At 57.8% G+C, this 56,965-nt stretch carries 52 protein-coding genes (1 of these 52 cut by a window edge); 30 read left to right on the top strand and 22 right to left on the bottom strand.

Annotation, left to right across the window (positions count from 1 at the left end):
* Positions 1-570, top strand: partial view of a DNA topoisomerase (ATP-hydrolyzing) subunit B gene (gene gyrB / locus V6L81_RS03230; protein ID WP_016782862.1) — the final stretch only. 1,848 nt of this gene lie to the left of the window's left edge; the window shows 570 of its 2,418 coding nt (coding positions 1,849-2,418); the start codon falls outside the window, past its left edge; it ends in the stop codon at positions 568-570.
* A gap of 71 nt (positions 571-641) precedes the next feature.
* On the opposite strand, the gene V6L81_RS03235 is transcribed toward gyrB, so the two are convergent.
* Positions 642-1,529, bottom strand: a complete 888-nt coding sequence (locus V6L81_RS03235) for a LysR family transcriptional regulator (protein ID WP_094999582.1) — start codon at positions 1,527-1,529, stop codon at positions 642-644.
* A gap of 152 nt (positions 1,530-1,681) precedes the next feature.
* On the opposite strand from V6L81_RS03235, the gene V6L81_RS03240 reads away from it, so the two are divergent.
* From V6L81_RS03240 to V6L81_RS03250, 3 genes are all read left to right on the top strand, one after another.
* On the top strand, positions 1,682-3,343 hold the full coding sequence (locus V6L81_RS03240) for a GMC family oxidoreductase (protein ID WP_095038466.1): 1,662 nt from the start codon (positions 1,682-1,684) through the stop codon (positions 3,341-3,343).
* Positions 3,344-3,433: 90 nt separating this feature from the next.
* Positions 3,434-5,056: an MFS transporter gene (locus tag V6L81_RS03245; protein ID WP_094999584.1), complete on the top strand. Its 1,623-nt coding sequence runs from the start codon at positions 3,434-3,436 to the stop codon at positions 5,054-5,056.
* A 228-nt stretch (positions 5,057-5,284) separates the two neighbouring features.
* Positions 5,285-6,502 carry a class I SAM-dependent methyltransferase gene (locus tag V6L81_RS03250; RefSeq protein WP_095017923.1) on the top strand — a complete coding sequence of 406 codons (1,218 nt, stop codon included), beginning with the start codon at positions 5,285-5,287 and terminating at the stop codon, positions 6,500-6,502.
* A 254-nt stretch (positions 6,503-6,756) separates the two neighbouring features.
* On the opposite strand, the gene V6L81_RS03255 is transcribed toward V6L81_RS03250, so the two are convergent.
* The 4 genes from V6L81_RS03255 to glyQ all read right to left on the bottom strand — a co-directional run bounded on the left by V6L81_RS03255 (position 6,757) and on the right by glyQ (position 11,153).
* The gene (locus V6L81_RS03255) at positions 6,757-7,527 is read right to left on the bottom strand and encodes a 1-acyl-sn-glycerol-3-phosphate acyltransferase (protein ID WP_094999585.1); all 771 of its coding nucleotides are present in this window, start codon (positions 7,525-7,527) and stop codon (positions 6,757-6,759) included.
* Positions 7,528-7,604: 77 nt separating this feature from the next.
* Complete coding sequence (gene gmhB / locus V6L81_RS03260; RefSeq protein ID WP_165446529.1) at positions 7,605-8,144, bottom strand: D-glycero-beta-D-manno-heptose 1,7-bisphosphate 7-phosphatase; 540 nt, start codon at positions 8,142-8,144, stop codon at positions 7,605-7,607.
* A 4-nt stretch (positions 8,145-8,148) separates the two neighbouring features.
* Positions 8,149-10,203, bottom strand: a complete 2,055-nt coding sequence (gene glyS / locus V6L81_RS03265) for a glycine--tRNA ligase subunit beta (RefSeq protein WP_094999587.1) — start codon at positions 10,201-10,203, stop codon at positions 8,149-8,151.
* Positions 10,200-11,153, bottom strand: a complete 954-nt coding sequence (gene glyQ, locus V6L81_RS03270; protein WP_003437964.1) for a glycine--tRNA ligase subunit alpha — start codon at positions 11,151-11,153, stop codon at positions 10,200-10,202. Before glyQ ends, glyS begins: the two co-directional genes overlap by 4 nt.
* Before the next feature lie 81 nt (positions 11,154-11,234).
* On the opposite strand from glyQ, the gene V6L81_RS03275 reads away from it, so the two are divergent.
* Both V6L81_RS03275 and V6L81_RS03280 read left to right on the top strand, forming a co-directional pair.
* Positions 11,235-11,792, top strand: a complete 558-nt coding sequence (locus tag V6L81_RS03275) for a DNA-3-methyladenine glycosylase I (RefSeq protein ID WP_094999588.1) — start codon at positions 11,235-11,237, stop codon at positions 11,790-11,792.
* A 183-nt stretch (positions 11,793-11,975) separates the two neighbouring features.
* Positions 11,976-12,863, top strand: coding sequence for a lysophospholipid acyltransferase (locus V6L81_RS03280; RefSeq protein WP_094999589.1), 888 nt, complete (start codon positions 11,976-11,978; stop codon positions 12,861-12,863).
* A gap of 122 nt (positions 12,864-12,985) precedes the next feature.
* Here the strand turns inward: V6L81_RS03280 and V6L81_RS03285 are convergent, their stop codons facing one another.
* From V6L81_RS03285 to def, 5 genes are all read right to left on the bottom strand, one after another.
* On the bottom strand, positions 12,986-13,297 hold the full coding sequence (locus V6L81_RS03285) for a tetratricopeptide repeat protein (RefSeq protein WP_094999590.1): 312 nt from the start codon (positions 13,295-13,297) through the stop codon (positions 12,986-12,988).
* A gap of 10 nt (positions 13,298-13,307) precedes the next feature.
* Positions 13,308-14,684 (bottom strand): Trk system potassium transporter TrkA, encoded by a 1,377-nt coding sequence (gene trkA, locus V6L81_RS03290; RefSeq protein ID WP_094999591.1) that lies wholly within the window; start codon positions 14,682-14,684, stop codon positions 13,308-13,310.
* A gap of 20 nt (positions 14,685-14,704) precedes the next feature.
* The gene (gene rsmB / locus V6L81_RS03295) at positions 14,705-16,015 is read right to left on the bottom strand and encodes a 16S rRNA (cytosine(967)-C(5))-methyltransferase RsmB (protein WP_095017920.1); all 1,311 of its coding nucleotides are present in this window, start codon (positions 16,013-16,015) and stop codon (positions 14,705-14,707) included.
* Complete coding sequence (fmt, locus tag V6L81_RS03300; protein WP_094999593.1) at positions 16,012-16,962, bottom strand: methionyl-tRNA formyltransferase; 951 nt, start codon at positions 16,960-16,962, stop codon at positions 16,012-16,014. The genes rsmB and fmt overlap by 4 nt, the downstream gene beginning before the upstream one ends.
* Positions 16,963-17,169: 207 nt before the next feature.
* Entirely contained in the window at positions 17,170-17,676 is a 507-nt protein-coding gene (def, locus tag V6L81_RS03305) for a peptide deformylase (RefSeq protein ID WP_016782844.1), read from the bottom strand.
* A gap of 381 nt (positions 17,677-18,057) precedes the next feature.
* Here def and dprA point away from each other — a divergent pair, with 381 nt between their 5' ends.
* Together dprA and V6L81_RS03315 are read left to right on the top strand one after the other, a co-directional pair.
* A complete protein-coding gene (dprA, locus tag V6L81_RS03310; protein ID WP_095020605.1) occupies positions 18,058-19,155 on the top strand; it encodes a DNA-processing protein DprA in 1,098 nt (365 codons plus the stop codon).
* 35 nt (positions 19,156-19,190) lie between these two features.
* On the top strand, positions 19,191-19,748 hold the full coding sequence (locus tag V6L81_RS03315; RefSeq protein WP_094999595.1) for an L-threonylcarbamoyladenylate synthase: 558 nt from the start codon (positions 19,191-19,193) through the stop codon (positions 19,746-19,748).
* A gap of 66 nt (positions 19,749-19,814) precedes the next feature.
* Here the strand turns inward: V6L81_RS03315 and V6L81_RS03320 are convergent, their stop codons facing one another.
* On the bottom strand, positions 19,815-20,792 hold the full coding sequence (locus tag V6L81_RS03320; RefSeq protein ID WP_338660475.1) for an NADPH:quinone reductase: 978 nt from the start codon (positions 20,790-20,792) through the stop codon (positions 19,815-19,817).
* 152 nt (positions 20,793-20,944) lie between these two features.
* Between V6L81_RS03320 and hemF the strand changes: the two genes are divergently transcribed.
* From hemF to betT, 6 genes are all read left to right on the top strand, one after another.
* Positions 20,945-21,859 (top strand): oxygen-dependent coproporphyrinogen oxidase, encoded by a 915-nt coding sequence (gene hemF / locus V6L81_RS03325; RefSeq protein ID WP_095020606.1) that lies wholly within the window; start codon positions 20,945-20,947, stop codon positions 21,857-21,859.
* A 22-nt stretch (positions 21,860-21,881) separates the two neighbouring features.
* Entirely contained in the window at positions 21,882-22,703 is an 822-nt protein-coding gene (gene aroE / locus V6L81_RS03330) for a shikimate dehydrogenase (RefSeq protein ID WP_095023149.1), read from the top strand.
* Between the two features lie 50 nt (positions 22,704-22,753).
* Complete coding sequence (locus V6L81_RS03335) at positions 22,754-23,080, top strand: DOPA 4,5-dioxygenase family protein (protein ID WP_138738418.1); 327 nt, start codon at positions 22,754-22,756, stop codon at positions 23,078-23,080.
* Positions 23,081-23,272: 192 nt separating this feature from the next.
* Complete coding sequence (locus V6L81_RS03340) at positions 23,273-24,010, top strand: hypothetical protein (RefSeq protein ID WP_338660476.1); 738 nt, start codon at positions 23,273-23,275, stop codon at positions 24,008-24,010.
* 60 nt (positions 24,011-24,070) lie between these two features.
* Entirely contained in the window at positions 24,071-24,910 is an 840-nt protein-coding gene (locus V6L81_RS03345; protein WP_130872217.1) for a hypothetical protein, read from the top strand.
* Between the two features lie 382 nt (positions 24,911-25,292).
* Positions 25,293-27,290, top strand: a complete 1,998-nt coding sequence (gene betT, locus V6L81_RS03350; protein ID WP_094999601.1) for a choline transporter BetT — start codon at positions 25,293-25,295, stop codon at positions 27,288-27,290.
* 722 nt (positions 27,291-28,012) lie between these two features.
* Here betT and V6L81_RS03355 read toward each other — a convergent pair.
* The 8 genes from V6L81_RS03355 to V6L81_RS03390 all read right to left on the bottom strand — a co-directional run bounded on the left by V6L81_RS03355 (position 28,013) and on the right by V6L81_RS03390 (position 35,323).
* Entirely contained in the window at positions 28,013-28,228 is a 216-nt protein-coding gene (locus V6L81_RS03355) for a molybdopterin-binding protein (protein ID WP_003444581.1), read from the bottom strand.
* Positions 28,229-28,262: 34 nt separating this feature from the next.
* Positions 28,263-29,069 (bottom strand): aliphatic sulfonates ABC transporter ATP-binding protein, encoded by an 807-nt coding sequence (gene ssuB / locus V6L81_RS03360; protein ID WP_095017916.1) that lies wholly within the window; start codon positions 29,067-29,069, stop codon positions 28,263-28,265.
* Positions 29,066-29,872, bottom strand: a complete 807-nt coding sequence (gene ssuC, locus V6L81_RS03365; protein ID WP_016782831.1) for an aliphatic sulfonate ABC transporter permease SsuC — start codon at positions 29,870-29,872, stop codon at positions 29,066-29,068. Before ssuC ends, ssuB begins: the two co-directional genes overlap by 4 nt.
* Before the next feature lie 7 nt (positions 29,873-29,879).
* Positions 29,880-31,028, bottom strand: a complete 1,149-nt coding sequence (gene ssuD / locus V6L81_RS03370; RefSeq protein WP_016782830.1) for an FMNH2-dependent alkanesulfonate monooxygenase — start codon at positions 31,026-31,028, stop codon at positions 29,880-29,882.
* Between the two features lie 31 nt (positions 31,029-31,059).
* The gene (locus V6L81_RS03375; RefSeq protein WP_095017915.1) at positions 31,060-32,025 is read right to left on the bottom strand and encodes a sulfonate ABC transporter substrate-binding protein; all 966 of its coding nucleotides are present in this window, start codon (positions 32,023-32,025) and stop codon (positions 31,060-31,062) included.
* A 101-nt stretch (positions 32,026-32,126) separates the two neighbouring features.
* A complete protein-coding gene (ssuE, locus tag V6L81_RS03380) occupies positions 32,127-32,720 on the bottom strand; it encodes an NADPH-dependent FMN reductase (RefSeq protein WP_094999605.1) in 594 nt (197 codons plus the stop codon).
* A gap of 310 nt (positions 32,721-33,030) precedes the next feature.
* Positions 33,031-33,669 (bottom strand): peroxiredoxin, encoded by a 639-nt coding sequence (locus V6L81_RS03385; protein WP_083369699.1) that lies wholly within the window; start codon positions 33,667-33,669, stop codon positions 33,031-33,033.
* Between the two features lie 292 nt (positions 33,670-33,961).
* Positions 33,962-35,323: an OprD family porin gene (locus tag V6L81_RS03390; protein ID WP_094999606.1), complete on the bottom strand. Its 1,362-nt coding sequence runs from the start codon at positions 35,321-35,323 to the stop codon at positions 33,962-33,964.
* 499 nt (positions 35,324-35,822) lie between these two features.
* On the opposite strand from V6L81_RS03390, the gene tauA reads away from it, so the two are divergent.
* Genes tauA through tauD form a run of 4 tightly spaced genes read left to right on the top strand, consistent with a single transcriptional unit; the run spans position 35,823 to position 39,340 of the window.
* Complete coding sequence (gene tauA, locus V6L81_RS03395) at positions 35,823-36,803, top strand: taurine ABC transporter substrate-binding protein (protein ID WP_338660477.1); 981 nt, start codon at positions 35,823-35,825, stop codon at positions 36,801-36,803.
* A 26-nt stretch (positions 36,804-36,829) separates the two neighbouring features.
* Positions 36,830-37,624, top strand: coding sequence for a taurine ABC transporter ATP-binding subunit (gene tauB, locus V6L81_RS03400; RefSeq protein WP_094999608.1), 795 nt, complete (start codon positions 36,830-36,832; stop codon positions 37,622-37,624).
* Positions 37,621-38,457: a taurine ABC transporter permease TauC gene (gene tauC, locus V6L81_RS03405; protein ID WP_338660478.1), complete on the top strand. Its 837-nt coding sequence runs from the start codon at positions 37,621-37,623 to the stop codon at positions 38,455-38,457. The genes tauB and tauC overlap by 4 nt, the downstream gene beginning before the upstream one ends.
* Before the next feature lie 49 nt (positions 38,458-38,506).
* The gene (gene tauD / locus V6L81_RS03410; RefSeq protein ID WP_095017913.1) at positions 38,507-39,340 is read left to right on the top strand and encodes a taurine dioxygenase; all 834 of its coding nucleotides are present in this window, start codon (positions 38,507-38,509) and stop codon (positions 39,338-39,340) included.
* 109 nt (positions 39,341-39,449) lie between these two features.
* Here the strand turns inward: tauD and V6L81_RS03415 are convergent, their stop codons facing one another.
* On the bottom strand, positions 39,450-40,097 hold the full coding sequence (locus tag V6L81_RS03415; protein ID WP_094999611.1) for a TetR/AcrR family transcriptional regulator: 648 nt from the start codon (positions 40,095-40,097) through the stop codon (positions 39,450-39,452).
* Between the two features lie 98 nt (positions 40,098-40,195).
* Complete coding sequence (locus tag V6L81_RS03420; RefSeq protein WP_094999612.1) at positions 40,196-41,572, bottom strand: glutamine synthetase family protein; 1,377 nt, start codon at positions 41,570-41,572, stop codon at positions 40,196-40,198.
* Positions 41,573-41,850: 278 nt separating this feature from the next.
* Here V6L81_RS03420 and V6L81_RS03425 point away from each other — a divergent pair, with 278 nt between their 5' ends.
* The 8 genes from V6L81_RS03425 to V6L81_RS03460 all read left to right on the top strand — a co-directional run bounded on the left by V6L81_RS03425 (position 41,851) and on the right by V6L81_RS03460 (position 51,092).
* Positions 41,851-42,627 (top strand): gamma-glutamyl-gamma-aminobutyrate hydrolase family protein, encoded by a 777-nt coding sequence (locus V6L81_RS03425; RefSeq protein WP_095017911.1) that lies wholly within the window; start codon positions 41,851-41,853, stop codon positions 42,625-42,627.
* A gap of 36 nt (positions 42,628-42,663) precedes the next feature.
* Positions 42,664-44,022: a glutamine synthetase family protein gene (locus V6L81_RS03430; protein ID WP_094999614.1), complete on the top strand. Its 1,359-nt coding sequence runs from the start codon at positions 42,664-42,666 to the stop codon at positions 44,020-44,022.
* Between the two features lie 61 nt (positions 44,023-44,083).
* A complete protein-coding gene (locus tag V6L81_RS03435; RefSeq protein WP_094999615.1) occupies positions 44,084-45,448 on the top strand; it encodes an aspartate aminotransferase family protein in 1,365 nt (454 codons plus the stop codon).
* 184 nt (positions 45,449-45,632) lie between these two features.
* Positions 45,633-46,745, top strand: a complete 1,113-nt coding sequence (locus V6L81_RS03440; RefSeq protein ID WP_095017910.1) for a polyamine ABC transporter substrate-binding protein — start codon at positions 45,633-45,635, stop codon at positions 46,743-46,745.
* Positions 46,746-46,981: 236 nt separating this feature from the next.
* Complete coding sequence (locus V6L81_RS03445; RefSeq protein WP_094999617.1) at positions 46,982-48,076, top strand: polyamine ABC transporter substrate-binding protein; 1,095 nt, start codon at positions 46,982-46,984, stop codon at positions 48,074-48,076.
* A 69-nt stretch (positions 48,077-48,145) separates the two neighbouring features.
* A complete protein-coding gene (locus tag V6L81_RS03450; RefSeq protein ID WP_094999618.1) occupies positions 48,146-49,288 on the top strand; it encodes an ABC transporter ATP-binding protein in 1,143 nt (380 codons plus the stop codon).
* Complete coding sequence (locus V6L81_RS03455) at positions 49,285-50,205, top strand: ABC transporter permease subunit (protein WP_029611643.1); 921 nt, start codon at positions 49,285-49,287, stop codon at positions 50,203-50,205. The genes V6L81_RS03450 and V6L81_RS03455 overlap by 4 nt, the downstream gene beginning before the upstream one ends.
* Positions 50,202-51,092 (top strand): ABC transporter permease subunit, encoded by an 891-nt coding sequence (locus V6L81_RS03460; RefSeq protein WP_016782811.1) that lies wholly within the window; start codon positions 50,202-50,204, stop codon positions 51,090-51,092. The genes V6L81_RS03455 and V6L81_RS03460 overlap by 4 nt, the downstream gene beginning before the upstream one ends.
* Before the next feature lie 193 nt (positions 51,093-51,285).
* Here the strand turns inward: V6L81_RS03460 and V6L81_RS03465 are convergent, their stop codons facing one another.
* Positions 51,286-51,666: a hypothetical protein gene (locus V6L81_RS03465; RefSeq protein WP_338660479.1), complete on the bottom strand. Its 381-nt coding sequence runs from the start codon at positions 51,664-51,666 to the stop codon at positions 51,286-51,288.
* Between the two features lie 151 nt (positions 51,667-51,817).
* On the opposite strand from V6L81_RS03465, the gene phoB reads away from it, so the two are divergent.
* The 4 genes from phoB to V6L81_RS03485 all read left to right on the top strand — a co-directional run bounded on the left by phoB (position 51,818) and on the right by V6L81_RS03485 (position 56,832).
* Complete coding sequence (gene phoB, locus V6L81_RS03470; RefSeq protein WP_138738414.1) at positions 51,818-52,510, top strand: phosphate regulon transcriptional regulator PhoB; 693 nt, start codon at positions 51,818-51,820, stop codon at positions 52,508-52,510.
* 44 nt (positions 52,511-52,554) lie between these two features.
* Positions 52,555-53,877, top strand: a complete 1,323-nt coding sequence (gene phoR, locus V6L81_RS03475; RefSeq protein ID WP_094999622.1) for a phosphate regulon sensor histidine kinase PhoR — start codon at positions 52,555-52,557, stop codon at positions 53,875-53,877.
* Between the two features lie 99 nt (positions 53,878-53,976).
* Complete coding sequence (locus V6L81_RS03480) at positions 53,977-55,317, top strand: hemolysin family protein (protein WP_094999623.1); 1,341 nt, start codon at positions 53,977-53,979, stop codon at positions 55,315-55,317.
* Between the two features lie 207 nt (positions 55,318-55,524).
* Entirely contained in the window at positions 55,525-56,832 is a 1,308-nt protein-coding gene (locus V6L81_RS03485) for a CitMHS family transporter (RefSeq protein ID WP_094999624.1), read from the top strand.
* The last annotated feature ends 133 nt before the right edge of the window (positions 56,833-56,965 follow it).

The following is a 56,965-nucleotide window of genomic DNA, read 5'->3' on the forward strand; positions in this document are numbered from 1 at the left end:
AGCCTTGAGCAGTTGGGTGACCACGCTGCCATGCAGGACTGGATGGCCAAGTTTGAAGAGCGTCTGCGTCTGGTTGAGAAATCGGGCCTGGTCTACAAAGCCAGCCTGCGTGAAGACCGTGAGCGTAATGTCTGGTTGCCAGAGGTCGAACTGATCTCCCACGGCCACTCGACGTTCATCACCTTCAACCGCGACTTCTTCGGCAGCAACGATTACAAAACCGTTGTGACCCTGGGCGCTCAACTGAGCACCCTGCTGGATGAAGGCGCCTATATCCAGCGTGGCGAACGTCGCAAGCAAGTGACCGAGTTCAAGGAAGCACTGGACTGGTTGATGGCTGAAAGCACCAAGCGTCACACCATCCAGCGCTACAAAGGTCTGGGTGAAATGAACCCGGATCAGCTCTGGGAAACCACGATGGACCCAAGCGTGCGTCGCATGCTGAAAGTCACCATCGAAGACGCGATCGGCGCCGATCAGATCTTCAACACCTTGATGGGCGATGCTGTAGAACCACGTCGTGAATTCATCGAGAGCAACGCACTGGCAGTGTCCAACCTGGATTTCTGATCCTGTTTTGACCCGCAGTACCCAAAAAGGCCAACGCTCAGCGTTGGCCTTTTTTAATGGCTAAAAAATGACTATGGCGCCAACAGCACCGCCCTCTCCTCGCGGCACAACTCCAGTAAAAAATCCCACACCACCCTCAACCTTACGGATTTGTGCAGTTCACGGCGGGTGCTGATCCAGTAACTGCGTTGCACAGACTCGCCCGGCAATACACGCACCAGGTCGGGGTCGTCAGCGGCCATGTAGTTGGGCAATACGGCGATACCCAGGCCGGCGCGAGCGGCTTGTTGCTGGGCAATGACGCTGGTGCTGCGAAAGGTCACGGTCGGGGTGCGGCAGAAGGTATTGAGGAACAGCAGCTCCTGACTGAACAACAGGTCGTCGACGTAGCCGATCCAGTAGTGGTTGGCCAGATCGTCGCGGCTGTTCAGAGGCGGCGCCTTGTCCAGATAAAGGCGGCTGGCATAGAGCGCGAGCCGGTAGTCAGTGAGTTTGCGAGTTATCAACAGGTCGGCGTTGGGACGGTCCAGATGAATACTGATTTCTGCTTCGCGGTTGAGGATGCTGACGAAGCGCGGTACTGCGACCAGTTCCACCTCCAGACCTGGATAACGCTCAAACAAACCCCGCAGTCGCGAGGTGATAAACATGATGCCAATGCCCTCGGTGACACCCAGACGGATTTTGCCCAAGGGGGTGAGGGACTGGTTGATTTCTTCCTGGGCCAGCAGTGCGACGTTTTCCATCGCTTCGGCATGTTTGAGCAAGGCTTGCCCGGCCGGGGTCAGTTCGTACCCCTGGGCATATTGCACAAATAAAGCCGCGCCCAAGTGTTGCTCGATGCTCTCAATATGCCGTGCAACGGTGCTATGGGTGGTGTTCAGGCGCTTGGCGGCGGTGAGTAAACGTCCGCTGCGCTGCAACTCCAGGAAGTACCGCATGTCATTCCAGTCGAACATGATCAACCCCCCAGAGCGCTACATCAGATGTGGCTTACGGATGACTGTGCAAAAACGCACAAGCCATGGGTGAAATCTCGCGTTTGCAACACGAAAATAATCAATAGGATGGTGTAGGACAAGAACAATAAATAAAAGGCGCGAGGTGATACATGCCATCAGCCAACAAGGTGTACGACTACATCATCGTGGGTGCCGGGCCTGCAGGTTCAGTGCTGGCCAATCGGCTGTCTGCCGATCCTCGCCACAACGTGTTGCTGCTCGAAGCGGGCGGGCAAGATAACTACCCGTGGATCCATATTCCTGTGGGTTACCTGTATTGCATCGGTAACCCGCGCACCGACTGGTGTTTCAAGACCGAAACCCAGGCCGGTTTGCAAGGTCGCAGCCTGAGCTACCCACGGGGTAAGGTCTTGGGCGGCAGCTCGTCCATCAACGGCATGATTTATATGCGCGGCCAGGCGGGTGATTACAACCGCTGGGCCGAGTTGGGCAATTCGGGCTGGGGCTGGGATGACGTATTGCCATTGTTCAAACGCAGCGAAAAGCACTTTGCCGGCAATTCTGAGCTGCATGGCAGTGAAGGTGAGTGGCGGGTTGAGCAGCAGCGCTATTCATGGCCGATTCTCGACGCGTTTCGTGACGCCGCCGCGCAAAGCGGAATTGCCAGCGTCAGCGATTTCAACGGTGGCGATAACCAGGGCTGTGGATACTTTCAAGTCAACCAGCGCTCCGGTGTGCGCTGGAATGCCTCAAAGGCTTTTCTGCGGCCAATACTCAAGCGCCCCAACCTGACGGTTTTGACCGACGTGCAAGTCGACAAAGTGCTGCTTGAAAACGGCCGGGCCACCCAGGTCAGTGCGCGCTGGCAAGGCGCACAGCATACCTTCACGGCCGGTTGCGAGATTATCCTTTGCGCCGGTTCGATTGGCTCTCCTGGCATTTTGCAGCGCTCGGGTATTGGCCCGCGGCCTTTGCTCGAAAGCCTGGGGATAACTGTGCTGCATGAGCTGCCCGGGGTGGGGGGGAATTTGCAGGACCACTTGCAGTTACGCTTGATCTTCAAACTGACCAAGGCCCGAACCCTCAACCAGGTCGCCAATAGCGTGTGGGGTAAAGTCGGCATGGGCCTGCGATATGCCTACGACCGCAGTGGTCCTTTGGCGATGGCCCCCAGTCAGCTGGGGGCGTTCGTCAAATCCGACCCTGATCAGTTATCTGCCAACTTGCAATACCACGTCCAGCCGCTGTCCCTTGAGCGTTTTGGCGAGCCGCTGCACACCTTCCCGGCCTTTACCGCCTCGGTGTGCAACTTGCGACCAAAAAGCCGGGGGCGCGTGGATATCCGTTCGGCAAACCCGGATGACGCACCGCTGATCGACCCCAATTACCTGAGCCACCCTGATGATCTGAAGGTAGCAGCCGATGCCATACGCCTGACTCGGCGTATCGTGGCCAGCGCAGCTCTGCAGGCCTTTACACCTGAGGAGTATCTGCCAGGCAAGGACTTGCAGACCGAACAAGAGCTGTACGACGCAGCTGCCCGTATTGGTACGACGATTTTTCACCCCGTGGGCACTTGCCGCATGGGCCAGGACGCCGAGGCAGTGGTCGATGCCCAATTGCGCGTTCATGGGGTACCGGGTTTGAGGGTGGCAGACGCTTCGATCATGCCCAGCATCGTGTCGGGTAATACCTGTTCTCCGACCCTGATGATTGGTGAAAAAGCCGCGCAGCTGATTTTGCAGGCTTCGCTTGAAACACCGCAGTACACAGCATGCGTTAACCGCACGGCAGCTATACCGGTCGCCTGAATGCGATCGTGGTTTCGGGCGCAGTCATCCGGAACCGGCAGTGGACAACAACAATAATCACTGTGGCCCATAGGGCCGAGGACTTTGCACATGTCAGACGCACTTGCACAACAGGCGGCTACCGTCAAAGGAACGACCGGGCGCGAAGAGCGCAAGATCATTTTTGCGTCATCCCTCGGGACCGTTTTCGAGTGGTATGACTTTTTCTTGTATGGCGCTTTGGCCACCGTGCTCAGCAAGCAGTTCTTTGCTGGGGTCAACGACACCACGGCGTTTATTTTTGCCTTGATGGCCTTTGCCGCAGGCTTTTTGGTGAGGCCCTTCGGGGCACTGGTGTTCGGTCGATTGGGTGACATGATCGGGCGTAAATACACCTTCCTCATGACCATCATCTTGATGGGTTTATCGACCTTCGCTGTCGGCCTGTTGCCGACCTACGCCAGCATCGGTATCGCTGCCCCGATCATGCTCGTGGTATTGCGCATGCTCCAGGGGCTGGCGCTGGGCGGTGAATACGGCGGTGCAGCCACTTACGTGGCTGAACACGCCGCACCGGGCAAGCGTGGCTTCAACACCAGCTGGATTCAATCGACTGCCACCTTGGGTTTGTTGTTGTCGCTGCTGGTGGTGCTGAGTTGCCGGTACCTGACCGGTGACCAGTTTGAAGTCTGGGGCTGGCGCCTGCCGTTTCTGCTGTCCATCGTGCTGCTGGGCATCTCGACCTGGATTCGCATGAGCATGCACGAGTCGCCAGCGTTCGTGAAAATGAAAGCCGAAGGTAAAACCAGCAAGTCGCCGATCCGCGAATCGTTCGGTAAATGGGAAAACCTCAAGATCGTGCTGATTGCCCTGTTCGGTATCAACGCTGGCCAGGCGGTAACCTTCTATACCGCGCAGTTCTATGTGCTGTTTTTCCTGACACAGATGCTCAAGATGGACCCGGCCCAGGCCAATCTCTTACTGATTATCAGCGTAGTAATCGGGGCACCGTTCTTTATATTCTTCGGCTGGCTGTCTGACCGTGTGGGGCGCAAGCCGATCCTGATGCTTGGCCTGTTATTGGCCACAGTCCTGTACTTTCCGCTGTTCAAAGCATTGAGCCATTACGCCAACCCGCAGATTGATACCGCCAGCCGTCAATCACCGATTGTGGTCATGGCCGACCCGGGCACCTGCACCTTCCAGTTTGACCCGGTAGGCAAGGCACGTTTTGACAGCCCGTGCGACAAGGTTAAAACCTTCCTGGTGAAGCAGGGCTTGCCGTATACCTCACAGTCGGCTGCACCGGGCGCTGAAGTTCAAGTGTCGGTAGGTGAACAGAAAATCAGCGGTTTTGACGAAGCGGCCATGCGCGCAGCGATAACCGAAGCGGGTTACCCGGCCAAGGCTGATCCAGGCGCGGTCAACCAGCCAATGGTTGTACTGGTGATGGTACTACTGACACTCATTGCCACCATGACCTACGGCCCACTGGCAGCCGTGATGGTAGAGCTGTTCCCGACTCGCATCCGCTACACCTCAATGTCCCTGCCCTACCATATCGGCAACGGCTGGTTCGGTGGTTTTCTGCCCACCGTGTCGTTTGCACTGGTGGTCTACACCGGGGATATCTTCTATGGCCTGTGGTACCCGGTGGTGATCACCGGGGTCAGCCTGGTGGTGGGCATGCTGTGCCTCAAGGAAACGAGGAATGTGAATATCGACAAGGTCTAAGTAACCCGCCTTCCCTTTGAGCGAGCGGTGGAGCGAAGAGCCCCACCGCCTTCCACATTCCCGAACTTGAACGTGGCAATAAAGCCCCATTCAATAACCTGCCCCTCTGTTGTTGTGGTCGGGTCGTCCAAAGCTTTGGACAAGGGCTCATACAAAGTCTCTGGAACCCGCTTTGCTGATAATCCTACTTATAGCCTAGAACGATCATCAGCGAATAAGGAACTCTGTATGTTGCAACTTATCTCACTCTCTCCTAGGGCATTCGACGGTCCATTGGAAAGCTTCGAACCTGTCCAACATCGACTGGACTCAAAGAGTAATTACTTTATCCATGACTATTTAAAGTTGCACGGCGAGAATATTGGCCGACATGCTGATCTTTCCAAAGTACTGACCTATCACTGCGACTCGGATTCTTTTTCAATCAGCAATGAGTACAAGGAACGCTTGATTGCCGATATGGTGGGCCTCGCCAAGGACGTTTCACGAAAGCTTCCCAACGCCGTTTTTATAGAAAAACTGTGCGATTGGTATAGAAACGCGACAACGATCAATAAACAATCCGTTGCGACTGATGTCACTGCTCACCTCAGCAGAAAGGGTAATGACATCGCCACTATGATCATGGAGGTGAATCCAGATTTGGGCCGCGGTTCGAACAAGCTCAAGGTTTTGGATATCGGCGGAAATGACGGCAAGCTGACGTCCTATGTATCCGCCAGTCTGGCCGAGGCCAGCGGCATATATGTCGAGCCCTATGTCCTGGAAGTCGATACTGAAACAGGATGGGACGAAAACAGCAAAACGGTGCAACTCGAGAGTCGCAAGAATTGTGCATCCGTTAAAAAGATCATTTATGACGGCACTAGCATGAGCAGCGGCAAAGTGGCAGGGAGCGATTGTGCAAACCCATTAGTGGAAGGTGGAAAGTTTGATTGCGTCATGTATCAGCATTCACTGCATCACTTTCCCTCCGACGGGGTGCAACAATACAGTATCAAACAAGCCGCCGATCTGCTCAAGGAGGGGGGCGTACTGAGCATCACCGAGCACTCCAGTCGCCTGAGCGGAGATGATATCGACCTGATGCATGTGGTCATTGAGTTGTATAAGAAGCTCCATGAAAACCCGGATATATCGCCCGCACAACTGGAGCGAACCTACAATCAATATATGGAAGCTGAAACACCTGCCAATTATATGTCCCAAGAAAGACTGATCGCCATGGCCACCAATGCTGGATTTACCCCGGTGACGGTCACCCCTACGAGTCCGGGCCCAGACAATGCGTATTCGATAAACTTCGTCAAAGGTGATCAAAAGATGATCGAAAAAACCAGACAGCTGGAAAATCTGGTGTATCCGGCGTCAACCCTCAAGGCCGATCAGTTGAAGTACCAGACCACGTTCATCCCGCATCTGACACGCAGCAATAGCTTTTCCTGACAGCAATGTTGGTTAGGTTGCGATGAATCCAGATATCTTGAATTTACCAAGGTGCAGGATGGCCGCGCGGTAGAAGCAATGAATCGACAGGCACAAAAAACCGGCTGATATAAGCCGGTTTTTTTTGCGCTTAGAAAAACTTATGCACGTATTTAGGTGAAAACTTACAGTCTGAAATAAGCATGAAAATCATAGGCTTACGTCTGTTTTTTCACAAAAAAAGAAAACTTGTGCACAAGTTATCCACAATTTGCTTAGTTCACAATCGTTTCAGAAGGTTTAGCTATAGGAGGCAACGAACCCATGTCGCGCTGAGCCTGCTCGTTCCAGGCCTGTACCCGGTCGTTCAGCTCGGCAATGGCCCGTGGACCGCTGCCGTTGGCGTACATCGGTTCACCGATGACCAGCTCGATGGTGCCAGCCTTTTTCGCCCAGCCCGTCTTGGGCCAGAACTTGCCCGCGTTGTGGGCAATCGGTAGTACCGGTAGTTCGGCGTTGACCGCCAGGGCCGTGCCTCCCCGGGAAAATTTTCCCACCTGGCCAAACGGCACGCGGGTGCCTTCCGGGAAGATCAGCACCCAAATGTTGTCCTTGAGCAGCTCATCACCCTTTTTTGCAATGTGCTTGAGCGCAGCCTTGGGGTTGTCACGGTCGATGGCAATCGGGCGCAGCATCGCCATCGCCCAGCCAAAAAACGGCACATACAGCAATTCGCGTTTGAGTACCTGGCTCAACGGCTGAAAGTAGGCCGAGAGAAAAAACGTCTCCCAGGTACTTTGGTGGTTGGCCAGAATCACGCACGGTCGTTGCGGGATGTTTTCTGCGCCCGTAACCCGAACGTCAATTTTCAAGAACACCCGTGTCAGCCACAGCGCGCAGCGGCACCAGTAAACATTGATAAACCGATAGCGCGCACGGAATGGCAAAAACGGAGCGACAAAAAAGCTCAGCGAGCACCACAGCAGAGAGCTGGTGCCCAGCAGCAGGTAAAAGAAGAAGGTTCTGATGGCCTGCAGTATCGACATAGCGGCTTTTACCGTTGCGGATAAAGCATAAGGGAACAGGCCAGCGCATAACGTGCAGGCCAGTGTTCGAACATGCTTTATTTGTGGATAAGTTCTGCGGCGACTGCCGCCAGATCGTCAAATACTAGAGTATTAACCGGTAACTCTTTGGCCAATGTCTGTAGGCCCTTTCCGGTTTTTACCAAAACTGGCTGAGAATCGACGGCTTGCGCAGCCTGCAAGTCACCCAAACTGTCACCGACGAACCAACATTGGGCCAAATCAACGCCGTAATGGTTGGCAATCGTTTGCAACATGCCAGGTTTGGGCTTACGGCAAGCGCAACCCGCGTCAGGTCCGTGTGGGCAATAGACAATCAATCCGACCTCGCCACCCTGCTCTGCCACCAGCGCCCGCAAGCGGGCGTGCATGGCGTCCAGCGTGGCAACATCATAGTAGCCGCGGGCAATGCCGGACTGGTTGGTCGCGATGGCGACTGTCCAGCCGGCCTTGCTCAACTGCGCAATGGCCTCGATCGCGCCGGGCAGTGGTTGCCACTCCTCGACTGACTTGATGTAAGCGTCGGAGTCGTAATTGATTACTCCGTCCCGATCGAGAATCAGCAGTTTCAACGGCAACCCCTCAGCCCAGCAGTGAAATATCGGCAACACCCAGGAACAGGCCACGCAGACGGGCCAGCAAGGCGTAGCGGTTAGCCCGCACGCTCGGGTCTTCTGCGTTGATCATCACCGCTTCGAAGAACGCATCCACCGGCTCGCGCAACGAGGCCAGACGGGTCAGGGCTTCGTTGTACTGACGGGCAGCAGCCATTGGCTGTACGGCCTCGTCGGCCTTCTGGATGGCCGAGAACAGCGAGAACTCACAAGCATTGTCGAAATAGCGGGCTTCAACGTGGGTCGAAACCGTGCCTTCAACCTTGCTCAGCAGGTTCGAAACGCGTTTGTTCACGGCGGCCAGTGCAGCGGCTTCCGGCAACTGGCGGAACGCTTGTACGGCTTGCACGCGCTGATCGAAGTCCAGCGCCGACGTTGGGTTGAGGGCACGTACCGACAGGTAAGTGGCCACGTCCACGCCTTCGTCTTCGTAACGCGCACGCAGGCGGTCGAAGATGAATTCCAGAACCTGATCTGCCAGACCGGCCGACTTGATCTTGGCCCCGAAAGCGCTGACAGCGAATTTCACTGCTTCAGTCAGGTCGAGGTCGAGTTTCTTGTCGATCAGGATGCGCAGGATACCCAGCGCTGCACGACGCAGTGCGTACGGGTCTTTGCTGCCTGTAGGCAACATGCCAATGCCGAAAATACCCACCAGGGTGTCGAGCTTGTCGGCGATGGCCACTGCAGCACCGGTCAGGGTGCTCGGCAACTCCGCGCCCGCGCCACGCGGCATGTACTGCTCGTTCAACGCCAGGGCGACGTCTTCAGGCTCGCCGTCATTCAGCGCGTAGTAGTAACCGGCAATGCCTTGCATCTCCGGGAACTCGCCGACCATTTCCGTGGCCAGGTCGCACTTGGACAGCAAACCGGCACGGGCGGCACGCGGTGCGTCACCGCCAATGCGCGGGGCAATGAATGCCGCCAGTTTCGAAACACGCTCAGCCTTGTCGTAAACACTGCCCAGTTGGGCCTGGAATACCACGTTTTGCAGACGCAGGTTGAAGCTCTCGAGTTTTTGCTTCTTGTCTTGCTTGAAGAAGAACTCGGCATCGGTCAGGCGCGGGCGAACCACTTTCTCGTTACCCGAGATGATCTGCTGCGGGTCTTTGCTCTCGATGTTGGCCACGGTAATAAAGCGCGGGAGCAATTTGCCATCGACGTCCAGCAGGCAGAAGTACTTCTGGTTGTCCTGCATGGTGGTGATCAGGGCTTCTTGCGGGACGTCCAGGAAGCGCTCTTCAAACGAGCACACCAGCGGCACCGGCCATTCAACCAGCGCGGTCACTTCGTCGAGCAGGGCCGGCGGCACGATAGCGCTGCCTTCCTGCATCGTCGCCAGCTCGGCCACACGCTTGGAAATCAGCTCGCGACGCTCAAAGAAATCGGCCAGCACGTAGGCTTTGCGCAGGTCTTCGGCGTAGTTGGCCGGGGCGCTGATGCGCACGTTTTCCGGGTGATGGAAGCGGTGGCCACGGGACTCACGACCGGCTTTTTGCGCAAGGATCGTGCAATCGATGACCTCGTCGCCCAGCAGCATGACCAGCCACTGGGTTGGACGTACGAACTCGACCTTGCGCGCGCCCCAGCGCATACGCTTGGGGATCGGCAGGTCATTGAGCGAGTCTTCAACGATGGTCGGCAGCAGGCTGGCGGTCGGCTTGCCGACGATCACCTGGCTGAAACGCAGTTTCGGGCCGCTCTGGTCGATTTCGCTCAGCTCAACACCGCATTTTTTGGCAAAGCCAAGGGCTGCCTGGGTCGGGTTGCCTTCGGCATCGAAAGCAGCTTGACGTGGCGGGCCGTCGATATTGATGCTGCGGTCAGGCTGCTGGGTTTCCAGCTGGGTCAGCAGAACGGCCAGGCGGCGCGGTGCGGCGTAGACTTTTTTCGCGCTGAATTTCAGACCGGCTGTTTGCAGGCCTTTTTCAATACCGGCGAGAAATGCATCAGCCAGGGTATTGAGGGCTTTTGGTGGCAGTTCTTCAGTGCCCAGTTCAACCAGAAAATCTTGAGCACTCATTGTGCTGCCTCCAACTTAGCCAACACTTCATCACGTAAATCCGGCGGAGCCATCGGGAAGCCCAGCTTGGCGCGAGCTTCAAGGTAGGCCTGAGCCACCGAACGCGCCAGGGTACGCACACGCAGGATGTATTGCTGACGCGCGGTCACGGAAATGGCGCGGCGGGCATCCAGCAGGTTGAACGTGTGGGATGCCTTGAGCACCATTTCGTAGCTTGGCAACGGCAGCGGCTGGTCGAGTTCGATCAGGCGCTTGGCTTCGCTTTCATAGAAATCGAACAGTTCGAACAGTTTGTCGACGTTGGCGTGTTCGAAGTTGTAAGTCGACTGCTCGACTTCGTTCTGATGGAACACGTCGCCGTAGGTCACTTTGCCGAACGGGCCGTCAGTCCATACCAGGTCGTAGACAGAATCCACGCCCTGCAGGTACATAGCCAAACGCTCAAGGCCGTAGGTGATTTCGCCGGTAACCGGGTAGCACTCAATGCCGCCTACTTGCTGGAAGTAGGTGAACTGGGTGACTTCCATACCGTTGAGCCAGATTTCCCAGCCCAGACCCCAGGCGCCCAGTGTTGGCGATTCCCAGTTGTCTTCTACGAAACGGATATCGTGGACCAGTGGGTCCAGGCCGATATGTTTCAGCGAACCCAGGTACAGCTCCTGGAAGTTTGGCGGGTTTGGCTTCAAAACCACCTGGAACTGGTAGTAGTGCTGCAAACGGTTCGGGTTTTCGCCGTAGCGGCCGTCAGTCGGACGACGACTGGGCTGCACATAAGCGGCGTTCCAGGTTTCCGGGCCCAGAGAGCGCAAAAACGTGGCGGTATGGAATGTGCCGGCGCCCACTTCCATATCGTAGGGCTGAAGCACCACACAACCTTGCTCGGCCCAGTATTGCTGGAGGGCGAGGATCAAGTCTTGGAAGGTACGCACTGCTGGCGTAGGCTGGCTCACAAATTCACCTGTTTCTTGGGCTGCGATTTAAAGAGCGGGAGTATACCCGATTCGGTCGCCCCTCCACCCCCTGGAGCCTATATGCCACGTTGCTTCTGGTGTTCAGAAGATCCGCTGTATGCCGCTTATCACGATCAAGAGTGGGGCGTGCCGTTGCGCGATGCGCATGGGCTGTTCGAGTTGTTATTGCTCGAAGGGTTCCAGGCAGGTTTGTCATGGATCACGGTTTTGAAGAAGCGCGAGCACTATCGCAAGGTCATGTTTGGCTTTGATGTGCAGCGTCTGGCAGTTATGACGGACGCTGAAATCGAGGTTTTGTTGCAGGATCCGGGGATTATCCGCAACCGTCTCAAGGTGGCCGGAGCACGACGCAATGCCCGGGCCTGGCTGGCTCTGGACAACCCGGTGGAGTTTTTATGGTCGTTTGTTGGGGGTAAACCGAAGATCAACCACTTTACTGAACGCCATGAATTCCCTGCGGTGACGCCAGAGGCCGAAGCCATGAGCAAAGGCCTGAAAAAAGCCGGTTTTACGTTCGTCGGCCCGACCATTTGCTACGCCTTTATGCAGGCCAGCGGCATGGTTATGGACCATGCCACGTATTGCGACCGTTACGCGGAACTGGCCAACGGCGGTTAGAATGTCTTTTTTCGCCACACGCATAACCCGTAGCAGCTGCCGAAGGCTGCGTCCGGCGGCGCAGCCGTCGTGAAGTCAGGCCCTGCGATGTGTCAGTAAAATCAAGCACTCAGCATTTACGATTGCTTCGCAATCGGACGCAGCCTTCGGCAGCTGCTACGAGTGCTTTCGAGAGATTATTCTGTGGAAAAGTTTAAAGGCGCCTTGCTGGTCGGGGCTTTGCGATTGTTTGCCATGCTCCCGTGGAGCGCGGTGCAACGCGTGGGCTCGGCCATTGGCTGGTTGATGTGGAAACTGCCTAATCGTTCGCGCGATGTGGTGCGGATCAACCTGGCCAAATGCTTCCCCGAAATGGACCCGGTCGCCCGTGAGCAACTCGTGGGCCAGAGCCTCAAGGACATCGGTAAAAGCCTGACCGAGAGCGCGTGCGCCTGGATCTGGCCGGCCCAGCGTTCGATTGACCTGGTGCGTGAAGTCGAAGGTCTGGACGTGCTCAAGGACGCCCTGGCCTCAGGCAAGGGCGTGGTAGGCATCACCAGCCATCTGGGCAACTGGGAAGTGCTCAACCACTTCTATTGCAGCCAGTGCAAGCCGATCATTTTTTACCGCCCGCCCAAGCTCAAGGCTGTGGATGAATTGCTGCAAAAGCAACGCGTTCAGCTGGGCAACCGCGTGGCGGCATCGACCAAAGAAGGCATCCTGAGCGTGATCAAGGAGGTGCGCAAAGGTGGTCAGGTGGGCATTCCGGCAGATCCGGAGCCCGCTGAGTCAGCCGGAATTTTTGTGCCGTTCCTCGGCACGATGGCCCTGACCAGCAAGTTTGTGCCCAATATGCTGGCGGGCGGCAAAGCGGTGGGCGTGTTCCTCCACGCATTGCGCTTGCCCGACGGTTCGGGTTTCAAAGTGATTCTGGAAGCGGCGCCCGAAGAGATGTACAGCACCGATACGGCGACCTCGTGCGCGGCCATGAGCAAGGTGGTCGAGAAGTATGTGCGGGCGTACCCGAGCCAGTACATGTGGAGCATGAAGCGCTTCAAGAAGCGTCCGCCGGGTGAGGCGCGCTGGTACTGACCAGACATGCATCCCGTGGGAGCGAGCCTGCTCGCGAAGGTTTCACAAGCGCCGCGATTATCTAACGATCTTCGCGAGCAGGCTCGCTCCCACATCAAGTTCCCAATATGAAGCTGGATGAATTACTGCGACTTATCCAGCTTCTTCAAAAACACCGTCATTTCTTTCTCGGCCTGCTTGTCGCCATGGGCCTGAGCCGCTGCAATCCCCTGCTCCCATGCCGCCCGCGCTGCCGCACGATCCCCCGCCGCCAGCTGCGCCTTGCCCAGCAGCTTCCAGGCCGCCGAATACTTGGGGTCAAAGCCGACGCAACGCTGCAGATGCTCCGCCGCTTTCAAGTTATCCCCAAGGTCCAGATAGCCCTTGCCCAGGCCAAAGCGCAGCAATGAGTTATCCACACCCTTGGCGAGCATCTTTTCCAGTGATTCCAGCATCCCTGACTCCTTAGAAAAAACTCAAGCCCACATGAAACAGCTTCTCTACGTCGCGAATATGCTTTTTATCCACAAGGAACAGGATGACATGGTCGCCGGCATTGATGACGGTAGAGTCGTGGGCGATCAGCACTTCTTCGTCGCGAATGATCGCGCCAATCGTGGTCCCCGGTGGCAAGTTGATTTCACCGATGCTGCGGCCAATCACCTTGCTCGACTTGGAGTCACCGTGGGCGATGGCTTCGATGGCCTCCGCCGCACCGCGGCGCAGTGAGTGCACACTGACGATATCGCCACGGCGTACGTGGGCCAGCAAGGTGCCGATGGTGGCCAGCTGCGGACTGATGGCGATATCGATTTCGCCACCCTGGATCAGGTCCACATAGGCCGGGTTGTTGATGATGGTCATCACCTTCTTCGCGCCCAGGCGCTTGGCCAGCAGCGAGGACATGATATTGGCCTCGTCATCGTTGGTCAGGGCCAGGAACACGTCGGCATCGGCGATGTTCTCTTCGAGCATCAAGTCGCGGTCCGAGGCGCTACCTTGCAGCACAACTGTACTGTCGAGCGTGTCGGACAAATAGCGGCAACGTGCAGGATTCATCTCTATGATTTTGACCTGGTAACGGCTTTCAATGGCCTCGGCCAGGCGCTCGCCGATCTGTCCGCCGCCAGCAATGACAATACGCTTGTAGCTTTCGTCAAGGCGGCGCATTTCGCTCATTACTGCGCGAATATTGGCTCTGGCGGCGATGAAAAATACTTCGTCGTCAGCCTCGATGATGGTATCGCCACGGGGTGTAATTGGCCGATCGCGTCGGAAAATCGCCGCGACTCGTGTATCCACATTCGGCATGTGCTCGCGTAGCTGGCGCAATTGCTGGCCAATCAGCGGGCCACCGTAATACGCCTTGACCGCGACCAACTGCGCCTTGCCCTCGGCAAAGTCGATCACCTGCAAAGCACCGGGGTGTTCGATCAGGCGCTTGATGTAGTTGGTGACCACCTGCTCGGGGCTGATCAGCACGTCGACCGGGATGGCGTCGTTATCAAACAACTCCTCGCCGCGTGTCAGATAAGCCGCTTCTCGTACACGGGCGATTTTGGTCGGGGTGTGAAACAGCGTGTAGGCCACCTGGCACGCGACCATATTGGTCTCGTCGCTGTTGGTCACGGCCACCAGCATGTCGGCGTCATCTGCACCCGCCTGGCGCAGCACATTGGGCAGCGAGGCGCGGCCCTGCACGGTGCGGATGTCGAGGCGGTCACCCAGGTCGCGCAGGCGTTCGCCATCGGTGTCGACCACGGTGATGTCGTTGGCTTCGCTGGCCAGATGTTCTGCCAGCGTACCGCCGACCTGGCCTGCGCCGAGGATGATGATTTTCATGCCGTCATTTCCTGGAACCGTTAGCTGCGTGCGGCAGCGATCTTGATCAGTTTGGCGTAATAGAAACCGTCATGCCCACCTTCTTGCGCCAGCAACTGGCGGCCGTGGGGTTGTTTGATACCGAACTGACCGGCGATATCCAGCTCGCGGGCACCCGGTGTCCGGGCCAGAAACGCTTCGATCACCTCGGTGTTTTCGGTCGGCAGCGTCGAACAGGTGGCGTAAAGCAAGATGCCACCGACTTCCAGGGTTGGCCACATCGCGTCCAGCAGTTCGCCTTGCAGGGTGGCGAGTGCGGCGATGTCGTCCGGTTGGCGGGTCAGCTTGATGTCTGGATGACGGCGGATAACACCCGTTGCTGAGCAAGGCGCATCCAGCAAAATGCGCTGGAATGGTTTGCCGTCCCACCAGGTTGCGGTATCGCGGCCGTCAGCCGCAATCAACTCGGCACTCAGGCCCAGACGTTCAAGGTTCTCGCGAACGCGCACCAGGCGCTTGGCTTCCAGGTCCACGGCTACCACGCCGGCGAGCTTGGGCTCGACTTCCAGGATGTGGCAGGTCTTGCCGCCGGGGGCGCAGCAGGCGTCGAGTACACGCTGGCCCGGGGCCAGATCGAGCAAATCGGCAGCCAGCTGGGCGGCTTCGTCCTGCACACTGATCCAGCCTTCGGCAAAGCCTGGCAGATTGCGTACATCGCAGGCCGCAGCCAGCACGATGCCGTCCTGGCTAAAGGTGCAAGGTTGAGCTTCGATCCCTGCCTCGACCAGCAACTGCAGATACGCATCACGACTGTGATGGCGACGGTTGACCCGCAAGATCATCGGCGGGTGCGCATTGTTGGCTGCACAGATGGCTTCCCATTGCTCAGGCCAAAAAGCCTTCAGGGATTTTTGCAGCCAGCGTGGGTGCGCAGTACGCACCACCGGGTCACGCTCCAGCTCAGCCAGTAAGGCTTCGCTTTCTCGCTGTGCATTGCGCAATACGGCGTTAAGCAGGGCTTTGGCCCACGGCTTTTTCAGTTTGTCGGCGCAACCTACGGTTTCGCCGATGGCGGCGTGGGCCGGAATGCGGGTGTAGAGCAGTTGATACAAACCGACCAGCAGCAATGCCTCGACGTCAGCGTCGGCGGCCTTGAACGGTTTTTGCAGCAGCTTGTTGGCCAGCGCCGACAGGCGTGGCTGCCAGCGCGCGGTGCCGAAGGCCAGATCCTGGGTCAGACCGCGGTCACGTACCTCAACCTTGTCCAGTTGCAGCGGCAACGAACTGTTGAGCGATGCCTTGCCGTTGAGCACGGCAGTCAGGGCTTTGGCGGCGGCCAGACGGGGATTCATTGTGCGGCACCCAAAACTGTACCGACGGCGAATTTCTCACGGCGGCTGTTGAAAAAATCACTGAAGTTCAGCGCTTTGCCACCAGGCAATTGCAGGCGTGTGAGGCACAAGGCGCCTTCACCGCAACCCACGATCAGGCCGTCCTTGCTGGCGGCGAGAATCTGTCCCGGTGCACCTTGAGCGTCAGCCAGGTTTGCGGCCAGTACTTTGAGGGCTTCGCCATTGAGCGTGCTGTGGCAGATCGGCCACGGGTTGAAGGCGCGGATCAGGCGCTCCAGCTCAACGGCCGGGCGGCTCCAGTCGATGCGCGCTTCGTCCTTGTTCAACTTGTGGGCGTAGGTCGCCAGGCTGTCATCCTGGACTTCACCTTGCAGCGTCCCCGCCGCCAGACCGGCAATGGCCTGGATCACGGCCGGTGGGCCCAGTTCGGCCAGGCGGTCGTGCAGGCTGCCGCCGGTGTCATCGGCGGTGATTGCGGTCACGGACTTGAGCAGCATGGGGCCGGTGTCCAGACCCGCCTCCATACGCATTACGGTCACTCCGCTTTCACTGTCGCCGGCTTCGATGGCGCGCTGGATCGGCGCTGCTCCGCGCCAGCGTGGCAGCAAGGAGGCGTGGCTGTTGATGCAGCCCAGGCGCGGAATATCCAGCACCACTTGCGGCAGGATCAGGCCGTAGGCCACCACCACCAGCAGGTCCGGCTTGAGTGCAGCCAGTTCGGCCTGGGCCTCAGGGGCACGCAGGGTGGGTGGCTGCATCACTGTGATGTTGTGCTCCAGCGCCAGCTGTTTGACCGGGCTTGGCATCAGCTTTTGCCCGCGCCCTGCCGGACGGTCCGGCTGGGTGTAGACCGCGACGATCTCGTAAGGCGTGTCTAGCAGTGCCTTGAGGTGTTCGGCGGCGAATTCTGGGGTGCCGGCAAAGACGATGCGCAGTGGCTCAGTCATGGAATACTCACTTGGAATAGGGGGGCGCGGGAACTGACGGCAATGAGCCAGCGAACGGACCGGCTGGCTCATTTTCATGTGGGAGCGGGCTTGCTCGCGATGAGGGCTACCCGGTGTATCAGCAGAACCGTGTTGGCCCGATCGCGAGCAAGCCCGCTCCCACATCGGGTCCCTGCCAGTTCGGGAGTGTTGTGCGTTTTATGCCGATCAAGCGTTCTGGCGGTGCAGTTTTTCCAGTTTCTTCTTGATCCGGTCGCGCTTGAGCGTAGACAGGTAATCGACGAAGAGCTTGCCGTTGAGGTGGTCGCACTCATGCTGAATGCACACCGCCAACAGGCCTTCAGCGATCATTTCAAAAGGTTTGCCGTCACGGTCCAGCGCCTTGATCTTGACGCGCTGCGGGCGATCAACGTTCTCGTAGTAACCCGGTACCGACAGGCAGCCTTCCTGGTATTGGCCCATCTCGTCGGACAGGATCTCGAACTCGGGGTTGATAAACACCATCGGTTCGCTGCGGTCTTCGCTCAGATCCATGACCACGATGCGTTTGTGCACGTTGACCTGGGTCGCGGCCAGGCCGATACCTGGCGCCTCGTACATGGTTTCAAACATGTCATCGATCAACTGACGGACTTCGTCGTCCACAACCGCCACGGGTTTGGCGATGGTACGCAGACGCGAGTCTGGGAATTCGAGGATGTTCAAAATAGCCATAAGTTTGTTTGGTGCACTGTGTGAAAGATTCAAAAACGGTTGTCAGGTGGGTCCTGAGGACTCGAGCAACCTGTGCAAAACGTCTCCTTCAGAGAGAGCCCGCTCGGGCTCAGGCGTTTCACGCGAGAGCACATAATAAAGGGATTCACCCACGGATGAAACGACTAGCTGCCGGGCTGCACCTGTGCATGTCTCAATTTGAAACCAACCTGCCCGGCCTCCAGGCGACGTTCAACTAATGTTGGGTTTCCCATTGGCGTTTCAAGTTCTGCCAAGGGGCTCAACCCGGTACTTTTCATCGTTAGCCAAACAACTTGTCAACAGAGTTATCCACAGCTTGTTCCTTACAGCCAGATGGAATAACCGATCAAGGATGATCCTATGCCACCCTCAGAAATATCCCCAGCAGAGTTGGAGGCCCGCTTGCGTTTGCACCGTTTGCCCGACGTTGGGCCACGGCGTTATTACAGCCTGTTCAGAGCCTTTGGTTCGGCCAGTTCAGCGCTCAGCGCACCTGCCAGCGCCTGGCGTGCCCTGGGGCTGCCCGAAGGGTGTGCCCAGGCACGGCGCAGCCCTGAAGTCCGTGAGGGTGCCAGCGCTGCATTGCGCTGGCTTGAGCGCTCCAGACACCATGTGCTGCTGCATGATCAGGCCGATTACCCGGCGCTGTTAAGCGAATTGAGCGATGCCCCGCCGCTGTTATTCGTGGCGGGAGAGCCGTCAACTCTGGAAAAACCGCAGTTGGCGATGGTCGGTAGCCGACGCGCTTCGAGGCCTGGGCTGGACACCGCGACCGCCTTTTCCCGCAGCCTGGCTGGCGCCGGTTTTGTGATTACCAGCGGGCTGGCGCTGGGGATTGATGGCGCAGCGCATCAGGCTGCTCTGGACGTTGGCGGGCAGACAGTGGGGGTTTTGGGGACGGGCCTGGAAAAACTTTATCCACAGCGCCATCGGGCATTGGCAGACGCAATGATTTGCAACGGTAGCGCCGTGGTATCGGAGTTTCCTCTGGACGCCGGGCCCCAAGCCGCCAACTTCCCGCGGCGTAACCGCATTATCAGCGGTTTGTCCCTTGGCGTGCTGGTGGTCGAGGCCAGCGTGTCCAGCGGCTCGCTGATTACTGCCCGTCTCGCCGCAGAGCAGGGGCGCGAGGTGTACGCCATGCCCGGTTCCATCCACCACCCTGGGGCGCGTGGCTGCCATCAGTTGATCCGTGATGGCGCTACGCTCGTCGAGACCGTTGAGCACATTCTCGAAGGCCTGCGTGGCTGGCGCTCGATGCCGTTGTCCACAACAGAAATGTTTACTCCAAGCTGTCATCCATTAGTGCAATTGTTGCAGGCAGCGCCCTATACCAGCGAAGCATTGGCCAATATCAGCGGTTGGGATTTGCCCCGATTGCTGGCTACTCTGACCGAGCTTGAACTGGCGGGGCATGTTGTACTCGAGGGTGGGCGTTGGTTTGCTCGCGCCAGCTAAGTACACTGCGCGCAGCACATATCTGGAGACATTCAATGATCAGCACCTGGCGCGTCCAACAAGCTGCAAGAGCCATTCGCGCAGGCGCGGTGATTGCCTATCCGACCGAGGCGGTCTGGGGCCTGGGCTGCGACCCATGGGATGAAGACGCGGTCGAGCGGCTGCTGGCGATCAAATCGCGGCCTGTGGATAAAGGTCTGATTGTGGTGGCAGACAACATTCACCAGTTCGACTTCCTGTTTGAAGACTTCCCCCAGGAGTGGATTGACCGCATGGCCAGTACCTGGCCAGGGCCGAACACCTGGCTGGTGCCGCATCAGGGCTTGCTGCCCGAGTGGATCACCGGGGTACACGATACGGTGGCGCTGCGCGTGAGCGATCACCCGCTGGTGCGCGAACTGTGCGCGCTGGTGGGGCCGATTGTCTCGACCTCAGCCAACCCGGCAGGTTTGCCGGCAGCGCGTACTCGCTTGAAAGTGGAGCAGTATTTCCGTGGGCAAATCGACCATGTGTTGGGTGGCAACTTGGGTGGACGTAAAAACCCGAGCCTGATCCGCGACCTGGCTAGCGGCAAGATCGTACGCCCGGCGTAATGAGTTGCAGCCCAACCGATCTTGTAGCAGCAGCCTCGTTCCTACGGCAGCTGCTACGAATTTGTTTTAAGGCAACAAAATCGTCGATCCCGTGGTTCGGCGCGCCGACAGTTCCGTCTGCGCCTTGGCCGCATCAGCCAACGCAAAACGCTGGCTGATATCAACCTTGATTGCACCGCTGCGGATCATCGCAAACAGCTCATCGGCCATCGCTTGCAGGTTTTCGGCGCTATTGGCGTAGGACGCCAACGTCGGTCGAGTGACATACAACGAGCCCTTCTGCGACAAGATCCCCAGGTTGACCCCCGTTACCGCGCCTGAAGCATTACCAAAGCTGACCATCAGCCCACGTGGTGCTACGCAGTCCAGTGACGTTAGCCAGGTGTCCTTGCCTACACCGTCGTAAACCACCGGGCACTTCTTGCCGTCGGTTAATTCCAGTACACGCTTGGCAACATCCTCGTGGCTGTAGTCGATGGTTTCCCACGCGCCCAGAGCTTTGGCGTGGGCGGCTTTTTCGGCTGAGCTGACCGTGCCGATCAATTTCACGCCCAAGGCTTTCGCCCATTGGCAGGCAATCGAACCTACCCCGCCTGCAGCAGCGTGGAACAGGATGGTTTCACCCCCTTTGAGTTCGTAGGTCTGACGCAGCAGGTACTGGGTTGTCAGGCCCTTGAGCATCACGGCGGCGGCTTGCTCAAAGGAAATATCCTCGGGCAGTTTCACCACATTGGCTGCAGGCAAAACGTGCAGTTCACTGTATGCCCCCAGCGGCCCGGTGCCGTAAGCGACGCGATCGCCGACGTTCACGTTGCGCACGTCACTGCCCACCGCATCAACGATCCCCGCACCTTCATTGCCCAGCCCGGACGGCAGTTCAGCCAGCGGGTACAAGCCACCTGGGTAATAGGTATCGATGAAATTCAGACCGATGGCCTGATTGCGCACCCGAACTTGCTGCGGGCCCGGCTCGGCGGGTTGGTAATCGACATACTCAAGCACTTCAGGGCCGCCGTGGGCCCGAAACTGGATACGCTTTGCCATCTGCACTGTCCTCGCTCATTTCACGAAGCCACCATCCAACGCTGAAGCGTGATCTTCGTCAACTGCGGTGAGCCGGAGTGCGGTGTTATGCTAGCCCCCCTTTGCCGCCGGCCCCGCACGCCGCGTCGCTTTGCCCGATTTAAGGTGATGTCATGACTACTCGCACCGAGGCTGTAAAAGCCTACCTGCTCGACCTTCAAGACCGCATTTGCAACGCATTGCAAACGGAAGACGGCGGCACCCAGTTCGTTGAAGACGCCTGGGAGCGCCCGGCGGGTGGTGGCGGTCGTACCCGTGTAATCGAAAACGGCCACGTCATCGAGAAAGGCGGCGTCAACTTTTCCCATGTGTTCGGCAGCGGCCTGCCACCGTCGGCCAGTGCTCATCGCCCTGAACTTGCGGGCCGTGGCTTTGAAGCCCTCGGTGTGTCGCTGGTGATCCACCCGCACAACCCGCATGTGCCAACTTCCCACGCCAACGTACGTTTTTTCATCGCTGAGAAAGAAGGCGAAGAACCGGTCTGGTGGTTCGGTGGCGGCTTTGACCTCACCCCTTACTATGGCGTTGAAGAAGACTGCGTGCACTGGCACCGCGTGGCCGAGCAGGCCTGTGCGCCATTTGGGGCCGATGTGTACCCGCGCTACAAGGCGTGGTGTGACACCTACTTCTATATCAAGCATCGCAATGAGCCCCGTGGTATTGGCGGCCTGTTTTTTGATGACCTGAACGAGTGGGATTTCGACACCTGTTTCGCTTTTATTCGCGCCATTGGTGATGCCTATATCGACGCCTACCTGCCGATCGTTCAGCGCCGCAAAAACGACGAATACACTGCCCAGCAGCGTGAATTCCAGGAATTCCGCCGTGGACGCTATGTGGAATTCAACCTGGTCTATGACCGTGGCACCCTGTTTGGCCTGCAATCGGGCGGTCGCACCGAGTCGATCCTGATGTCCCTGCCACCGCAAGTGCGCTGGGCTTATGACTGGAAAGCGGAACCGGAAAGCCCGGAAGCGCGCCTGACGGATTACTTCCTGCAAGACCGCGACTGGTTGGCCAACGCCTGACACTGCCCGAGGAGCTTGCCTGATGGACCGTTACGTTGTTTTTGGTAACCCGATTGCCCACAGCAAATCCCCGGTGCTGCATCGCCTGTTTGCCGAGCAAACTGGCCAGGCCATGCAGTACGACACCTTGCTGGCACCACTGGATGATTTTGCTGGCTGCGCAACGGAGTTTTTCCTGCAGGGGCGTGGCGCCAATGTGACAGTGCCTTTCAAAGAAGACGCCTACCGCCTGGCGGATCAACTGACAGCTCGGGCCCAGCGAGCAGGAGCGGTCAACACCCTGAGCAAATTGGCCGATGGCGTTTTGCTGGGGGACAACACCGATGGTGCAGGGCTGGTGCGCGACCTGACGGTCAATGCCGGTTTCAGCCTCAAGGGTAAGCGCGTCCTGATCCTAGGAGCAGGCGGTGCGGTGCGGGGTGCGCTGGAGCCGCTGCTGGCTGAAGGGCCGGCCTCGGTCACCATCGCTAACCGCACCGTTGAAAAAGCCGAGTTGCTGGCCGAGTTGTTCAGCGACCTGGGCCCGGTGGCTGCAAGCGGTTTTGACTGGCTGCACGAGCCGGTCGACCTGATTATCAATGCCACCTCGGCCAGCCTGAGCGGCGAACTGCCCCCCATTGCCAGCAGCCTGATCGAGCCGGGTAAAACCCTGTGCTACGACATGATGTATAGCAAGGAGCCGACGCCGTTTTGCGTGTGGGCCAGCGGGCATGGCGCGGGTCAGGTGATGGATGGTTTGGGCATGCTGGCCGAACAGGCCGCCGAGGCGTTTTATCTGTGGCGCGGGGTGCGTCCGGATACTGCACCGGCGCTAGCTGAATTGCGCCGGTTGCTGGCGCTTTAAAGCAGCCCCTCTCCCTCCGGGAGAGGGCGGGGTGAGGGCAAGAGGTACTTATGCAGCGAATCAAGGGCTACCACGCCCATGTCTACTTCGACGCTTCGACCATCGATCAGGCGCGCGCCTTGTGCGAAGAGGCCAGGCAACTGTTTGGCGTCACCATGGGCCGCGTCCACGAGCGCCCGGTGGGCCCGCACCCGGACTGGAGCTGCCAACTGGCTTTCGGCCCTGAACTGATCGGAGTCGTCCTGCCGTGGCTGGCGCTCTACCGGCACGGTTTGGTGGTGTTTATGCATCCCGATACCGGCAATGACCTGCTGGACCACACCGACCATGCAATCTGGATGGGCGCGATTCGGCCGCTGGACTTGTCTGTTTTTTAAACGGGGGCGCGCAGTTCACGCCCGGTTTAACCCTCTCCTACATAAAATTATTAGTTACGGAAATATCCGACATTAAGTACGGCGGCTTCGCTGTGGTTATATGTTGATACCGGGTCTAACGTTTGAATATGCACGATATATAAGGTTTTTAATATCGCATGTTCGGGGCTGGCGGTGCGAGAAGATTAAGCCATGTTTATTGTTATGCCGTTTTTAGCACTTATTTATCTCTATGTATGGTCGGCACTGGTTAAGTCGTCGCTGGTAGTTATTGCTTCCAGTTTTCACTGGTTCTGGATTATAGACGGTAAGCAACCTCATGAACGAACCTATGCCCTGGCGTGTGGAAAATTATCAGGAACAGTATTTGAAATTTCCAGAGCTTATATGTTTTTTTGGCCAGAATATGAAGGGAAAAGCTCCTGGGAAAAGGGGTTTATAAATAATAAAAAGGGGTGTGATGCAAATTTAGTTAGTTTGGGGTTCGAGTTGTTATGGCCTAGCATGGAGCCTGCTTACAGTATGGAGATCCGCCCTGGATTTATCAGTGCGTCTCTGTACCCAGGTCCAACTCGTGAGGTCAATGCAGCCTCTATGATCGATTTCATAATTAGGCAGCGTAAAGTTTCCGATGATCAGCGAGACAACTTTGATGAAGCGTTAGGGTTGTTTTATGAATTAAATGCAACCGACTCAGGCTATATAGGCCAAGGCAGAGTCTCGCTCTATTGGACTGATGCCAAGGCTGCGGAGCAGGTCATTATAGAGTGCAAGTTCATGCGTGAAGATGAACCCTATACCTGTGATCAAAAGTGGATTAACGATGGTATCGGCTCGACGGTGAGTATTTATTATCAAGCTTACATGGTCTCAAATTGGAAAATTATAAAAAGAGATATTGATCAATTTATTGATGTTCACAAAAAATAATGAAGGTTGATTTATGTTGGGAAACTAGACTCAGGAAATTTAAAGTTCGCTGAAGGTTATTTGCGTGAAACAAATCCAGGTTTTCTGTATCACTATCTGAGTGGGAAAGGATATACCTATGCGACTTTGGCGTTAGGTGTTGCAGAGCAAAACACAGTTGCCGGGATAGTGGCGATGAACTATATGAAGGAGGTTGCTGCCGCTCAAGGTATGCCTGTTGATGAAAGTAAAACTCAAGAAATACTCCGCGAAATGGCGAGTGAGTATTTGAAGGTGTTGAAAAGTCAAATTGAAGACGAACAGCTGGAAGTAGTTCGAGATATTAATTATCAAGAAGTTTGGAAGTTTCATAGTGATGTATTTATCTCTGCTGGCTACACAGCAGATGCATGGACGCTTAACTCCGTATTTACTATTTTACCGGAGGGTAAACGCGAAGAATATTGGCAGCGGGTGCTGGACTCGGCCGGTAATACTCAGGCCGAGTTGGAGCTTGCGGCAGAGACTTATATTTTTATGCATATTGCGTCTATTTCAGCTTCCAGTGAGGGCCGACAAATGGCTGCTCGTTGGATCAGACGCATTGAGTCTATTGAAAACTCTGGCGCCATCGTTAAGTTAGGATCAGCCAAACTGGTTAAGATTTTTGGCGGCTCGATAACACAAGTTAAGGCGTATATTTTTGGCAAGCCAGTGGTTCCCTATTACCCCGCACCTGCCCCCACCTCTCCTCCTCCAAAGATTGTAATGCCATTACCTCCTGTCCAGATGCCAACACAACCACCTGCCCGCCGTCGAAGACGCCGCGGAGGTGGCGGACGGCCACCAACTACAGCCGCCGGGTACGACAATGGCGGACATTACAGTGGCGGTGGGGGGCGACTGAGGATTGATCCTTGAGCCCTGAAAATATGAAATGAGCATGCGTGAGTTGGGGCGGCGGTTTTGCTGATGTTTTGCTTGATGTCATCCGGCATTTGCCTGGATTTGAAATTTTTTTCACGGCCATAAAATCTTTCTCCTTCAACCACCCCCGCCTCCCCTGATAGCCCCACGCTATAACGGCTGAACGATGATCATGGCCATGTGTCATACCTTGCCATGAGCTAACGTATCAGGCGTGCAGCTGCGGGCAGCGATTAGTGCTGAAAGGCCATCCATGTTTAACTTGAATGCTTGTTCAAGTTAAACCGGTGGTCCGCTGCCCGCTCACAACAGGAGGCTAACCCTTGCCGAATCCGCTCTTTTTGATCCCGTTTTACCTCTATAAGGTGCACATCCAATGAGTGTACCGATCACGTCCGAGACGTCCTCGATCCGCATGAACCCGCCGGTGTTCTACTTTGCCGCCGCGTTTATCCTGATCTTCGGTGTGGTGGTCATCGCCATGCCTGCCGCTGCCGGCGAATGGCTGCTGGCCGCACAAAACTGGGCGGCCAACACGGTCGGCTGGTACTACATGTTAGCGATGACCCTGTATCTGATCTTCGTGGTCGTCACCGCCTTGTCCGGCTACGGCAAGATCAAGCTCGGTGCCGACCACGACGAACCCGAGTTCAGTTACCTGTCCTGGGCGGGCATGTTGTTCGCCGCCGGGATCAGCATCACGCTATTTTTCTTCTGTGTGTCCGAACCCCTCACCCATATGCTCAACCCGCCGCAGGGCCCGGCCGGCAATGCCGAGGCTGCGCGCCAGGGCATGCAGCTGCTGTTCCTGCACTGGGGTCTGCACGGTTGGGGTGTGTTCGCGTTCGTCGGCATGGCGCTGGCCTACTTCGCCTACCGGCATAACCTGCCGCTGGCGCTGCGCTCGGCGCTCTACCCGCTGATCGGCAAGCGCATCAACGGCCCCATCGGTTATGCGGTGGATGGTTTCGGCATTATCGCCACGGTGTTCGGCCTGGGCGCCGACATGGGCTTTGGGGTGCTGCATCTCAATTCCGGCCTCGACTACCTGTTCGGCATGCCCCATACCCAATGGGTGCAAGTGGGCCTGATCACGTTGATGATGGGCGCCGCGATTCTGGTGGCCATTGCCGGTGTCGACAAGGGCGTGCGGGTGATGTCCGACATCAACATGCTGCTGGCCTGTGCCCTGCTGCTGTTTGTGTTGTTCGCCGGCCCCACCCAGCACTTGCTCAACACTCTGGTGCAGAACATCGGTGACTACCTGGGTGCACTGCCCACCAAGAGTTTCGATGTGTATGCCTACGACAAGCCAAGTGACTGGCTGGGCGGCTGGACCGTGTTCTATTGGGCCTGGTGGATCGCATGGTCGCCCTTTGTAGGCCTGTTTATTGCGCGTATTTCCCGTGGCCGGACCATCCGCGAGTTCGTGTTCGGCGTGCTGCTGATTCCACTGGGCTTCACCCTGGCGTGGATGTCTATTTTCGGCAACAGCGCCATCGACCAGGTGCTCAACCACGGTATGGTTGCCCTCGGCCAGTCGGCTATCGATGACCCGTCGCGTACGCTGTACCTGCTGCTTGAGACCTACCCGTGGAGCAAGACCGTTATCGCGGTGACGGTGTTTATCAGCTTCGTGTTCTTCGTGACCTCGGCTGACTCCGGTACTGTGGTGCTGTCCACCCTCTCGGCCCGTGGCAATAACGCGGACGAAGACGGCCCGAAATGGCTGCGGGTGTTCTGGGGCGCGATGACTGCGCTGGTGACCAGTGCGCTGCTGTTCTCAGGCAGTATCGATGCGCTCAAGTCAGCGGTAGTACTGACCTCGTTACCGTTCTCGCTGATTTTGCTGCTGATGATGTGGGGCCTGCACAAGGCGTTCTACCTTGAGTCGCAGAAGAAGATTGCGCAGACCCACTCCCTGGCACCCGTTTCGCACTCGCGTCGTGGTGGCTGGCGCCAGCGCTTGAGCCAGGCCGTGCACTTCCCGTCGCGGGACGAGGTGTACCGCTTTATGGACACCACCGTGCGCCCGGCGATTGAAGAAGTGAGCGCTGTGTTCCGGGAGAAAGGCCTTAACGTTGTCACCCAGCCAGACCCGGCCAACGACAACGTGAGCCTGGAAATCGGTCATGGGGATGAACATCCGTTTATCTACCAGGTGCAGATGCGTGGCTACTTCACGCCGTCCTTCGCCCGGGGTGGCTTCGGCAAAAAGGAGCAACTGCGTAATCGCCGTTACTACCGTGCTGAAGTGCATCTGGCCGAAGGCAGCCAGGACTACGACCTGACGGGCTACACCAAAGAGCAGATCATCAACGACATCCTCGACCAGTACGAACGCCATCTGCAGTTTTTGCATTTGGTGCGCTGATTGGTTTGGTGGTGATTCAGGCTGCTGTGACGGCCTGAGTCACCGGGCTGATGCCATCGCGAGCAAGCCCGCTCCCACAGGTTTTGGGTGTTCTCACCATGTGTGGATGCTCGTCAAACCTGTGGGAGCGGGCTTGCTCGCGATGCAGGCGCTGCGATTTCTACAGACCTTTCGCGCACTTATGTGGGATCGGGCTTTCACCCGCGTTACCCCATTGTGATGCCCCAGGCGGGCTGCCTATAGTCCGCTCCATCGCTGAACATCAGCGATCAGGCGTGCAAGCCTAATTATTGGATTTCAACTTTCCATATCGCTTGGTAGGCTCAGCGCCTGCAATCGGCGTTATGGCGGTTGTGCGCGGGAGATCTTCGGGTCTGCCGGGTTATCTGGGACCGGTCTTGCACACCCGCGCACAATTGCTACCCTCTTTCTGCGTGCAAGCTGATTGAGGTGGCTCCTTTTCTTAGGAGTTAAAGCATGTCCCAGTACGTTCCCCAAACCGACAATCCCGTCGGTTCCCACGTTTTATTGATCGATCCCCGCGCCTCTGTATCTGCCCTGCTGGCCTGTGCCGAGCAGCGCATTCAGGCGGCCAAGAATTTGTTGCGCTGTTTATCGCTGATGAGCGGCCACAGTCATGACCCCCAGGATTTGAGGGCGATTTTCAGGCACAAAAAACCCCGAAGGGCTTACACCGTTCGGGGCTGTGAATCACCCATGATTTACAACTTGGCGATGGACACTTCAGTGGATTTTACGAACGCGATCACTTCGCTACCGACCACCAGCTCCAGCTCCTTGACCGAGCGGGTGGTGATCACCGAAGTCACGATGCCCGACGCCGTTTGTACGTCGATTTCCGACAGCACGTCGCCCAGTACGATTTCCTTGATGTGGCCTTTGAACTGGTTGCGAACGTTGATGGCTTTAATGGTCATGGTGTCGATTCCTGTCTTGGGATAGAAAGTGGGTTTATTGCGCCCAGCGCAGTTGCGTAGGCAGCGGTGCAACGGGTTCCGGCTCAGGTGGCGAGCCAGGCAGTGCAAGAACACGGTTCAGTACTTCGGTTTCCAGTGCCGCCAGGCGATGCGAGCCGCGTAGCCGTGGGCGTTGCAGGTCGACCGTGAGGTCCAGCCCTACCTGGCCTTCTTCAATCAAAATGACACGGTCGGCAATCGCGACGGCTTCACTCACGTCATGGGTCACCAGCAATACGGTAAAACCATGCTGGCGCCACAGGCGTTCAATCAGTTGCTGCATTTCGATGCGGGTCAGGGCATCCAGCGCGCCCAGCGGCTCGTCAAGCAGCAGCAGGCGCGGTTGGTGGATCAGGGCGCGGGCCAGGGCCACGCGCTGCTTCTGACCGCCCGAAAGTGCTGCCGGCCATTCATTGGCGCGCTCGGCCAGGCCGACTTCTTCCAGTGCCTTGAGCGCCTTTGGCCGCCAGTCGCCTTTAAGGCCCAGGCCCACGTTGTCGATGACTTTTTTCCAGGGCAGTAAACGCGCTTCCTGAAACATCAGGCGCGTGTCTTCACGGGCCTCTTGCAGGGGCGCACTACCGGCCAGCAACTGGCCTGCAGTGGGCTGATCCAGGCCGGCCAGCAAACGCATCAGGGTGCTTTTGCCGCACCCGCTGCGGCCTACGATGGCGACAAACTGCCCTGCCGGGATATGCAGGTTGATATCACGTAGCACCAGGCGCTCACCGAAGGCCTTCTGCAAGCCGTTGATGGCCAGCGGTATGCCCTGGCGCAAACGTGGAGGTTGTTGAGCTGTCATGCTGCACCGCCTTTAACCACTTGATACGCCGGGTGCCAGCGCAACCAGATGCGCTCCAGCCCCCGGGCTGCGGTGTCGGCCAGTTTGCCGAGCACTGCGTACAAAACAATCGCCAGCACCACCACGTCGGTTTGCAGGAACTCCCGGGCGTTCATCGCCAGGTAGCCAATGCCGGAGCTGGCGGAGATGGTTTCGGCCACGATCAAGGTCAGCCACATAAAGCCCAGGGCAAAGCGCACACCCACCAGGATCGACGGCAGCGCGCCCGGCAAGATCACCTGCCAGAACAGGCTGAAACCGGACAGGCCATAGTTGCGCGCCATTTCCACCAGCGCCGGGTCAACGTTGCGGATGCCGTGGTAAGTGTTGAGGTAGATCGGGAATAAAGTCCCCAGCGCCACCAGAAAAATCTTCGCTGACTCGTCGATGCCGAACCACAGGATGACCAGCGGAATCAGCGCCAGATGCGGCACGTTGCGGATCATTTGCACCGAGCTGTCGAGCAGGCGTTCACCCCATTTCGACAGGCCGGTGATAAAGCCCAGCGCCAGACCGATGCTGCCACCGATCACAAAGCCGAGCCCGGCGCGCCAGCCGCTGATGGCCAGGTGTTTCCAGATTTCGCCACTGCGCACCAGCTCGACGCCGGCCGTGATCACGGCACTGGGGGCGGGCAGGATGCGTGTCGACAGCCAGCCCGCTGACACGGACAGCTGCCACACTGCCAGCAGCAAGACCGGCAAGGCCCAGGGCGCCAGGGTGTGACCGATGTTTTTGAGGCCCGAGGCCTTGCCTGAACTCATGGCGACCTCAGCTCTGCGACGCAGCTTTAGGGAGGATGTCATTGGCGACCATTTCGCCAAACGGGCTCACGTAGCCTGCACTTTTTGGCAGTTCCGGGCGTTCGATATCCAGGTGCGGGAACAACAACTCGGCCACACGGTAGGACTCTTCCAGGTGCGGGTAACCGGAGAAAATAAAGGTGTCGATGCCCAGGTCGGCGTATTCCTGAACCCGTGCGGCCACGGTCGGACCATCCCCGACCAGCGCCGTACCAGCGCCGCCCCGTACCAGGCCCACGCCTGCCCACAGGTTAGGGCTGACTTCGAGGTTGTCGCGGCTGCCGCCGTGCAGGGCGGCCATACGCTGCTGGCCCACCGAGTCAAAGCGCGACAGCGAGGCCTGGGCACGGGCGATGGTGTCGTCGTCCAGATGCGAGATCAGTTTGTCGGCGGCCTTCCAAGCCTCCTCGTTGGTTTCACGCACAATTACGTGCAAACGAATGCCGAAACGTACGGTGCGGCCCAATTTGGCGGCCTTGGCGCGCACCTGTTCGATTTTTTCTGCAACGGCAGCCGGTGGCTCGCCCCAGGTCAGAACCATTTCCACTTGTTCGGCGGCCAGATCCTGTGCGGCTTCCGAAGACCCGCCGAAATACAGCGGTGGCCGCGGTTGCTGAATCGGCGGGTAAAGCAGCTTGGCGCCTTTGACGGTGATGTGTTCACCATCGTAGTCCACGGTTTCGCCTTCAAGCACACGGCGCCAGATGCGGGTGAACTCTACCGAGGCCTGATAACGCTCTTCGTGGCTGAGGAACAAACCATCACCGGCCAGCTCTTCCGGGTCGCCGCCGGTGACCAGGTTGAACAGGGCGCGGCCACCGGACAAACGGTCCAGGGTCGCGGCCTGACGCGCTGCAACGGTGGGCGACACAATGCCCGGGCGCAGGGCTACGAGAAATTTCAGGCGCTGGGTTACCGGAATCAGCGATGCCGCCACCAGCCATGAGTCTTCGCACGAACGACCTGTAGGAATCAGTACCCCGCCAAAGCCCAGGCGGTCAGCAGCCTGCGCGACTTGTTGCAGGTAACCGTAGTCAACGGCGCGGGCGCCTTCGGAGGTGCCAAGGTAATGGCCATCACCGTGGGTAGGCAGGAACCAGAAAATATTGAGGCTCATGGAGTGGTCTCCTAATTAGGGGCAGCAAGCGTTAGTTGGCTTTGGCCAGATTGGCCGGGGGCGTCCAGATCACGTCTTTCACAACCAGCGGCTTGGGGATCAGCTTGAGCTGGTAAAAACTGTCGGCGATTTTTTGCTGCGCGTTGACCACTTCCGGGGTCAGAAACTGTGCGCCGTAGCCTTGGCGTTTGACCGCCGTGAGGGTGATCTCAGGAGACAGGCCCAGCAGTGGTGCGACTTGTTTTGTCACGTCCTCGGGGTGGGCCTTGGCCCATTCGCCAATAGTGCGTACTTCATCGACCAGGGTTTCGATCACCTTGGGGTGCTGTTCGGCATAAGGCTTGGTAGCCAGATAGAACTGATGGTTGTCAGCGATGCCACTGGCGTCACGCAGGGTGCGCGCTTGCAGCTGTTGTTCGGCGGCTGCCTGGTACGGGTCCCAGATTACCCAGGCATCGACACTGCCGCGTTCAAAGGCAGCACGGGCATCGGCGGGGGGCAGGAACACGGTCTGGATATCGGTGTATTTAAGGCCGGCGTCTTCAAGGGCGCGCACCAGCAGGTAGTGCACGTTGGAGCCTTTGTTGAGGACGACTTTTTTGCCTTTGAGGTCTTTGACCGAGGTGATGGTCGAATCCTTGGGCACCAGAATCGCTTCGCTGGTGGGGGCTGGTGGCTCGTAGGCGACGTAGAGCAAGTCGGCGCCAGCGGCCTGGGCGAACACGGGCGGGGTTTCGCCGGTCACGCCGAAGTCGATGGAGCCCACGTTCAGGCCTTCAAGCAATTGCGGGCCACCGGGGAATTCGGTCCATTGCACGTCAACGCCCTGCTCGGCCAGGCGCTTGTCCAGCGTGCCTTTGGCCTTGAGCAGCATCAGCGTGCCGTATTTCTGATAACCGATGCGCAGGGTATCGGCTTGGGCCTGGGTAACAGCACCGAAGGACACAGCCGCAGCTAAGAGTGCGACCAGACCACGACGCAAAATGACAGGGCGCATGGCGCTCTCCTTTTTTGTTGTTCGGGATTCGGGTAGCACCTGCTGGGCCGTTAGCGGATCAGTAAGGTGGTGGAGCTTTTATCGGTGGGAAAAATGCTGTTTCAGATACTCCAGCGAGCCGTCACCAGGCGCTCGTTGAGGATGCTCGGGTCCAGTGGCTTGGGGCGTCGCGCCAGGGCGCTGTAGAACTGTTCGAGTGACTCTTGCAGGCGCTGTTCCAGAATCGGCACCAGTTGCGCTTGTGCGCCGCCTTCGCCGTAAGCAATCTGGCTGTCTTCGGCAAAAATGCCCTGAAGCATTTCCTGGGCCTTGAGTGCCGACAGTACTGGCTTGAGGGCGTAGTCCACGGCCAGCATGTGGGCGATGCTGCCACCGGTGGCGATAGGCAGTACCACTTTGTGGCTCAGGGCGCGTTCGGGCAGCAGGTCGAGCACGGTTTTCAGCGCGCCGCTGAACGAGGCTTTGTACACCGGGGTGGCAATCACCAGGCCATCGGCGTTTTCGATCTGTTGCAGCAGGTCGATGATTTTCGGGCTGTCGAAGCGTGCGTGCAGCAAGTCCTCGGCCGGAAAGTCGCGTACCTGATAGCTCACCACTTCAACGCCTTGCTGGTTGAGCCAGCGTTTGGCGTGGTCCAGCAACACTCCTGAGCGGGAACGTTGGCTTGGGCTTCCTCCGAGTGTCACGACCAGCATCTAGACGTTTCCTTGAATGAATATGTGCAATTCGCTGTCAGCGTTTTCGCTTGAGTGAACAGACCATAACAGGTGATTTATATATCTATAAATCATATTTATTCATTTGTTTATTCTTAAAATGCATATGCCTTTTTGTTAAATCGAAAGCAAAAAAAAGGCCGTCGAAACGGCCAAAAACCCTGTTGAAGACACGGTTGCATGTTTGTGGGAGCGGGCTTGCTCGCGATGGGATCGGCGCGGTGTATCAGAAAAAACCGCGGCACCATCATCGCGAGCAAGCCCGCTCCCACAGGGTATGAGGTTGGTTTTACTTGTTCGGCTGCGGCGTCAGGCGCAGGTAGGGCTTCACGGCGCGGTAGCCCTTGGGGAAGCGACGCTTGATTTCGTCTTCGTCCTTGAGCGACGGCACGATCACGACCTCGTCACCGTCCTGCCAGTTGGCCGGGGTGGCCACTTTGTGGCTGTCGGTCAGTTGCAACGAGTCGATCACCCGCAAAATTTCGTTGAAGTTGCGCCCGGTGCTAGCCGGGTAGGTAATGGTCAGGCGGATTTTTTTGTTCGGATCAATCACGAACAACGAGCGCACGGTCAGGGTGTCGCTGGCATTGGGGTGAATCAGGTCGTAGAGGTCAGACACCTTGCGATCGGCATCGGCCAGGATCGGGAAGTTGACCACGGTATTCTGGGTTTCGTTGATGTCCTCGATCCACTTGTGGTGTGAGTCCACCGGGTCTACCGACAGTGCGATGGCTTTGACGCCGCGCTTGGCAAACTCGTCCTTGAGCTTGGCGGTGAAGCCCAGTTCGGTGGTGCACACCGGGGTGAAGTCCGCCGGGTGCGAAAACAACACGCCCCAGCTGTCGCCCAGCCATTCATGGAAACGGATCTTGCCGGCGCTGGAATCCTGTTCGAAATCGGGGGCGATGTCGCCGAGTCTGAGGCTCATGGTGCAGCTCCTTTTTATTGGCAATGGCGGGGCGTGATGGAGCCACTCTGCCTGCCTCTGGAGCTAATTAAAAAGAATAAATATCGATTTGATTAGAACAAAAGAGATATTAAAAACTGTTTCATTGGACGCAGCCCAGGCGTGGGGCCACTGTGGGTTCTGGTTTAGGCAAGGGGAGCGGCAGGGAGCTGCGACTATTAATGTGTTGCGAATTGACCGTTGAGGTCTTCGGTAAACACCCTGCCCGGCATTGCGCCGGGCAGGATTTTTCTTACTTTGTACTAAATCACGCTTACAGCAACGGGATCGAGTAGCTCACGATCAGACGGTTTTCGTCCTGGTCGCGCTGGCCAGCAATATCGTTGCGCCACATGGCGTTTTTCCACATGAAGCCCAGATTTTTCAGCGTGCCTTCCTGGATCACGTAAGCCACGGTGATATCGCGTTCCCACTCGGAAGAGCCATTGCTGGTTTGCACATTTTTGCTGTTGTAGGTGTCGATATTGTCGCCACGCAGGTAAACCGCGCCCGCCGTCAGGCCAGGTACGCCGACTTTGGCGAAGTCATACGAGTAACGCGCCTGCCAGGTACGCTCGCCAGCACGGGCGAACTTCGAGATCTGCATATCGGTAGGGATATACGCCGATGCACCGTCGCCCTGGTTCAGGAACGGGAAGTCGCTGCTGCCGTTACTCACCTGATAACCGCCACCAAAGGTGTGACCTTCAACGGTGTACAGGAACAGGCCGCTGATCAGGTTGTTGTCGACCTTGCCCTTGCCGCTACCTGCAGAGCTGTTGGCGTAATCACCGGTGGTGTAATACGCAGAGTCGTGGCCGTTCTTGCCGTCGTCGGTGCTGTTGAAGTAGCGCAGGTCAGATTTCAACACGCCCGGACCGATGGACCAGTTGTGAACCAGGCCCAGGAAGTTTTGTTTGTAGAAATCTTCCAGGTTGCCGTAGTAGTACTGCAGCAACAGGTCTTTGTTGACCTTGTAGTCCACACCGCCGTAGTAGAACTTGTTAACGAACTTGCCCGTAATGGAATTGTTCGCGCCGGCAATCGACAGGCCTTCGTTGTTGCTCGAGTTACGGCCCTTGGCGTGCTCGATCTGGCCGCCGGTGAAGGTCAGGTCCTTGAACTCGCTGGAAGTGATCTGGCCACCCTGGAAGGTTTGCGGCAGCATGCGACCGTCGTTGCTAACGATAACCGGCAGTTTAGGCTGCAGGGTACCGATGCGCAGTTCGGTCTGGGACACTTTGGCTTTTGCGGTCAGGCCCAGGCTGGAGAAATCGTCTACAGCGTGGTTGCCATCGCTTGGGAACACCGAACCGCCATAGTTTGCGCCGGTAGGGTTGCCGTGTTTGCCAGCGCTGGAGTCGAGCTTGACGCCCAACAGGCCAATGGCATCAATACCGAAACCGACTGTGCCCTGGGTGAAGCCCGAAGTGAAGTCCAGCTGGAAGCCCTGGCCCCATTCTTCAGTCTTGCTTTGCGCACCGGCAGCTTTGGTGCCCGAGTCACGGTTATCGTTATTGATATAGAAGTTACGCAGCTTCAGCGTGGCCTTGCTGTCTTCGATAAAGCCGGCAGCGCTGGCTTGTTGTGCCAACAATCCTACGGCCACAGCGATGGCCAAGGTGGACTTGTGCATTGTGTTGCTCCTTTGCGTTTCTAATTTTTGTAGTTCCTCAGCCCCGGATCTGATGCCTGGGTGCTGCAGATGCGCGATTAGCGCCAGACGGTGACCGGCAAGTCAATCGCAACCCATCATGGCTACGACCTTTGTCTAATCATTCGTCGTTTGTGCGCAGGTTAATGACTATTTAATAAACCTAAAAAGAATTGTTTCTGATCTTTTCAGATCAAATAGGCATATAGCAGGGTTTCTCCTACACGCGCGCGTGGGAATGCTATCGGTCTTTTGTCTAATTTCTAAACATAATTTCATGAATCTTTTAATAGCCTTTGGTTATTAAACTCTCGACCTAATCACCCGCTGGCTAAAACGCCCTGGCAGTTAGGGCGCGGGTGCGCGCCTGTATGTTGCGTAACTACATAAGCTAATGCTTAAAAGTTATTTATTTACTGATTCTTAGATCATTTAACCTCGCATCCAGCCGATATCCGGCCACCTGCCGAGGAGCTACCTGATGAAACTGCACTCTCCCCTACGCCTTTTGGCTGCTTTGTCTCTGGCGGGTGCCAGCTTCTTCGCGCAGGCTGCCAGCTCGGATGTCACCGTGGCTTACCAAACCACCGTTGACCCGGCCAAAGTCGCCCAGGCCGACGGTGCTTACGAAAAAGCCACTGACGCCAAGATCAACTGGCGCAAATTCGATAACGGCGCAGACATCATTGCGGCCATTGCCTCGGGTGATGTGCAGATTGCCTACCTGGGTTCGAGCCCGCTCACCGCCGCCGTGACCCGTAACGTACCGGTCGAAACCTTTTTGATCGCCACTCAGTTGGGCGGTTCTGAAGCCCTGGTCGCCCGCAACGGCTCCGGTATCAACGGCCCGCAGGACCTGGTCGGCAAAAAAGTAGCCGTGCCGTTTGTGTCCACCGGTCACTACAGCCTGCTGGCTGCATTGAAGCACTGGAACATCGACCCTTCGAAAGTACAGATTCTGAATCTCGCACCGCCTGCCATTGTCGCGGCCTGGAAGCGTGGCGATATTGACGCCACCTACGTATGGGACCCGGCTTTGGGCACTGCCAAAGAGAACGGCAAAGTGCTGATCACTTCCGGTGAGCTGGGCAAGCTCGGTGCGCCGACCTTTGATGCCTGGATCGTGCGCAAGGACTACGCCGCCAAGCACCCGGAAGTCGTTAAGCAGTTCGCCAAAGTGACTCTGGATGCCTACGCCGACTACCACAAGGACCCTAAAGCCTGGCTGGCCAATCAGGGCAATATCGACAAGGTTGTGAAGCTCTCGGGCGCCAAGGCGGCCGATATCCCGCTGCTGCAAGGCAACGTCTACCCGTTGGCGGCTGATCAGGTGGTATTGCTGGGCGCACCGACTACCAAAGCCCTGGCCGACACTGCTGCCTTCCTGAAAGAGCAGAAAAAAGTCGACGCTGTACTGCCGGACTACGCGCCGTCGGTCAACGCCACTTTTGTTACTCAATAATCAACGCCGCTGAGGAGTCGACCGTCATGGCCTTGTTAACACTGGAGCGCATCAGCGCACAGTACCCGGGCGCCGCTGAGCCGGTGCTGTCGGATATTTCCGTCAGCCTCGGGCCACAGCAACTGCTGGTCGCACTTGGCCCGTCGGGCAGCGGCAAGACCTCCTTGTTGAACCTGATCGCTGGCTTCGTCGAGCCCAGCGCTGGTCGAATTACCCTCGACAACGTACCCGTCCACGGCCCGAGTGCCGAGCGCGGTGTGGTGTTTCAGGATGATGTGTTGCTGCCCTGGCAAGACGTACTGGCCAACGTGGCTTTCGGCCTTGAACTGGCCGGTGTGCCACGGGACAAGCGCGAAGCCCGTGCCCGTGAAATGCTTTCGCTGGTGGATTTGTCCGGCTTTGAAAAGCGCCGCGTATGGGAGCTGTCTGGCGGTCAAAAACAGCGGGTGGGCCTGGCCCGCGCGCTGGCTGCCGACCCTCGCGTATTGCTGATGGATGAGCCTTTCGGTGCCCTCGATGCGTTCACCCGTGAGCAGATGCAGGAACTGTTGCTGCAAGTGTGCCGGCGCACCGACAAGCCGGTATTTCTGATTACCCACGACATTGAAGAAGCGGTGTTTCTGGCCACTGACCTGATTTTGCTGGCGCCCAACCCCGGCCGCATTGTTGAGCGTCTGAGCCTGGATTTTGGCCAGCGCTACAACGCCGGCGAATCGGCACGTTCGATCAAGTCCGACCCTCGCTTTATTGAAACCCGTGAGCACGTGCTTGATCGCGTGTTTTCACAACGCGGTGCCGCCCAGCGGCAGGAGCGCGCATGAGCAGTTATGAAGCAGTCGCCGCCAACCCGGTTGCCGCGCCCCACACCCCACGCCCGGTCAAGCGCAGCCTGAGCACACGCTGGATCAGCGTGCTGACCCTCGTCACCCTGATCGCCGTATGGTGGGCCGTTACCGCTGCCGGTCTGATTGAACCCCTGTTTCTGCCGCCGCCCTCTGCCGTGTTGCAAAAAGGCTGGCTGCTGGCGACCACGGGCTATATGGATTCCACCCTGTGGCAGCACCTGGGCGCGAGCTTGAGCCGTATCGGCCTGGGTCTGGGCTTTGCGATTCTGACGGCAGTGCCGGTGGGCATCGCCATTGGCCATAACCGCATTGCGCGGGGAATTTTCGATCCGCTGATCGAGTTCTATCGCCCAATCCCGCCATTGGCCTATTTGCCACTGATCGTGATCTGGTGCGGTATTGGCGAGCTGTCGAAAGTGCTGCTGATTTACCTGGCGATTTTCGCCCCGATCGCGATTGCCACCGCCACCGGCGTGCGTACCGTTGACCCGGCCAAGGTCCGTGCTGCGCAGTCGTTGGGTGCGACGCGCTGGCAGTTGATTCGCCATGTGATTTTGCCGAGCGCCTTGCCGGATATCTTGACCGGTGTGCGTATCGGTCTGGGCGTGGGCTGGTCGACGCTGGTGGCCGCCGAACTGATCGCCGCCACCAGTGGCCTGGGTTTTATGGTGCAGTCCGCCGCGCAGTTCCTGGTGACCGATGTGGTGGTACTGGGGATTCTGGTGATAGCCATCATCGCCTTTGCCATGGAAATGGGCCTGCGCGCCCTGCAACACAAGCTGGTGCCGTGGCACGGCCAGGCTCACTAACAACAGAACTCGACGCTGATTAATCGGCGCGCTGATTAAGAGAGAGATCATGAGCCTGACCATTACCCCGATTAGCTCTGCCCTGGGCGCCCAGATTGAGGGTGTCGACCTGACTCAACCGCTGAGCCTTGAGCACCGTGATGCCATCGAGCAAGCCTTGCTTGAACATCATGTGGTGTTTTTCAAGAACCAGTCGATTACACCGCAGCAGCAGGCCCGTTTTGCCGCCAATTTTGGCGACCTGCATATTCACCCGATCTACCCCAACGTGCCTGGCCAGCCGGAAGTGCTGGTGCTGGACACCGCCGTGACTGACGTGCGTGACAACGCGGTATGGCACACCGACGTGACCTTTTTGCCAACCCCGGCCATGGGCGCGGTATTGAGTGCCAAGCAACTGCCGGCTTTTGGTGGTGACACTTTGTGGGCAGCCGGTATTGCCGCTTTTGAAGGGTTGTCGAAACCGTTGCAGGTGCTGCTCGATGGGCTGACCGCAACGCACGATTTCACCAAGTCATTCCCGCTGGAGCGCTTTGGTTCGACCCCGGAAGATTTGGCACGCTGGGAACAGACCCGAAAAAATAACCCGCCGCTGTCGCACCCGGTTATCCGCACCCACCCGGTAAGCGGGCGCAAGTCGTTGTTCGTCAACGAAGGTTTCACCACGCGCATCAATGAACTGTCTGAAGCAGAGAGCGAAGCGATCCTGAAGTTGCTGTTTGCCCATGCCACCCGCCCGGAATACACCATTCGCTGGCGCTGGCAGGAGAACGATGTGGCGTTTTGGGATAACCGCGTAACCCAGCATTACGCCGTGGACGATTACCGTCCGAACCGCCGTGTGATGCACCGTGCAACGATTTTGGGTGATGCTCCGTTCTGATGAGCGCGGGATGACGTGTAGCCGCTGACGAGCGCAGCGGCATGAACACTGCAACTGTGGGAGCGAGCCTGCTCGCTCCCACAATAGGGCTTGACCTGCAACAGAGTATCTACAGGTTTACCGTCGGGCTCTTGCGTTTCGGCAAAAACGGCGGCAAATACAACCCCAGATAAGCATCCACCACGCGCATGCCTTCTTCGGCCATACGCGGGGTGATGCTGTCGTGCAGCTGGATGGAGCGTGCATACACGCGGTCGCCCAGCTCCATCGCCAGGGCAAACACGTCCACGTCCTGTGGCAGTGCTGGCAATTCAAAGTGGCGCATAAACAGCGCGTGCATCAATTGCCCCAGCTCAAGGTCGTGCTGGCGGTCGGCTTGTGTGACTTCGGTAAGGCCATGCTGGGCGAGAATTAACTGCCGGGCGGCTGCATCTTCGTTGTAGATCGTCAGCATTCGGTGTTCAACAATGTGCGAAAGATCGCGCCAGTCTTTCAACGCATCATGCTCGATCGGCGCCTGCAGACAGGCGCGGAAGGCTGCGTGAATATCACCGGTCAGCGCCTCAAGGAGCGCGGGTACGCCCGCGAAAAAGTGATAAACCGACGACGGCGGGATTTGTGCGTGCTCTGCCACGTTGTAAATCGACAGGCTGGATACGCCCTGCGCCGTCAGCAGCGTGCGGGCAGCGTCAAGTATCGTGTCGATGCGGCCCTGGCTGCGAGCGCGTGGCTTTCGGGGTGTGGCGCGGCTGGACATCAGCGTCTCCTCAAGGGCAGCCGGCATTGTAGACCTGTGAGCATGAAAAAACGCCGCGGGCTGTAAGGCCGGCGGCGTTTTTCGTGGACTGCAATCGCTTACACGGTATGCAAGTACCAGTTGTATTCGAGATCGGAGATGGAGTGTTCAAACTCTTCCAGCTCGCTCTCTTTACAGGCGACAAAAATATCGATGTATTTCGGGTCGATATATTTGGCCATCACTTCGCTGTCATCCAGCTCACGCAATGCATCGCGCAGGTTGTTCGGCAGGCTTTGCTCGTTTTGCTCGTAGCTGTTGCCTTCGACGGGGGCGCCCGGTTCGATCTTGTTGGTCAGACCGTGGTGAACACCGGCCAGCACAGAGGCCATCAACAGATACGGGTTGGCATCGGCACCGGCAACCCGGTGTTCGATCCGTACCGAGTCGGCCGAGCCGGTCGGAACGCGAATGGCCACGGTACGGTTGTCCAGGCCCCAGCACGGCGAGTTGGGCACATAGAACTGTGCGCCGAAACGACGGTAGGAGTTCACGTTGGGGCAAAGGAACGCCATCTGTGCCGGTAGGGTCTCGAGCACACCGCCGATCGCGTGACGCAATGCGGCGTTCTGCTCGGGATCCTCGCTGGCAAAAATATTTTTGCCGTCTTTGTCCAGAATCGAAATATGAACGTGTAGCCCGTTGCCCGCCTGGCCCGGATAAGGCTTGGCCATGAATGTGGTGTCCATCTCATGGTCGTAGGCGATGTTTTTGATCAGACGCTTGAGCAGTACCGCGTAGTCGCAGGCCTTGATGGGGTCGGCAACGTGGTGCAGGTTCACTTCGAACTGCGCCGGGGCACTTTCTTTAACGATGGCGTCAGCCGGGATGCCTTGCTCTTTGGCACCTTCCAGAATGTCCTGGAGGCAGTCGACGTATTCATCGAGGTCGTCGATCAGGTAAACCTGAGTCGAATGCGGGCGTTTGCCGGAGATCGGCGAACGTGGTGGCTGCGGGCGACCGTTAACGTTCTCCTGGTCGATCAGGTAGAACTCCAGCTCGAAAGCGGCGCAAATGGTCAGGCCCAGTTCGTCAAATTTGGTAACAACTTGACGCAGTACTTCGCGAGGGTCGGCGAAGAAAGGTTCACCTTCAAGTTCGTGCATCGTCATCAGCAATTGCGCGGTAGGGCGCTTTTGCCAGGGTTCGTTGCACAGGGTGTCGGGGATGGGATAACAGATTCTGTCTGCGTCACCGATATCCAGACCCAGGCCGGTGCTTTCCACCGTTGAGCCATTGATATCCAGTGCAAACAGAGAGGCAGGCAGGTTGATGCCTTTCTCGTAAACCTTGTGCAGGCTGGTGCGTTCGATGCGCTTGCCGCGCACCACACCATTCATATCCGCAATGAGAAGGTCTACGTACAGAACCTCAGGATGATCCTTAAGGAACGCGTTCGCTTCGTTAAGCTGAACGGCACGCGGGGGTACCGACATGATGCAACACCTTTGTTGTTAAAAATATCAATCATTGAGCGCTACGGGATTCAGTCAACCCGAACGGCATACCGAAGTCAAGCAGCCTCTTTTTTGCCCTGAAAAAGCGCCGGAAGGCCATTTTTGACGCTTTTTGGGGCGTATTTGTTCTGTTTTGACGGGTGGCGCCCGCAGGCTTGAGCGGGCCGTGTTGTATTTTTTACGGGGGTGTTGTGTAAAAAAATGAACAAGGCTAAGCTCGATTCAAACCCATAACAGCAATAATACCGGGGTGTTACATGTCACGCCTGCCGTTAATCGGCGTCACCGCCTGCACCAAGCAGATCGGTTTGCATCCTTATCACATCACTGGCGATAAGTACGTGCGAGCAGTTGCAGTGGCCGCCAAAGGCTTGCCCCTGATCATTCCGTCACTGGCGGAACTGATTGATCCGACCGATATTATTGACGGTCTGGACGGCCTGCTCTTTACCGGGTCGCCTTCCAATATTGAACCCCACTTGTATCACGGCCCCGCCAGCGCACCAGACACGCTGCATGATCCCGAGCGTGATCGCACCACCCTTCCGCTGATTCGTGCTGCATTGGCAGCGGGCGTTCCGGTGCTCGGCATTTGCCGCGGCTTTCAGGAGTTGAATGTAGCTCTGGGTGGCTCACTTCACCAGAAATTGCATGAAGTCGAAGGTTTTATCGAACATCGCGAAGACCCCAGTGCCCCTGTTGAGGTGCAATATGCACCGAGCCACGCCATGCACGTCCAGCCCGGCGGAGTGTTGGCCGCTTTGGGCTTGCCCACTGAGTTCGAGGTCAACTCGATTCATACCCAGGGTATCGATCGCCTGGCCCCCGGTTTACGCGCAGAAGCCCTTGCACCGGACGGTCTGGTCGAAGCCGTGTCGGTCAAAGACGGCAAGGCTTTTGCTTTGGCGGTTCAGTGGCACCCCGAATGGCAGGTAAGCTCCAACCCGATTTACCTCGCCATCTTCCAGGCATTTGGAGATGCCTGCAGACGGCGCGCAACACAACGCGACGCAGATGCGTCAGTAAACGCCTGACTTATTCAAGTCAGGACACTCAGCCCAGAGGCATTTATGAGTAACAACCTCGACCAGCTCACCGATTGGTTGAAAGACCACAAGATCACAGAAGTCGAATGCATGATCGCCGACCTTACCGGGATTACTCGCGGCAAGATCTCGCCGACCAACAAGTTCATTGCCGAAAAGGGCATGCGCCTGCCCGAGAGCGTATTGCTGCAAACCGTAACGGGCGACTATGTCGAAGACGACATCTATTACGAACTCCTCGATCCGGCCGACATCGACATGGTCTGCCGTCCCGATCAGAACGCAGTCTTTGTGGTGCCGTGGGCAATTGAGCCAACTGCTCAGGTGATTCACGATACCTACGACAAGCAGGGCAACCCGATCGAGCTGTCGCCGCGCAACGTGCTTAAAAAGGTGCTCAAACTCTACGCCGACCATGGCTGGCAGCCGATCGTGGCGCCGGAGATGGAGTTTTACCTGACCAAGCGCAGTGACGACCCGGATTACCCGTTGCAGCCGCCTGTGGGCCGCTCCGGCCGCCCGGAAACCGGTCGTCAGTCCTTCTCCATTGAAGCGGCCAACGAATTCGACCCGTTGTTCGAAGACGTATACGACTGGTGCGAACTGCAAAAGCTGGATCTGGACACGTTGATCCACGAAGACGGCACGGCGCAGATGGAAATCAACTTCCGTCACGGCGACGCACTGTCCCTGGCCGACCAGATTCTGGTGTTCAAGCGCACCATGCGCGAAGCCGCGCTCAAGCACGATGTCGCCGCCACGTTCATGGCCAAACCGATGACCGGCGAGCCTGGCAGTGCCATGCATTTGCACCAGAGCATCATCGATATCAACACCGGCAAAAACATCTTCTCCAATGAAGATGGAACCATGAGCGACCTGTTCCTGAACCACATCGGCGGGCTGCAGAAGTTCATTCCAGAACTGTTGCCGCTGTTTGCTCCGAATGTGAACTCGTTCCGCCGTTTCTTGCCTGATACCTCGGCACCGGTAAACGTGGAGTGGGGCGAGGAGAACCGTACCGTGGGTTTGCGCGTACCGGATGCCGGGCCGCAGAACCGTCGTGTCGAAAACCGCCTGCCGGGCGCCGATGCCAACCCGTACCTGGCTATTGCCGCCAGCCTGCTGTGTGGCTACATCGGCATGGTCGAAGGCATCAACCCGAGTGCGCCGGTAGTGGGCCGTGGGTACGAGCGCCGCAACCTGCGCTTGCCGTTGACCATTGAAGACGCCCTGGAGCGTATGGAAAACAGCAAGACGGTCGAGAAGTATCTGGGCACCAAGTTCATCACCGGCTACGTGGCAGTCAAACGTGCCGAACATGAAAACTTCAAGCGCGTCATCAGTTCGTGGGAGCGGGAATTCCTGCTGTTCGCCGTCTGACACGCTGGAGGGGCGAGCCAGGAAGGCGCCGCCCCTCCTCTACTGACTAAAGGAGAGCCGTATGACCAACAAGAACCCGCAAACCCTCGAATGGCAACAACTGAGCAACGATCACCACCTGGCACCGTTCAGTGACTTCAAACAGTTGAAAGAAGTCGGCCCACGCATCATCACTCACGCCAAGGGCGTGTACCTGTGGGACAGCGAAGGCCACAAGATTCTCGACGGCATGGCCGGCCTGTGGTGTGTTGCCATCGGCTATGGCCGTGACGAGCTGGCTGAAGCGGCCAGCAAGCAAATGCGTGAACTGCCGTACTACAACCTGTTTTTCATGACCGCCCACCCGCCGGTCCTTGAACTGTCCAAAGCCATCGCCGAGATCGCACCTGAAGGCATGAACCATGTGTTCTTCACCGGCTCAGGCTCTGAGGGCAACGACACCATGCTGCGCATGGTTCGCCATTACTGGGCGATCAAGGGCCAGCCGAATAAAAAGACCATCATCAGCCGCAAAAACGGCTACCACGGTTCTACCGTGGCCGGTGCCAGCCTGGGCGGCATGACCTACATGCACGAACAGGGCGATTTGCCGATTCCGGGCATTACCCACATCCCGCAGCCGTACTGGTTCGGTGAAGGTGGCGATATGTCCCCGGAAGAGTTCGGTATCTGGGCGGCCAATCAGCTCGAAGAAAAAATCCTCGAACTGGGCGTCGACACTGTCGGTGCCTTTATTGCCGAGCCGATCCAGGGCGCGGGCGGTGTGATTGTGCCGCCAGCCACCTACTGGCCACGCATCAAGGAAATCCTGGCCAAGTACGACATCCTGTTCGTGGCCGATGAAGTGATTTGTGGTTTTGGTCGCACCGGCGAGTGGTTCGGCAGTGATTTCTACGACCTCAAGCCGGACATGATGACCATTGCCAAGGGCCTGACCTCGGGCTACATCCCGATGGGCGGCCTGATCGTGCGCGACGAAGTGGTGGCGGTGCTGAATGAGGGCGGCGATTTCAACCACGGCTTCACCTACTCGGGTCACCCGGTAGCCGCCGCCGTGGCACTGGAAAACATCCGCATCCTGCGCGAAGAAAAAATTGTCGAGAAGGTGCATGCCGAAACGGCACCGTATTTGCAAAAGCGTCTGCGTGAACTGAACGATCACCCGTTGGTGGGCGAAGTGCGTGGTGTGGGCATGCTGGGTGCCATTGAGCTGGTACAGGACAAAGCCACACGCAAGCGTTACGAAGGCCGTGGTGTCGGCATGATCTGCCGGCAGTTCTGTTTTGATAACGGTCTGATCATGCGTGCCGTGGGTGACACCATGATCATCTCGCCGCCATTGGTGATCAGCAAGGACGAGATCGACGAGCTGGTGACCAAGGCGCGTAAGTGCCTGGATCTGACCTTGGAAACTTTGCAAGGTTAACTGCTAGGCTTTGAGCGCAGGAGAACTGCTGTTTTAAAGCAGGCAATTGCGCTCAGAGCCTTAAGAATCAAGGCTCTTCCCTTGAAAGCCTGCCCCGGATCTTGCCAGACTAGCCGCCGGCTTTAGTCACCTTGAGATCAGGTCGCTGAATCGGTGGTTTAAAAGAACAATTGGAGCATTACAGATGAAGGCATCAGGTTTTAAAAAAGCTGGCAAGACCCTTCTCGCCCTCTCCTTGATGGGTGTGATGGCCGGGGCAGCTCAAGCAGCAGACAAGGTTCTGCACATCTACAACTGGTCCGATTACATCGCACCGGACACGGTTAAAAAATTCGAAGACCAGACCGGTATCAAGGTGGTCTACGACGTGTTCGACAGCAACGAGACCCTTGAGGCCAAGCTGCTGGCGGGCAAGTCCGGCTACGACATCGTCGTGCCTTCCAACAATTTCCTGGCCAAGCAGATCAAGGCCGGGGTTTACCAGGAGCTGGACAAGTCCAAGCTGCCCAACTGGAAAAACCTCGACCCGGCGTTGCTCAAGGCCGTTGGCGATGCCAGCGACAAAGACAACAAACATGCGTTCCCGTACATGTGGGGCACCATCGGCATCGGCTACAACCCGGAGAAGGTCAAGGCCGCGCTGGGCGTGGACACCATCGATTCCTGGGACGTGCTGTTCAAGCCGGAGAACGCTGCCAAGCTTAAAAGCTGCGGCATAAGCTTCCTCGACTCGCCGACCGAAATGATCCCGGCCGCTCTGCACTACCTGGGCTACCCGACCGATTCGCAAGACAAGAAACAACTGGCTGAAGCCGAAGCGCTGTTCCTGAAGATTCGCCCTTCGGTCGGCTACTTCCATTCCTCCAAGTACATCTCCGACCTGGCCAACGGCAACATCTGCGTGGCCGTGGGTTACTCGGGTGACCTTGAACAGTCCATTTCCCGCGCCAAAGAGGCCGGTGACAAGGTCAAGCTCAAGTACGCGATCCCTAAAGAAGGTGCCGGCAGTTTCTATGACATGGTCGCCATTCCCAAGGATGCCGAGAACGTCGACGCCGCCTATGCCTGGATGAATTATCTGATGCAGCCTGAAGTGATGGCCGAAATCACCAACAGCGTGCGTTTCCCCAACGGTAACAAGGCTGCAACGCCGCTGGTGAATAAAGATATCTCGGGCGACCCGAGCATTTACCCGTCCGATGAAGTGAAGGCCAAGCTCTACGCCATCAGCGATTTGCCGCCGACCACCCTGCGGTTGCTGACGCGCAGCTGGACCAAAATCAAGTCCGGTAAATAACGCCTCGCCCCTTGTAGCCGCTGCCGAAGGCTGCGATTGAGACCGGAGGGCTGAGGCCTTCCGGTTTCACAAAAACCGGCGCAATGGTCGGAAAAACAAGGTGTTAGGGCAATTATTCGCGGAAAACTTTGCTGTGCAGGTTTATCGAGGGTAAGTTGCGCGCCGGTTTTGTCTTTGGCGGTTCGACTGCCGTATGACGCGGGCAACTCAGGCCCAACTATTTAGAGGACCATCACGTGTCTATATCTCTGTTTCGCAAGACCTTGCTGGTCGGAGCTGGTTTGACGCTTGCCGTCAGCGTACAAGCGGCACCCACGGTGCACATTTACAACTGGTCGGACTATATCGCGCCGAACACGCTGGCTGATTTTGAAGCCGCGACCGGCATCAAGCCGATTTATGATGTCTTTGATTCCAACGAAACCCTGGAAGGCAAACTGCTGGCCGGGCGTACCGGTTATGACGTGGTCGTTCCGTCTAACCACTTCCTGGGCAAGCAGATCAAGGCGGGTGCGTTCCAGAAGCTCGACCTTGCGCAGTTGCCGAATTATTCCAACCTCGACCCGGCCCTGCTCAAGCGCCTGCAGGCCAATGACCCGGGCAATCAATATGCCGTGCCTTACCTGTGGGGCACCAACGGCATTGGCTACAACGTCGATAAAGTCAAAGAAGTGCTGGGCGTCGACAGTATCGACTCCTGGGATGCGGTGTTCAAACCCGAGAACATGAAGAAGCTCACCAAGTGCGGCGTGGCTTTCCTGGATTCGGCAGATGAAATGCTGCCTACCGTACTCAACTACCTGGGCCTGGATGCCAACAGCACCAACCCCAAGGACTACAAGAAAGCTGAAGAAGTCCTGATGTCGGTGCGTCCATACGTCACCTACTTCCACTCTTCCAAATACATCTCCGACCTGGCCAACGGCAACATCTGCGTTGCGATTGGTTTTTCCGGTGATGTATTCCAGGCCAAGGCGCGTGCCGAGGATGCAAAAAAAGGCGTGAACATCGCCTATATCGTGCCCAAGGAAGGCGGCGCCCTGTGGTTTGACATGCTGGCCATCCCCAAGGATTCCAGCAACGTCAAGGAGGCCCACACATTCATCAACTACCTGCTCAAGCCTGAAGTGATCGCTCAGGTCAGTGACTATGTCGGTTATGCCAACCCTAACCCGGCGGCCGACAAGGTGATGGATGAGTCCATTCGTACCGACGAAGCGGTTTACCCAACCCAGGCGGTGCTGGACAAGACATACGTCTCAACCGAGCTGCCCCCGAAAATACAGCGTCTGATGACGCGTACGTGGACCAAGGTCAAGACGGGCAAGTAATCTCGCCAGACCACCTATCCAAGGCCCGGCCATCAAGGCCGGGCTGCTAAATTTGTTGGGAGTTACGTAATGGCTGTTGCCTCCGGCGCCTATAAGAAAGCCCTCGAGGGCGACCAGACACCTAAGCAGGTGCTGGTCAAAATCGACCGGGTCACGAAGAAATTCGACGAGACGATTGCCGTGGACGATGTGTCCCTGGAAATCAACAAGGGCGAAATCTTCGCCCTGCTCGGCGGATCGGGATCGGGCAAATCCACTTTGCTGCGCATGCTCGCCGGTTTCGAGCGCCCAACAGAGGGTCGTATCTTCCTTGACGGTGTTGATATCACCGACCTGCCGCCCTATGAGCGGCCGATCAATATGATGTTCCAGTCCTATGCCCTGTTCCCGCATATGACCGTGGCGCAGAACATCGCCTTCGGCCTCAAGCAGGACAAGATGTCGACCGCCGAGATCGATGCCCGCGTGGGCGAGATGCTCAAGCTGGTCCACATGAGCCAGTACGCCAAGCGCAAGCCGCATCAGCTTTCCGGTGGCCAGCGCCAGCGTGTTGCCCTGGCCCGTTCGCTGGCCAAGCGCCCGAAGTTGCTGCTGCTGGATGAGCCAATGGGCGCGCTGGACAAAAAACTGCGTTCGCAGATGCAGCTCGAACTGGTGGAAATCATCGAGCGCGTGGGCGTGACCTGCGTGATGGTGACCCACGACCAGGAAGAGGCCATGACCATGGCCCAGCGTATTGCGATCATGCATTTGGGCTGGATTGCCCAGATCGGCAGCCCGATCGACATTTACGAAACCCCGGTCAGCCGCCTGGTGTGCGAATTTATCGGCAACGTCAACCTGTTCGACGGTGAAGTGGTCGATGACGCTGAAGGCTATGCGCGGATCAAGTGCCCGGAGCTGGAGAACGACATTTACGTCGGTCACGGCGTGAGCACCTCGGTGGAAGACAAGCACACCACCTACGCGATTCGCCCGGAAAAAATGCTCGTCACCACCGAAAAGCCGACCTGCGAATACAACTGGTCGCGCGGTAAGGTGCATGACATCGCTTACCTGGGCGGGCACTCGGTGTTCTACGTCGAGCTGCCGAGCGGCAAGCTGGTGCAGTCGTTTGTGGCCAACGCCGAACGCCGTGGCGCCCGCCCGACCTGGGACGACGAAGTCTACGTGTGGTGGGAAGACGACAGCGGCGTGGTATTGCGCTCATGAACATGCGAAAACTCAAACGCCGACTGCAACGAATAACCCCCGGTGGCCGCCATATGGTCATCGGGATTCCATTCCTGTGGCTGTTTTTGTTCTTCATGCTGCCGTTCTTCATCGTCCTGAAGATCAGCTTTGCCGAAGCGGACGTCGCGATTCCGCCGTATACCGAGATCTATAGCTACGTTGACCAGAAAATCCAGGTACTGCTGAACCTGGGCAACTACGCCATGCTCGGCGACGATGAACTGTATATCGCCGCGTATCTGGGCTCCCTGAAGATGGCTTTCTTCAGCACCCTGCTGTGCCTGCTGATCGGTTATCCGATGGCCTATGCCATCGCCAATGCCCGTAAAGAGATGCAGACCGTGCTGGTACTGCTGATCATGATGCCGACCTGGACCGCGATCCTGATCCGCGTCTACGCGTGGATGGGCATTCTCAGCAACAACGGCCTGCTCAATGGCTTCTTGATGTCGATGGGCTGGATCAGTGAACCCCTGCAGATCCTCAACACCAATATCGCGGTGTATATCGGCATTGTGTATTCGTACCTGCCATTCATGATCCTGCCGCTGTATGCCAACCTGGTGAAACACGACACCAGCTTGCTGGAAGCCGCGTCAGACCTGGGGTCGAGCACCTTCAACAGCTTCTGGAAGATCACCGTGCCGCTGTCCAAAAACGGCATTATCGCCGGCTGCATGCTGGTGTTTATCCCGGTGGTGGGCGAGTTCGTGATCCCGGAACTGCTGGGCGGCCCGGAAACCCTGATGATCGGTAAAGTGCTGTGGCAAGAGTTCTTCAATAACCGTGACTGGCCGGTGGCGTCTGCGCTTGCCGTGGTCATGCTGGCGATCCTGATCGTGCCCATCATTCTGTTCAACCGCAGCCAGGCTAAAGAGCTGGAGGGCAAGATATGAATCGCTTCCGTTTTTCTAGCTTTATGTTGGTCGCGGGGTTGTTGTTCATCTACCTGCCGATGCTGATTCTGGTGATCTACTCGTTCAACGCCTCCAAGCTGGTGACGGTGTGGGGCGGCTGGTCGTTGAAGTGGTACGTGGGCCTGCTGGACAACACGCAACTGATGGGTTCGGTGATGCGCTCGCTGGAAATCGCCCTGTACACGGCGATTGCAGCGGTGGCACTGGGTACGTTGGCGGCATTTGTGCTGACGCGTATCAGCCGCTTCAAGGGTCGCACGCTGTTTGGCGGCCTGGTGACGGCGCCGCTGGTCATGCCAGAGGTGATTACCGGTCTGTCGCTGTTGCTGCTGTTCGTGGCGATGGCGCAGATGATTGGCTGGCCGCAAGAACGTGGCCTGGTGACCATCTGGATCGCGCACACGACGTTCTGCTCGGCCTATGTGGCGGTGGTGGTGTCGTCGCGCTTGCGTGAGCTGGATCTGTCGATCGAAGAAGCGGCCATGGACCTGGGTGCCAAGCCGTGGAAGGTATTCTTTTTGATCACCATTCCCATGATTGCGCCCTCCCTGGCGGCCGGCGCAATGATGTCCTTTGCCCTGTCGCTGGACGACCTGGTACTGGCCAGCTTTGTGTCGGGGCCGGGGTCGACGACCTTGCCGATGGAAGTGTTTTCGGCGGTGCGCCTGGGGGTCAAACCTGAGATCAACGCCGTGGCCAGCCTGATTTTGCTGGCAGTGTCACTGGTGACCTTTATGGTGTGGTTCTTCAGCCGCCGCGCTGAAGAGCACCGCAAAAAGGCGATTCAGCAGGCTATCGATGAGTCTGCGGCGGAATCGTGGAAGCAGCCGGACGTGCGTCGTCCGCAGTCGACCAGCGCGGTTTAAGACAGCGTCATAAAAAACCTCGCCCCCTGTGACAGGGAGGCGAGGTTTTTTTTTGCCTGAGATCAAGAGCCCCTCACCCCAGCCCTCTCCCGGAGGGAGAGGGAGCCGATCTTCAGTGAGGCGTACATCTGCTTTTGCTTTTAGTCCCCTCTCCCATTGGGAGAGAGTCAGGGTGAGGGTTTTTTTGATCTTCCTATGGCTTGGCCACCTTCCACGCCCCGTCCATTTTACCGTCACCGGTCATGTCACCGGCTTTCTTGTCCATCACGAAGGTGTACAGCGGTTTGCCGTCATAGGCCCATTGCATGTGGCCGTCATCGCGTTTGATGGCCGTCCATTTGCCCATGTCCATGGCTGTGCTCTCGGCTGCCAGCGGCGGCCAGTTGGCGGCGCACTTGTCATTGCACATCGATTTGCCGCCCGCATCCTTGGCGAAGGTGTAGAGGGTCATGCCTTTGTGGTCAACCAGCATGCCGTCCTTGGTCATCGCCGGTTCAGCCGCATACGCCAACCCGGGCAAGGTGAAGACTACGGCCAGCAGCAATGTTTTTAGGGAAAACGAGCTAGATGTCATTGGAATCGTCCTTTTTGTGGTTGTACGATTTGAGACTAAAGCGTAGTTCACTAACCGTTAGCGCGCGCCCATCCCCAAAGCTGTCACACGACTGCAATAATTGCGTTATCTAATGCGCCACAAGACAGTTTAATGACGAGAGGATTACGGCATGGTTGGCAGGAGCATTTTGATCGTTGATGACGAGGCGCCGATCCGCGAGATGATCGCCGTGGCCCTGGAAATGGCGGGCTACGATTGCCTTGAAGCCGATAATGCCCAGGATGCCCATGCCATTATCGTGGACCGTAAACCGGACCTGATCCTGCTCGACTGGATGCTGCCCGGCGGCACGTCGGGCATTGAGCTGGCCCGACGCCTCAAGCGCGAAGAGCTGACCAGCGGTATTCCCATCATCATGCTCACGGCCAAGGGTGAAGAGGACAACAAGATCCAGGGCCTGGAAGTGGGCGCGGATGACTACATCACCAAACCATTCTCCCCCCGTGAGCTGGTCGCCCGCCTCAAGGCTGTGCTGCGCCGCGCCGGCCCGGCCGATGCCGAATCGCCCATCGAGATTGGCGGTCTGCTGCTCGACCCCATCAGCCACCGCGTGACCATCGACGGCACCCCTGCCGAAATGGGCCCCACTGAATACCGCCTGCTGCAATTTTTCATGACCCACCAGGAGCGCGCCTACACCCGGGGCCAGTTGCTGGACCAGGTCTGGGGCGGCAACGTGTATGTGGAGGAGCGCACTGTGGACGTGCATATCCGCCGCTTGCGCAAAGCGCTCGGTGAGGCTTACGAAAATCTGGTACAAACCGTGCGTGGTACCGGTTACCGGTTTTCCACCAAGGCCTGATACCGGCTCTCACTGATCCAGCGGCAAGCAAGGACTCGCGCGACGTGAATCAAAACTGGCATGGCACTCTGATCCGTCATTTGTTGCTTTTGGTCACTGGCTGCCTGCTGGTCGGGCTGATCAGTGGCTATTACGGCTGGAGCCTGGCCATTGGCCTGGCGTTCTATCTGGGCTGGACCCTCAAGCAGTTGCTGCGCCTGCACGAGTGGCTGCGCCAGCACAAACCCGACGAAGCACCGCCCGATGGCTACGGTTTGTGGGGCGAGGTGTTCGACAGCATCTACCACCTGCAGCGCCGTGACCAGCGCGTACGCGGGCGACTGCAAGCGGTGATCGATCGCGTGCAAGAGTCTACGGCGGCGCTCAAGGACGCGGTGATCATGCTAGACAGTGACGGCAACCTGGAGTGGTGGAACCTCGCCGCAGAGACCCTGCTGGGTCTCAAGACGCCACAGGACAGCGGCCAGCCAGTGACCAACCTGGTACGCCACCCGCGCTTCAAGGAATACTTCGAGCAAGGTAATTATGGCGAACCGCTGGATATCCCCTCGCCGGTCAACGATCACTTGCGCATCCAGCTCTATATCACCCGCTACGGCAACAACGAACACCTGATGCTGGTGCGCGACGTGACGCGCATTCATCAACTGGAGCAGATGCGCAAAGACTTTATCGCCAACGTGTCCCATGAACTGCGTACGCCGTTGACGGTGATCTGTGGCTATCTTGAAACCCTGCTCGATAACGTCGACGACGTAAACCCGCGATGGAAGCGCCCCCTGTCGCAAATGCAGCAACAGGGTGAACGCATGCAGACCCTGCTCAACGACCTGCTGTTGCTGGCCAAGCTGGAGGCCACGGACTACCCCTCGGATAACCAGCCGGTGGCCATCGACAGCTTGCTGCGTTCGATCAAGAGCGACGCCCAGGCGTTGTCCGGTCAGCGCAACCAGACGATCACCCTGGACGTGGAAGCCGATTGCGCGCTCAAGGGCAGCGAAGCCGAATTGCGCAGCGCGTTCTCCAACCTGGTGTTCAACGCCGTCAAATACACCCCCGATGGCGGCAGCGTACGCATTCGCTGGTGGGCAGACAGCGCGGGCGCCCACTTGAGCGTGCAGGACTCGGGCGTGGGTATCGACAACAAGCATTTGCCGCGCCTTACGGAACGCTTCTACCGTGTCGACTCCAGCCGCAACGCCAGCACCGGCGGCACCGGGCTGGGCCTGGCGATCGTCAAGCATGTGTTGCTGCGCCACCGCGCGCGCCTGGAGATCAGCAGCGTATTGGGACACGGCAGCACCTTCACCTGCCATTTCGCACCGGGCCAGGTGACAAAACCCCAGCCAAAGACACTTATTGACTAGGCCCTGTAGCCCTTTCCCACTAGGCAAGGGCTACATCAGCCGTTACATTGTTTGGCCATACCTCCCTATCTGTAACGACGGAACCCGTAAAACTCCATCATGGACCCTTCCCCTGGCTTGACCCTCGCGACACTCTTCGCCGACTTCGGCATGATTCTTTTTGCTTTGATCCTGGTTTTGCTCAACGGTTTTTTCGTTGCGGCCGAATTTGCCATGGTCAAATTGCGCTCCACCCGGGTTGAGGCGATAGCCGAAGACAACGGCTGGCGCGGGCAGATCCTGCGCACCGTGCATAACCAGCTCGACGCCTACCTGTCTGCCTGCCAGCTGGGTATCACCCTGGCCTCGCTGGGCCTGGGCTGGGTCGGCGAGCCGGCGTTCGCCCATATCCTGGAGCCGCTGCTGGGCGCCATCGGCGTCTCGTCGCCTGAAGTGATCAAGGGCGTATCGTTCTTTACCGCCTTCTTTATCATTTCCTACCTGCACATCGTGGTCGGTGAGCTGGCGCCCAAGTCCTGGGCCATCCGCAAGCCAGAGACCCTGTCGCTGTGGACCGCCGTGCCGCTGTACCTGTTCTACTGGGCCATGTACCCGGCGATTTACCTGCTCAACGCCAGTGCCAACGCGATTTTGCGTATTGCCGGCCAGGGTGAGCCCGGTGCCCATCACGATCACGCTTACAGCCGTGAAGAACTCAAGCTGATCCTGCACTCCAGCCGTGGCCAGGATCCGAGCGACCAGGGCATGCGCGTGCTGGCTTCTGCCGTGGAAATGGGCGAGCTGGAAGTGGTCGACTGGGCCAACTCCCGCGAAGACCTGGTGACCCTGGATTCCAAGGCGCCGCTCAAGGACATCCTGGCGCTGTTCCGTCGCCACAAATTCAGCCGCTACCCGGTCTATGATGCCGACACCAACACCTTCGTCGGTTTGCTGCACATCAAGGATCTGCTGCTGGAACTGGCCGACCTGGACCACTTGCCCGAAACCTTCAACCTTGAAGAACTGACCCGACCGCTGGAGCGGGTGTCGCGGCATATGCCGCTGAGTCAGTTGCTTGAGCAGTTCCGCAAGGGCGGCGCGCACTTTGCCCTGGTTGAAGAAGCTGACGGCAAGGTGGTGGGCTACCTGACCATGGAGGACGTGCTGGAAGTGCTGGTAGGTGATATCCAGGACGAACACCGCAAGGCCGAGCGCGGCATTCTGTCGTATCAGCCTGGCAAGCTGCTGGTGCGCGGCGACACGCCGTTGTTCAAGATTGAACGCTTGCTGGGTGTGGACCTTGACCACGTTGAAGCCGAAACCGTCGCGGGCCTGATCTACGACACCCTCAAGCGGGTTCCGGCCGAAGAAGAACAACTGGAAGTCGAAGGCCTGCGCATCATCATCAAAAAGATGAAAGGTCCGAAAATCGTCCTGGCCAAAGTCCTCAAGCTGGATTAAATCCCGCTCTTTGTAGCAGCTGCCTCGTTCCTTCGGCAGATGCTGCAAGGATTTATGCAACTCTCCCTTCTGTAAGAACTTTTGCCAGCGAAAGCTGGCTGAAAGCTTCCCTCTCTAGCATCGAGTCATTACCGGCAACAGACCGGTTGGCCTGCCACGCGTACAACCCGCGGTCAGCGCCTTACTACAACAATAAGGGTGACTTTCATGCTGACCTTCCTTGGCTTTGCCATGGTCATTACATTCATGTACCTGATCATGACCAAGCGTCTTTCCGCCCTGATCGCCCTGATTCTGGTGCCCATCCTGTTTGCCGTTTTCGGCGGTTTTGCCCCGAAAATCGGCCCGATGATGCTCGAAGGCATCACCAAGCTGGCCCCTACCGGGGTGATGCTGATGTTCGCCATCCTCTACTTTGCCCTGATGATCGACTCCGGTCTGTTTGACCCGGCAGTGCGCAAGATCCTCAAGCTGGTCAAGGGTGATCCGCTGAAAATCTCGGTGGGCACGGCGGTGCTGGCGCTGGTGGTGTCCCTGGATGGCGACGGCGCGACCACCTACATGATTTGCGTAGCGGCCATGCTGCCGCTCTACAGCCGTATCGGGATGAGCCCGCGGATCATGGCCGGCCTGATCATCCTGGCCGGCGGCGTGATGAACATGACGCCCTGGGGCGGCCCGACAGCACGGGCGGCCAGTGCGCTGCACGTCGATCCTTCGGATATTTTTGTACCGATGATCCCGGCAATGCTCGCCGGCTGCGCAGCGATCCTGGTCATCGCCTGGTTCTACGGCAAGCGCGAGCGTGCGCGTCTGGGCGAATTGCACCTGCACGGCGATGAAGTCGACCACAGCGAAATCAGCGTGTCGCAGTATCCGGATGCACGTCGACCTAAACTGATCTGGTTCAACGGTGCATTGACCCTGGCGCTGATGATCGCGCTGATTGCCGGCCTGCTGCCTCTGCCCGTGTTGTTTATGGTCGCGTTCAGTATCGCGATGATCGTCAACTATCCTTGCCTGCAACAGCAAAAAGACCGCGTAGCGGCCCATGCTGGCAGTGTCCTGGCAGTGGTTGGGCTGATTTTTGCCGCGGGTATCTTCACTGGCATCCTGTCGGGCACCGGGATGGTCGATGCCATGTCCAAAAGCCTGTTGGCCGTGATTCCGCCTGCGCTCGGGCCGTATCTGGCGGTGATCACCGCGCTGGTGAGCATGCCCTTCACCTTCTTCATGTCCAACGATGCGTTCTACTACGGGGTACTGCCTGTATTGGCCGAAGCGGCCAGCCACTACGGCATCACTGCCGCCGAAATGGCCCGTGCCTCAATTGTCGGCCAGCCAGTGCATTTGCTCAGCCCACTGGTGCCCTCGACCTACCTGCTGGTAGCCCTGGCCGGTATCGAGTTTGGCGATCACCAGCGTTTCACCCTCAAGTGGGCGATTCTGGTGTGCCTGTGCATCATGGTCGCCGCGCTGCTGCTGGGCACATTCCCGCTGTTCAGTACGCTGTAACACAGCAATCGCGTAGCAGCTGCCGAGGAACGAAGGCTGCGTTCGAGCGCGAAGCGGTCGTAAAGTCTGAGCCTATGGTGTGCCTGACACACCGCAATCGCCGATTTTACGACTGCTGCGCAGCCGGACGCAG

Origin of the sequence: Pseudomonas bubulae, assembly GCF_037023725.1 — a bacterium.
GTDB classification, from domain to species: domain Bacteria; phylum Pseudomonadota; class Gammaproteobacteria; order Pseudomonadales; family Pseudomonadaceae; genus Aquipseudomonas; species Aquipseudomonas bubulae.

What these genes read in the sequence shown, in the direction of transcription:
- V6L81_RS03235 (WP_094999582.1), bottom strand. Translation starts at nt 1,529, where the DNA reads ATGTTCGACTGGAATGACATGCGGTACTTCCTGGAGTTGCAGCGCAGC.
- V6L81_RS03240 (WP_095038466.1), top strand. Translation starts at nt 1,682, where the DNA reads ATGCCATCAGCCAACAAGGTGTACGACTACATCATCGTGGGTGCCGGG.
- V6L81_RS03245 (WP_094999584.1), top strand. Translation starts at nt 3,434, where the DNA reads ATGTCAGACGCACTTGCACAACAGGCGGCTACCGTCAAAGGAACGACC.
- V6L81_RS03250 (WP_095017923.1), top strand. Translation starts at nt 5,285, where the DNA reads ATGTTGCAACTTATCTCACTCTCTCCTAGGGCATTCGACGGTCCATTG.
- V6L81_RS03255 (WP_094999585.1), bottom strand. Translation starts at nt 7,527, where the DNA reads ATGTCGATACTGCAGGCCATCAGAACCTTCTTCTTTTACCTGCTGCTG.
- glyS (WP_094999587.1), bottom strand. Translation starts at nt 10,203, where the DNA reads ATGAGTGCTCAAGATTTTCTGGTTGAACTGGGCACTGAAGAACTGCCA.
- V6L81_RS03275 (WP_094999588.1), top strand. Translation starts at nt 11,235, where the DNA reads ATGCCACGTTGCTTCTGGTGTTCAGAAGATCCGCTGTATGCCGCTTAT.
- V6L81_RS03285 (WP_094999590.1), bottom strand. Translation starts at nt 13,297, where the DNA reads ATGCTGGAATCACTGGAAAAGATGCTCGCCAAGGGTGTGGATAACTCA.
- trkA (WP_094999591.1), bottom strand. Translation starts at nt 14,684, where the DNA reads ATGAAAATCATCATCCTCGGCGCAGGCCAGGTCGGCGGTACGCTGGCA.
- rsmB (WP_095017920.1), bottom strand. Translation starts at nt 16,015, where the DNA reads ATGAATCCCCGTCTGGCCGCCGCCAAAGCCCTGACTGCCGTGCTCAAC.
- fmt (WP_094999593.1), bottom strand. Translation starts at nt 16,962, where the DNA reads ATGACTGAGCCACTGCGCATCGTCTTTGCCGGCACCCCAGAATTCGCC.
- def (WP_016782844.1), bottom strand. Translation starts at nt 17,676, where the DNA reads ATGGCTATTTTGAACATCCTCGAATTCCCAGACTCGCGTCTGCGTACC.
- dprA (WP_095020605.1), top strand. Translation starts at nt 18,058, where the DNA reads ATGCCACCCTCAGAAATATCCCCAGCAGAGTTGGAGGCCCGCTTGCGT.
- V6L81_RS03315 (WP_094999595.1), top strand. Translation starts at nt 19,191, where the DNA reads ATGATCAGCACCTGGCGCGTCCAACAAGCTGCAAGAGCCATTCGCGCA.
- V6L81_RS03320 (WP_338660475.1), bottom strand. Translation starts at nt 20,792, where the DNA reads ATGGCAAAGCGTATCCAGTTTCGGGCCCACGGCGGCCCTGAAGTGCTT.
- hemF (WP_095020606.1), top strand. Translation starts at nt 20,945, where the DNA reads ATGACTACTCGCACCGAGGCTGTAAAAGCCTACCTGCTCGACCTTCAA.
- aroE (WP_095023149.1), top strand. Translation starts at nt 21,882, where the DNA reads ATGGACCGTTACGTTGTTTTTGGTAACCCGATTGCCCACAGCAAATCC.
- V6L81_RS03335 (WP_138738418.1), top strand. Translation starts at nt 22,754, where the DNA reads ATGCAGCGAATCAAGGGCTACCACGCCCATGTCTACTTCGACGCTTCG.
- V6L81_RS03340 (WP_338660476.1), top strand. Translation starts at nt 23,273, where the DNA reads ATGTTTATTGTTATGCCGTTTTTAGCACTTATTTATCTCTATGTATGG.
- betT (WP_094999601.1), top strand. Translation starts at nt 25,293, where the DNA reads ATGAGTGTACCGATCACGTCCGAGACGTCCTCGATCCGCATGAACCCG.
- V6L81_RS03355 (WP_003444581.1), bottom strand. Translation starts at nt 28,228, where the DNA reads ATGACCATTAAAGCCATCAACGTTCGCAACCAGTTCAAAGGCCACATC.
- ssuB (WP_095017916.1), bottom strand. Translation starts at nt 29,069, where the DNA reads ATGACAGCTCAACAACCTCCACGTTTGCGCCAGGGCATACCGCTGGCC.
- ssuC (WP_016782831.1), bottom strand. Translation starts at nt 29,872, where the DNA reads ATGAGTTCAGGCAAGGCCTCGGGCCTCAAAAACATCGGTCACACCCTG.
- ssuD (WP_016782830.1), bottom strand. Translation starts at nt 31,028, where the DNA reads ATGAGCCTCAATATTTTCTGGTTCCTGCCTACCCACGGTGATGGCCAT.
- V6L81_RS03375 (WP_095017915.1), bottom strand. Translation starts at nt 32,025, where the DNA reads ATGCGCCCTGTCATTTTGCGTCGTGGTCTGGTCGCACTCTTAGCTGCG.
- ssuE (WP_094999605.1), bottom strand. Translation starts at nt 32,720, where the DNA reads ATGCTGGTCGTGACACTCGGAGGAAGCCCAAGCCAACGTTCCCGCTCA.
- V6L81_RS03385 (WP_083369699.1), bottom strand. Translation starts at nt 33,669, where the DNA reads ATGAGCCTCAGACTCGGCGACATCGCCCCCGATTTCGAACAGGATTCC.
- V6L81_RS03390 (WP_094999606.1), bottom strand. Translation starts at nt 35,323, where the DNA reads ATGCACAAGTCCACCTTGGCCATCGCTGTGGCCGTAGGATTGTTGGCA.
- tauA (WP_338660477.1), top strand. Translation starts at nt 35,823, where the DNA reads ATGAAACTGCACTCTCCCCTACGCCTTTTGGCTGCTTTGTCTCTGGCG.
- tauB (WP_094999608.1), top strand. Translation starts at nt 36,830, where the DNA reads ATGGCCTTGTTAACACTGGAGCGCATCAGCGCACAGTACCCGGGCGCC.
- tauC (WP_338660478.1), top strand. Translation starts at nt 37,621, where the DNA reads ATGAGCAGTTATGAAGCAGTCGCCGCCAACCCGGTTGCCGCGCCCCAC.
- tauD (WP_095017913.1), top strand. Translation starts at nt 38,507, where the DNA reads ATGAGCCTGACCATTACCCCGATTAGCTCTGCCCTGGGCGCCCAGATT.
- V6L81_RS03415 (WP_094999611.1), bottom strand. Translation starts at nt 40,097, where the DNA reads ATGTCCAGCCGCGCCACACCCCGAAAGCCACGCGCTCGCAGCCAGGGC.
- V6L81_RS03420 (WP_094999612.1), bottom strand. Translation starts at nt 41,572, where the DNA reads ATGTCGGTACCCCCGCGTGCCGTTCAGCTTAACGAAGCGAACGCGTTC.
- V6L81_RS03425 (WP_095017911.1), top strand. Translation starts at nt 41,851, where the DNA reads ATGTCACGCCTGCCGTTAATCGGCGTCACCGCCTGCACCAAGCAGATC.
- V6L81_RS03430 (WP_094999614.1), top strand. Translation starts at nt 42,664, where the DNA reads ATGAGTAACAACCTCGACCAGCTCACCGATTGGTTGAAAGACCACAAG.
- V6L81_RS03435 (WP_094999615.1), top strand. Translation starts at nt 44,084, where the DNA reads ATGACCAACAAGAACCCGCAAACCCTCGAATGGCAACAACTGAGCAAC.
- V6L81_RS03440 (WP_095017910.1), top strand. Translation starts at nt 45,633, where the DNA reads ATGAAGGCATCAGGTTTTAAAAAAGCTGGCAAGACCCTTCTCGCCCTC.
- V6L81_RS03450 (WP_094999618.1), top strand. Translation starts at nt 48,146, where the DNA reads ATGGCTGTTGCCTCCGGCGCCTATAAGAAAGCCCTCGAGGGCGACCAG.
- V6L81_RS03455 (WP_029611643.1), top strand. Translation starts at nt 49,285, where the DNA reads ATGAACATGCGAAAACTCAAACGCCGACTGCAACGAATAACCCCCGGT.
- V6L81_RS03460 (WP_016782811.1), top strand. Translation starts at nt 50,202, where the DNA reads ATGAATCGCTTCCGTTTTTCTAGCTTTATGTTGGTCGCGGGGTTGTTG.
- V6L81_RS03465 (WP_338660479.1), bottom strand. Translation starts at nt 51,666, where the DNA reads ATGACATCTAGCTCGTTTTCCCTAAAAACATTGCTGCTGGCCGTAGTC.
- phoB (WP_138738414.1), top strand. Translation starts at nt 51,818, where the DNA reads ATGGTTGGCAGGAGCATTTTGATCGTTGATGACGAGGCGCCGATCCGC.
- V6L81_RS03480 (WP_094999623.1), top strand. Translation starts at nt 53,977, where the DNA reads ATGGACCCTTCCCCTGGCTTGACCCTCGCGACACTCTTCGCCGACTTC.
- V6L81_RS03485 (WP_094999624.1), top strand. Translation starts at nt 55,525, where the DNA reads ATGCTGACCTTCCTTGGCTTTGCCATGGTCATTACATTCATGTACCTG.